Origin of the sequence: Thalassospira sp. MCCC 1A03138, from assembly GCF_002115785.1 — a bacterium.
Taxonomy (GTDB): Bacteria; Pseudomonadota; Alphaproteobacteria; order Rhodospirillales; family Thalassospiraceae; genus Thalassospira.
In genome coordinates this window covers 57,672-115,342 of sequence record NZ_JFJY01000005.1, presented here as the reverse complement: position 1 = coordinate 115,342, position 57,671 = coordinate 57,672, and the positions used below count along the sequence as shown (strand labels likewise).

Annotated in this window: 56 protein-coding genes and 1 tRNA gene (2 of these 57 cut by a window edge); 38 read left to right on the top strand and 19 right to left on the bottom strand. The window is 55.2% G+C overall.

What is annotated here, in order from left to right:
* The 6 genes from prfB to TH468_RS11950 all read left to right on the top strand — a co-directional run.
* Positions 1–839, top strand: a protein-coding gene (prfB, locus tag TH468_RS11975; protein ID WP_139834704.1) for a peptide chain release factor 2 (it extends 290 nt beyond the left edge of the window). Within the gene, positions 1–839 belong to an annotated coding region that runs on past the window's edge; the region does not span the whole gene.
* Positions 840–1,082: 243 nt separating this feature from the next.
* A complete protein-coding gene (locus TH468_RS11970) occupies positions 1,083–1,334 on the top strand; it encodes a hypothetical protein (protein WP_085644399.1) in 252 nt (83 codons plus the stop codon).
* A gap of 156 nt (positions 1,335–1,490) precedes the next feature.
* On the top strand, positions 1,491–2,093 hold the full coding sequence (locus TH468_RS11965; protein ID WP_085644397.1) for a nucleoside deaminase: 603 nt from the start codon (positions 1,491–1,493) through the stop codon (positions 2,091–2,093).
* A 58-nt stretch (positions 2,094–2,151) separates the two neighbouring features.
* Positions 2,152–3,702 (top strand): AlkA N-terminal domain-containing protein, encoded by a 1,551-nt coding sequence (locus tag TH468_RS11960; protein WP_246832306.1) that lies wholly within the window; start codon positions 2,152–2,154, stop codon positions 3,700–3,702.
* 2 nt (positions 3,703–3,704) lie between these two features.
* Positions 3,705–4,226 carry a methylated-DNA--[protein]-cysteine S-methyltransferase gene (locus tag TH468_RS11955; RefSeq protein ID WP_246832305.1) on the top strand — a complete coding sequence of 174 codons (522 nt, stop codon included), beginning with the start codon at positions 3,705–3,707 and terminating at the stop codon, positions 4,224–4,226.
* A gap of 85 nt (positions 4,227–4,311) precedes the next feature.
* On the top strand, positions 4,312–4,947 hold the full coding sequence (locus TH468_RS11950; protein ID WP_210402246.1) for a glutathione S-transferase family protein: 636 nt from the start codon (positions 4,312–4,314) through the stop codon (positions 4,945–4,947).
* A 71-nt stretch (positions 4,948–5,018) separates the two neighbouring features.
* Here TH468_RS11950 and adhP read toward each other — a convergent pair whose 3' ends face one another.
* The 5 genes from adhP to TH468_RS11925 all read right to left on the bottom strand — a co-directional run bounded on the left by adhP (position 5,019) and on the right by TH468_RS11925 (position 11,722).
* Positions 5,019–6,041 carry an alcohol dehydrogenase AdhP gene (gene adhP, locus TH468_RS11945; protein ID WP_007090270.1) on the bottom strand — a complete coding sequence of 341 codons (1,023 nt, stop codon included), beginning with the start codon at positions 6,039–6,041 and terminating at the stop codon, positions 5,019–5,021.
* Positions 6,042–6,168: 127 nt separating this feature from the next.
* Positions 6,169–6,987 (bottom strand): ferritin-like domain-containing protein, encoded by an 819-nt coding sequence (locus TH468_RS11940; RefSeq protein ID WP_007090269.1) that lies wholly within the window; start codon positions 6,985–6,987, stop codon positions 6,169–6,171.
* Between the two features lie 159 nt (positions 6,988–7,146).
* The gene (locus tag TH468_RS11935) at positions 7,147–7,917 is read right to left on the bottom strand and encodes a hypothetical protein (RefSeq protein ID WP_085644741.1); all 771 of its coding nucleotides are present in this window, start codon (positions 7,915–7,917) and stop codon (positions 7,147–7,149) included.
* A gap of 240 nt (positions 7,918–8,157) precedes the next feature.
* Complete coding sequence (gene bcp / locus TH468_RS11930; RefSeq protein ID WP_085644392.1) at positions 8,158–8,622, bottom strand: thioredoxin-dependent thiol peroxidase; 465 nt, start codon at positions 8,620–8,622, stop codon at positions 8,158–8,160.
* Between the two features lie 130 nt (positions 8,623–8,752).
* On the bottom strand, positions 8,753–11,722 hold the full coding sequence (locus TH468_RS11925; protein WP_085644390.1) for a bifunctional [glutamine synthetase] adenylyltransferase/[glutamine synthetase]-adenylyl-L-tyrosine phosphorylase: 2,970 nt from the start codon (positions 11,720–11,722) through the stop codon (positions 8,753–8,755).
* Positions 11,723–11,993: 271 nt separating this feature from the next.
* On the opposite strand from TH468_RS11925, the gene TH468_RS11920 reads away from it, so the two are divergent.
* A complete protein-coding gene (locus tag TH468_RS11920) occupies positions 11,994–15,530 on the top strand; it encodes an AsmA-like C-terminal domain-containing protein (RefSeq protein ID WP_085644739.1) in 3,537 nt (1,178 codons plus the stop codon).
* A 69-nt stretch (positions 15,531–15,599) separates the two neighbouring features.
* Here the strand turns inward: TH468_RS11920 and tyrS are convergent, their stop codons facing one another.
* Positions 15,600–16,853, bottom strand: coding sequence for a tyrosine--tRNA ligase (gene tyrS / locus TH468_RS11915; protein WP_085644388.1), 1,254 nt, complete (start codon positions 16,851–16,853; stop codon positions 15,600–15,602).
* 205 nt (positions 16,854–17,058) lie between these two features.
* Here tyrS and TH468_RS11910 point away from each other — a divergent pair, with 205 nt between their 5' ends.
* Positions 17,059–18,174: an anhydro-N-acetylmuramic acid kinase gene (locus TH468_RS11910; protein WP_085644386.1), complete on the top strand. Its 1,116-nt coding sequence runs from the start codon at positions 17,059–17,061 to the stop codon at positions 18,172–18,174.
* 38 nt (positions 18,175–18,212) lie between these two features.
* Here TH468_RS11910 and TH468_RS11905 read toward each other — a convergent pair whose 3' ends face one another.
* Positions 18,213–18,851: an alpha/beta hydrolase gene (locus TH468_RS11905; protein WP_007091931.1), complete on the bottom strand. Its 639-nt coding sequence runs from the start codon at positions 18,849–18,851 to the stop codon at positions 18,213–18,215.
* 244 nt (positions 18,852–19,095) lie between these two features.
* Here TH468_RS11905 and cysE point away from each other — a divergent pair, with 244 nt between their 5' ends.
* From cysE to TH468_RS11825, 16 genes are all read left to right on the top strand, one after another.
* Entirely contained in the window at positions 19,096–19,824 is a 729-nt protein-coding gene (cysE, locus tag TH468_RS11900) for a serine O-acetyltransferase (RefSeq protein ID WP_085644384.1), read from the top strand.
* Positions 19,825–19,960: 136 nt separating this feature from the next.
* Entirely contained in the window at positions 19,961–20,443 is a 483-nt protein-coding gene (locus TH468_RS11895; RefSeq protein WP_037988061.1) for an Rrf2 family transcriptional regulator, read from the top strand.
* A gap of 57 nt (positions 20,444–20,500) precedes the next feature.
* Positions 20,501–21,631, top strand: coding sequence for a cysteine desulfurase family protein (locus TH468_RS11890; protein ID WP_085644382.1), 1,131 nt, complete (start codon positions 20,501–20,503; stop codon positions 21,629–21,631).
* A 27-nt stretch (positions 21,632–21,658) separates the two neighbouring features.
* Positions 21,659–22,882, top strand: a complete 1,224-nt coding sequence (locus tag TH468_RS11885) for an IscS subfamily cysteine desulfurase (RefSeq protein ID WP_085644380.1) — start codon at positions 21,659–21,661, stop codon at positions 22,880–22,882.
* Between the two features lie 59 nt (positions 22,883–22,941).
* Positions 22,942–23,346, top strand: a complete 405-nt coding sequence (iscU, locus tag TH468_RS11880; RefSeq protein WP_007091926.1) for a Fe-S cluster assembly scaffold IscU — start codon at positions 22,942–22,944, stop codon at positions 23,344–23,346.
* 44 nt (positions 23,347–23,390) lie between these two features.
* On the top strand, positions 23,391–23,732 hold the full coding sequence (locus TH468_RS11875) for an iron-sulfur cluster assembly accessory protein (protein ID WP_062952119.1): 342 nt from the start codon (positions 23,391–23,393) through the stop codon (positions 23,730–23,732).
* Between the two features lie 158 nt (positions 23,733–23,890).
* On the top strand, positions 23,891–24,535 hold the full coding sequence (gene hscB, locus TH468_RS11870; protein ID WP_085644378.1) for a Fe-S protein assembly co-chaperone HscB: 645 nt from the start codon (positions 23,891–23,893) through the stop codon (positions 24,533–24,535).
* 26 nt (positions 24,536–24,561) lie between these two features.
* Positions 24,562–26,463: a Fe-S protein assembly chaperone HscA gene (gene hscA / locus TH468_RS11865; RefSeq protein WP_085644375.1), complete on the top strand. Its 1,902-nt coding sequence runs from the start codon at positions 24,562–24,564 to the stop codon at positions 26,461–26,463.
* A 113-nt stretch (positions 26,464–26,576) separates the two neighbouring features.
* Positions 26,577–26,912, top strand: coding sequence for a ferredoxin family 2Fe-2S iron-sulfur cluster binding protein (locus tag TH468_RS11860; protein ID WP_062952122.1), 336 nt, complete (start codon positions 26,577–26,579; stop codon positions 26,910–26,912).
* 37 nt (positions 26,913–26,949) lie between these two features.
* Positions 26,950–27,147, top strand: a complete 198-nt coding sequence (gene iscX / locus TH468_RS11855; protein ID WP_007091921.1) for a Fe-S cluster assembly protein IscX — start codon at positions 26,950–26,952, stop codon at positions 27,145–27,147.
* 152 nt (positions 27,148–27,299) lie between these two features.
* Entirely contained in the window at positions 27,300–27,998 is a 699-nt protein-coding gene (gene tenA, locus TH468_RS11850) for a thiaminase II (RefSeq protein WP_085644373.1), read from the top strand.
* Between the two features lie 117 nt (positions 27,999–28,115).
* Positions 28,116–29,264, top strand: coding sequence for a tRNA 2-thiouridine(34) synthase MnmA (mnmA, locus tag TH468_RS11845; RefSeq protein ID WP_062952124.1), 1,149 nt, complete (start codon positions 28,116–28,118; stop codon positions 29,262–29,264).
* A 177-nt stretch (positions 29,265–29,441) separates the two neighbouring features.
* A tRNA-Met gene (locus TH468_RS11840) sits at positions 29,442–29,518 on the top strand.
* A gap of 634 nt (positions 29,519–30,152) precedes the next feature.
* The gene (locus TH468_RS22030; protein WP_085644371.1) at positions 30,153–30,347 is read left to right on the top strand and encodes a type II toxin-antitoxin system HicA family toxin; all 195 of its coding nucleotides are present in this window, start codon (positions 30,153–30,155) and stop codon (positions 30,345–30,347) included.
* 120 nt (positions 30,348–30,467) lie between these two features.
* Entirely contained in the window at positions 30,468–30,863 is a 396-nt protein-coding gene (locus TH468_RS11830; RefSeq protein WP_085644369.1) for a type II toxin-antitoxin system HicB family antitoxin, read from the top strand.
* A gap of 329 nt (positions 30,864–31,192) precedes the next feature.
* A complete protein-coding gene (locus TH468_RS11825; RefSeq protein ID WP_085644367.1) occupies positions 31,193–31,807 on the top strand; it encodes a hypothetical protein in 615 nt (204 codons plus the stop codon).
* Positions 31,808–32,055: 248 nt separating this feature from the next.
* Here TH468_RS11825 and TH468_RS11820 read toward each other — a convergent pair whose 3' ends face one another.
* Entirely contained in the window at positions 32,056–33,039 is a 984-nt protein-coding gene (locus tag TH468_RS11820) for an AraC family transcriptional regulator (RefSeq protein WP_085644365.1), read from the bottom strand.
* A 125-nt stretch (positions 33,040–33,164) separates the two neighbouring features.
* On the opposite strand from TH468_RS11820, the gene TH468_RS11815 reads away from it, so the two are divergent.
* A complete protein-coding gene (locus TH468_RS11815) occupies positions 33,165–34,061 on the top strand; it encodes an SDR family oxidoreductase (RefSeq protein ID WP_085644363.1) in 897 nt (298 codons plus the stop codon).
* A gap of 306 nt (positions 34,062–34,367) precedes the next feature.
* On the opposite strand, the gene TH468_RS11810 is transcribed toward TH468_RS11815, so the two are convergent.
* From TH468_RS11810 to TH468_RS11790, 5 genes are all read right to left on the bottom strand, one after another.
* Entirely contained in the window at positions 34,368–35,075 is a 708-nt protein-coding gene (locus TH468_RS11810; RefSeq protein WP_085644361.1) for a hypothetical protein, read from the bottom strand.
* A 33-nt stretch (positions 35,076–35,108) separates the two neighbouring features.
* Positions 35,109–35,819, bottom strand: a complete 711-nt coding sequence (locus tag TH468_RS11805; protein ID WP_085644359.1) for a hypothetical protein — start codon at positions 35,817–35,819, stop codon at positions 35,109–35,111.
* Positions 35,820–35,822: 3 nt separating this feature from the next.
* Positions 35,823–36,545: a hypothetical protein gene (locus TH468_RS11800; protein ID WP_139834703.1), complete on the bottom strand. Its 723-nt coding sequence runs from the start codon at positions 36,543–36,545 to the stop codon at positions 35,823–35,825.
* An 846-nt stretch (positions 36,546–37,391) separates the two neighbouring features.
* Positions 37,392–38,453, bottom strand: a complete 1,062-nt coding sequence (locus tag TH468_RS11795; RefSeq protein WP_085644355.1) for a DMT family transporter — start codon at positions 38,451–38,453, stop codon at positions 37,392–37,394.
* Between the two features lie 104 nt (positions 38,454–38,557).
* Complete coding sequence (locus tag TH468_RS11790; RefSeq protein WP_085644353.1) at positions 38,558–39,457, bottom strand: LysR family transcriptional regulator; 900 nt, start codon at positions 39,455–39,457, stop codon at positions 38,558–38,560.
* 124 nt (positions 39,458–39,581) lie between these two features.
* On the opposite strand from TH468_RS11790, the gene TH468_RS11785 reads away from it, so the two are divergent.
* Together TH468_RS11785 and TH468_RS11780 are read left to right on the top strand one after the other, a co-directional pair.
* Positions 39,582–39,914, top strand: a complete 333-nt coding sequence (locus TH468_RS11785) for a hypothetical protein (protein ID WP_139834702.1) — start codon at positions 39,582–39,584, stop codon at positions 39,912–39,914.
* A 117-nt stretch (positions 39,915–40,031) separates the two neighbouring features.
* Complete coding sequence (locus tag TH468_RS11780) at positions 40,032–41,027, top strand: D-2-hydroxyacid dehydrogenase family protein (protein WP_085644349.1); 996 nt, start codon at positions 40,032–40,034, stop codon at positions 41,025–41,027.
* Positions 41,028–41,092: 65 nt separating this feature from the next.
* Here the strand turns inward: TH468_RS11780 and TH468_RS11775 are convergent, their stop codons facing one another.
* A complete protein-coding gene (locus TH468_RS11775) occupies positions 41,093–42,013 on the bottom strand; it encodes a DMT family transporter (protein WP_085644347.1) in 921 nt (306 codons plus the stop codon).
* 228 nt (positions 42,014–42,241) lie between these two features.
* On the opposite strand from TH468_RS11775, the gene TH468_RS11770 reads away from it, so the two are divergent.
* Positions 42,242–43,135, top strand: coding sequence for an AraC family transcriptional regulator (locus tag TH468_RS11770; protein WP_246832304.1), 894 nt, complete (start codon positions 42,242–42,244; stop codon positions 43,133–43,135).
* 76 nt (positions 43,136–43,211) lie between these two features.
* Here the strand turns inward: TH468_RS11770 and TH468_RS11765 are convergent, their stop codons facing one another.
* Positions 43,212–44,243, bottom strand: a complete 1,032-nt coding sequence (locus TH468_RS11765) for an EAL domain-containing protein (protein WP_246832303.1) — start codon at positions 44,241–44,243, stop codon at positions 43,212–43,214.
* Between the two features lie 445 nt (positions 44,244–44,688).
* Between TH468_RS11765 and TH468_RS11760 the strand changes: the two genes are divergently transcribed.
* The 7 genes from TH468_RS11760 (at position 44,689) to TH468_RS11730 (ending at position 51,326) form a co-directional block, all read left to right on the top strand.
* Positions 44,689–45,669 (top strand): C4-dicarboxylate TRAP transporter substrate-binding protein, encoded by a 981-nt coding sequence (locus tag TH468_RS11760; protein ID WP_007091903.1) that lies wholly within the window; start codon positions 44,689–44,691, stop codon positions 45,667–45,669.
* An 89-nt stretch (positions 45,670–45,758) separates the two neighbouring features.
* Positions 45,759–46,211: a TRAP transporter small permease gene (locus TH468_RS11755; protein WP_085644735.1), complete on the top strand. Its 453-nt coding sequence runs from the start codon at positions 45,759–45,761 to the stop codon at positions 46,209–46,211.
* A complete protein-coding gene (locus TH468_RS11750; RefSeq protein ID WP_085644343.1) occupies positions 46,211–47,491 on the top strand; it encodes a TRAP transporter large permease in 1,281 nt (426 codons plus the stop codon). Before TH468_RS11755 ends, TH468_RS11750 begins: the two co-directional genes overlap by 1 nt.
* A 53-nt stretch (positions 47,492–47,544) precedes the next feature.
* Positions 47,545–48,261, top strand: a complete 717-nt coding sequence (locus tag TH468_RS11745) for a GntR family transcriptional regulator (protein WP_085644341.1) — start codon at positions 47,545–47,547, stop codon at positions 48,259–48,261.
* A gap of 145 nt (positions 48,262–48,406) precedes the next feature.
* Positions 48,407–49,273 (top strand): AraC family transcriptional regulator, encoded by an 867-nt coding sequence (locus tag TH468_RS11740; RefSeq protein ID WP_085644339.1) that lies wholly within the window; start codon positions 48,407–48,409, stop codon positions 49,271–49,273.
* A gap of 110 nt (positions 49,274–49,383) precedes the next feature.
* Positions 49,384–50,277 (top strand): DMT family transporter, encoded by an 894-nt coding sequence (locus TH468_RS11735; RefSeq protein WP_085644733.1) that lies wholly within the window; start codon positions 49,384–49,386, stop codon positions 50,275–50,277.
* 65 nt (positions 50,278–50,342) lie between these two features.
* On the top strand, positions 50,343–51,326 hold the full coding sequence (locus tag TH468_RS11730) for an adenosine deaminase (protein ID WP_085644337.1): 984 nt from the start codon (positions 50,343–50,345) through the stop codon (positions 51,324–51,326).
* Positions 51,327–51,365: 39 nt separating this feature from the next.
* On the opposite strand, the gene TH468_RS11725 is transcribed toward TH468_RS11730, so the two are convergent.
* Entirely contained in the window at positions 51,366–52,349 is a 984-nt protein-coding gene (locus TH468_RS11725) for a phytanoyl-CoA dioxygenase family protein (protein ID WP_085644731.1), read from the bottom strand.
* Between the two features lie 140 nt (positions 52,350–52,489).
* Between TH468_RS11725 and TH468_RS11720 the strand changes: the two genes are divergently transcribed.
* A complete protein-coding gene (locus TH468_RS11720) occupies positions 52,490–53,428 on the top strand; it encodes an AraC family transcriptional regulator (protein WP_085644335.1) in 939 nt (312 codons plus the stop codon).
* 35 nt (positions 53,429–53,463) lie between these two features.
* On the opposite strand, the gene TH468_RS11715 is transcribed toward TH468_RS11720, so the two are convergent.
* From TH468_RS11715 to TH468_RS11705, 3 genes are all read right to left on the bottom strand, one after another.
* Positions 53,464–54,387 carry an alpha/beta fold hydrolase gene (locus TH468_RS11715; RefSeq protein WP_085644333.1) on the bottom strand — a complete coding sequence of 308 codons (924 nt, stop codon included), beginning with the start codon at positions 54,385–54,387 and terminating at the stop codon, positions 53,464–53,466.
* Positions 54,388–54,441: 54 nt separating this feature from the next.
* On the bottom strand, positions 54,442–55,746 hold the full coding sequence (locus tag TH468_RS11710) for a carboxylesterase (RefSeq protein WP_085644331.1): 1,305 nt from the start codon (positions 55,744–55,746) through the stop codon (positions 54,442–54,444).
* A gap of 141 nt (positions 55,747–55,887) precedes the next feature.
* Positions 55,888–56,292 carry an OsmC family protein gene (locus TH468_RS11705; protein WP_007091892.1) on the bottom strand — a complete coding sequence of 135 codons (405 nt, stop codon included), beginning with the start codon at positions 56,290–56,292 and terminating at the stop codon, positions 55,888–55,890.
* A gap of 197 nt (positions 56,293–56,489) precedes the next feature.
* On the opposite strand from TH468_RS11705, the gene TH468_RS11700 reads away from it, so the two are divergent.
* Both TH468_RS11700 and TH468_RS11695 read left to right on the top strand, forming a co-directional pair.
* Positions 56,490–56,831 (top strand): hypothetical protein, encoded by a 342-nt coding sequence (locus TH468_RS11700; RefSeq protein ID WP_085644329.1) that lies wholly within the window; start codon positions 56,490–56,492, stop codon positions 56,829–56,831.
* 156 nt (positions 56,832–56,987) lie between these two features.
* Positions 56,988–57,671, top strand: the start of a protein-coding gene (locus TH468_RS11695) for a sensor domain-containing diguanylate cyclase (protein ID WP_085644327.1). It continues 993 nt past the right edge of the window; only the first 684 of its 1,677 coding nucleotides appear in the window; it begins with the start codon at positions 56,988–56,990; its stop codon lies off the right edge, out of view.

Below are 57,671 nucleotides of genomic sequence, written 5' to 3'. Positions count from 1 at the left end.
CCGAGCGGGGCCTGCGCAATATTCGCGAAATCGCGGCCAAGCGTGAACTTGAAAGCCTGCTTTCGGGCGAAGCTGATGCCAATGACGCCTATCTCGAAATCCATGCCGGTGCCGGCGGGACCGAGGCACAGGATTGGGCCAGCATGCTGGCCCGCATGTATGTGCGCTGGGCTGAGTCCAAGGGCTACAAGCTTGAAATGCTCGAAGAAAGCGATGGCGAGGAAGCCGGCATCAAATCGGTGACCTATAAAGTCACCGGTCACAATGCCTATGGTTGGCTTAAAAACGAGGTCGGCGTGCATCGTCTGGTGCGTATTTCGCCCTATGACAGTGCCGCGCGCCGCCATACCAGCTTCTCGTCCTGCTGGGTCTATCCGGTGATTGATGACGACATCAATATCGAAGTGCTGGACAAAGACCTTCGTATTGATACCTACCGCGCATCAGGTGCCGGTGGTCAGCACGTCAACAGAACAGACTCGGCCGTGCGTATCACGCATATTCCGACCGGTATCGTCGCGCAGTGCCAGAACGACCGTTCACAGCACAAAAACCGCGATACCGCGATGAAGATGCTCAAAGCCCGCCTGTACGAAGCCGAACTTCAGAAACGCGAAGCCGAAGCCCAGGCGCTTGAGGATACCAAATCCGATATTGGCTGGGGCCATCAGATCCGTTCCTACGTGTTGCAGCCCTATCAGATGATCAAGGATCTGCGAACCGGTGTTGAAACATCCGACACCCAGGGCGTTCTGAACGGCGATCTTGATGACTTCATGGCCGCGGCCCTTGCTGCCAAGGTCACCGGTTCTGCCGGTGAGGTCGAGGACATCGATTGATCCGAACCGGATTACCAGACAAAACACCCCGCACAGGAAAACTGGCGGGGTGTTTTTATTCAAAAAGGCCGCCGATTGCCCGTAAAAATCCCGCTTCTGTCATAGTCTCGCCTGATATGTCTGGCAGTGTGTTGCCGATAAGCAAAATCCGTTGAAAAACGAAAGGGCCAAGTCTTTGAAAAATAGGGCCTCGGCGGGTTTTGCATCTTGAGCAAACGTCTATCAGTCAGGTGAAGTCCAAAAATGCCGCGTCAGTCCCATGGCCAGGTCGCTGTTGGCGACCAGTTCAAACTTGCCACCCCGAATGGTCCCGTTTTCGAGGTCATCAAAATCCGCGAAATGAGACCGGTTGATCATGCCCTGATCACCAAGGTTCGGGATCGAAAATCGCCGACGCTTATCGCGGTTACGACCTTGCTGGACCCGGATTTCTACCGCCCTGTTCCCGCCGATCAGCGTTACGAAGACATCAATGATGGCATCCTGCGTGGTTAGGAAACCATCCGGTTCCTGCCGCTATCAATATGCCGCACATGGTGTTTCTCCCGTCCGGTCACAAAACCTGCAATAAATTCTGTTGGCAGGGCGGTTCATTGACGATGAAATGGACGCCATCAAAACGCATCAAACATTTCATCGGGAACCGCCCTTATGCCACGCGACGACAGAAATGCCCTTCTTGCCACCCTGTTTGCCACACTTGAAAACGACATCCTGCCCAAAACCCGCAAGGGTGTCGCTGCCGGAAACAAGATTTTCGGGGCGGCCCTGTTGCGCAAATCCGATCATTCGCTGGTGCTGGCCGAAACCAATAACGAAACCGAAAACCCGCTTTGGCATGGCGAAGTCCATTGCCTGAAACGGCTTTACGAAATGCCTGCCGATGCGCGCCCTGCAACGTCGGATCTTATTTTCCTGTCAACGCACGAACCCTGTTCGATGTGCCTGTCGGCGATCACCTGGGCCGGGTTTGATAATTTCTATTATTTCTTCAGCCACGAAGACTCCCGCGACGCGTTTGAAATCCCCCATGACCTTAAAATTCTCAAGGAAGTCTTCACCCTTGATGCCGGGGAATACAACAAATCCAACGCATTCTGGCAAAGTCATTCCATGATGGGCATGATTGCAGACCTGCCGGAAACCGACCGCGCGCCATGGCTGGAAAAGGCAAAATCGATTGCCGCGCAATATGACGCGCTTTCTGATCAGTATCAGGACGGCAAGGGCGCAAACGATATTCCGCTCAACTGAGATTGCCGGTGCGTTCCGGCAGTTTTACGTTTGAGTCCGAATCTGGCGAGTTTTATGCGTGCGATCTGCTAAACTGCCGGGCATGGAACAGCTCAATGACGATATCTGCTATCACGCATTAAAGGCCCGGGATCGCCGGTTTGACGGCCGGTTTTATACCGCCGTTCTGACCACCGGGATTTTCTGCCGTCCGATATGCCCCGCCGTCACGCCAAAGCGCGTGAATGTGCAATTCTATCCCAGTGCCGAGGCGGCAATTGCCCACGGGTTCCGCCCGTGCCTGCGCTGTCGCCCCGAAGCCGCTCCCGGCTCCCCCGCCAGTGCCGGGGTTCACGCCACCGTTGCCCGTGCGGTAAGGCTGATCGAGGAAGGCGCCCTTGAAACCGGGTCGGTCGAACAGCTCGCCGACCGGCTTGGCGTCGGAGATCGTCATCTGCGCCGTATCTTCAAGGAACATACCGGCGTCACCCCGCAGGATCATGCCAAGGCACGCCGGTTGCTGCGCGCACGCCAGCTGATTGTCGACAGCAACCTGTCGATGACGGAAATCGCTGATATTGCCGGGTTCGGCAGTTTGCGCCGCTTTAACGATGCGATGAAAACGGCCTATGGCCATGCACCAACCGCGTTCCGGCGCGGCATAAAGGCCGAACCTGTGTCAGATAAAAACGAAAATGATCCCTTCGCCCCCAAAAGCGACGATCTGATCCTGCGCCTGCGCGCCCGCCAACCCTTTGATGCCGACTACCTTCTGACATTCTTCCGGGCACGCGCCATTCCGGGGCTGGAGGCGGTGGGCGACCGCACCTATGCCCGCGGTTTTCGCATCCATGATGCCGTCGGTCTTATGATATGCCGGTTCGCAGCCGATCAGGGCGGGGTGGAAGTCATCCTGCGCGGTCCGGCGCGTGACGCCGTGCTTGAAATTGGCGGTCGGGTGCGGCGGTTGTTTGATCTGGATGCCGATGTACCCTCAATCACGGCCCTGTTTGCCGATGATGAATTGCTGCATCCCTTGGTCGATAAACGCCCGGGCTTGCGTGTGCCAGGATGCTGGGACCGGTTCGAACTGGCGATCCGGGCGGTATTGGGCCAGCAGGTATCGGTTGCTGCTGCCCGTACCTTGGCAGGGCGGCTGGTGGCCCGCTTTGGCGAGGTTTTGCCTGAAAACCTGATCGCCGGAACCGGCATCACCCATCTGTTCCCGAAACCCGACGCCCTGCAACAACAGGATCTGATCTCAATCGGGCTTACGACCCGCCGGGCACACACACTTGCCGATATCATCGATCTGTTTGCCGATCCGCAATGTGACCGCAAATCGGGTGATGACATATTGGCCGAAATGGCCGGGACCAAGGGGATTGGCCCGTGGACGTTGAATTATTTCGGCCTACGCGGCCTTGGCGACCCGGATGCCTTCCCGGCAGCGGACCTTGGCATCCTGAAGGCATCGGAAATGGGTGGCGGCCCGGCAAAGCCCAAGCCATTGGAACAACATGCAGAACGCTGGCGTCCGTGGCGTGCCTATGCCGCGCAATATCTGTGGTCGGCACTTGAACAGGAAAATGCGCCAAAGCCCCAGCCGAAACCAAAGAAAGGGAAATGACCATGACAACGTGTATTGACGTTGCCCGTTACAACAGCCCGATTGGCAAACTCAGCCTTGCGATGGTGGATGGCAAACTGGTGCATCTGGATTTTGAAAATAACGATGACCGCCTGCACACCATCCAGACGCGACGTTTCAAAAATCTCGATTGGCACGAAGGTGGCGTTGCCCCGAAATCGGTTACCGATTGGCTGGACAGTTATTTTGCCGGTCGCCTCATGCCCTTGCCGATGGATGATGTTCGGATGATCGGCACCGATTTTCAGAAATCGGTGTGGGATGCCCTGATTGCCATACCCAGCGGTGAAAGCCGGTCCTATGCCGGGCAGGCCGATATCCTTGGCAACCCCAAAGCGGTGCGGGCGGTCGCACGTGCCAATGCGCTTAACCCGGTTTCGATCATTGTGCCCTGCCACCGGGTCATCGGATCGGACGGCACTCTGATCGGTTATGCCGGTGGGCTTGATCGCAAACGCTGGCTGCTTGATCACGAGGCGACAATGGCCCGAAAAGCCGCCTGATCCCCGATAATCCTGAATTTTCCTGAGTAACGACCGGCGGATCATGTGCCGGAACGCTATTTCTTTGCCTGAAAGGTCTTATCTGATGAAGCTTTATGATTATGCCGGATCACAAAACGCGTGGAAGATACGCCAGCTTTGCGCCCATCTTGGTCTTGAATACCAGACACAATGGGTTTCGATTTTTGCCGGTGAAAGCCATACCGATGGGTTCTATAAAATGAACCCGGCGGGGGCGGTGCCGGTGCTTGAACTTGATGATGGGCGCTTTATTGCTGAATCCAATGCCATCCTGCTTTATCTGGCGGATGGAACGGATTATTTGCCCTCGGACGCCTTTGAGCGCGCCAAGGTCTGCCAGTGGCTGTTTTTCGAAGCTGACTATGTCCAGGCAACTATCGCAAGCTTGCGATACTGGAATTTGACGGGAAAAAATGACGCCAATCATGCACAGCTACCAAACCGACGTGCTAGCGCCAAAAATGTGCTTGCGATGCTTGACCGTCACTTAAGTAATCAGGATTTTCTTGCAAATTCGCGCTATTCCGTCGCGGATATCGCCGTTTATGCCTACATGCATCTGGCGCATGAAGCCGATCTGGATATGGTGCCTTACGATGGGCTTGCCGCTTGGATTAGGCGGGTGGGCAACATCGTTGGCGATGCGGTGCCGGTGCGTTATTACAGCGAAGATCCGCTAAGCGGGCAGGATTTGAAATAAACGTGGTGAAATGCCAAAGGGCCGTCTTTGTAGGGCGGCCCTTTGGCTATTTCAGCGATAAATCGGGTTGATCAGATCGACATCACGATACGGCCATCAATGGTTCCGGCCCGCATGCGATCAAAGATCGAATTGATGTTTTCCATCGGTTCGGTGGTAAAGTGCGAATGCACCTTGCCATCGCCCGCAAATTCCAATGCTTCCTGAAGGTCGGCGCGCGTGCCGACGATGGAGCCGCGAATGGTTTTGCGCGACAGGACGGTGTCAAAGATATCAAGCTCGAACTTGCCGGGCGGCAGGCCGCACAATGCCATGGTGCCATGACGGCCCAGCATGCCAACACCTTGCGCAAAGGCGGATTTGGAAACGGCCGTTACCAGAACCCCGTTTGCCCCTCCCATCTGTTTTTGCACTTCGGCAACCACATCGGTTTCCTTGGCATTCAGAACCCAATCAGCGCCAAGGTCCTTGGCAAGTTTCAGTTTTTCCGGGCTGATATCAACCGCGATCACCTTCATTCCCATGGCCTTGGCATATTGCACGGCCATGTGACCAAGCCCGCCGACACCGGAAATGACAACGGTTTCACCCGGTTTGCATTCGGTTTCCTTAAGCCCCTTGTAAACCGTGACCCCGGCGCAAAGCACTGGTGCGGCATTGCCAAATTCAAGCGGATCGGGCAGGTGGCCGACATAGTTCGGATCGGCAAGAACATATTCGGCAAACCCGCCATTGACCGAATAACCGGTATTAAGCTGTTCGCCGCAAAGTGTTTCCCAGCCGGTAATGCAATGATGGCAATGCCCGCAGGCCGAATGCAGCCACGGCACACCAACCCGGTCGCCTTCCTTGACCGAGGTCACGCCTTCGCCAACTTCGGCAACGATGCCCACACCTTCATGGCCGGGGATAAAGGGCGGGTTCGGCTTGACCGGCCAGTCGCCTTCGGCAGCGTGAAGATCGGTATGGCAAACGCCGGATGCCGTGATCTTTACAAGAATTTTGCCGGGCGTGACTTTGGGGACGGTGACTTCCTCAATCGACAATGGCTTGCCGAATTCCCGCACAACGGCGGCCTTCATGGTAGCAGGCATGCTCATATCCTCCTTGCGGAATGATTTTATGCCCACCGGTAGCGGGCATGCATTAAGCGCGCAGGAAGGGTATAGGCTGTCGGGGTTCTAAACTTTGCGCTGCATCAAGGAACGGGATAAAAGCTGCCTATTCATCCTCGCCCGGCAGTTCCAGAACATAGTCCTGATAATAATCGGGCGGCATTCCGGCTTCATATCGGGCTTCGTCGTTAAACGGTGGTTTAAGCGGCCCGCGGAAATGTTTGCGCAGCATGTCATGCCATGTCGTGTAATAGGGCAGGCCACGCTGATCGCAGACATATTCATAATATTTACGCCCCGCCGCGACATGGGCGATTTCATCATGGGCGATGATTTTAAGGATGCGCGCACTTTCGGTATCACCATGCGACAGCAACCGTTCAATAGTCGGCGGTGTGGCATCAAGGCCGCGTGCCTCAAATACCATCGGCACCACGGCAAGACGCGGCAGAATGTCATAGGCCGTATCCATCGATGTCTGCCACAGGCCATCATGGGCCGGCAAATCACCATAGGCCGCATCCATTTCGCCCAGACGTTTGTTGATCATCTTGAAATGGCGCGCCTCGTCATCGGCGACCTGAACCCAGGCATCATGAAAATGCTTGGGCATGTCGGCTTCGGGAAAGCGCACGCAAAGATCCCACGCCAGATCAATGGCATTAAGTTCGATATGGGCCAGCGCATGCAGAAGCCCGATACGCCCCTGAACACTGCCCTTTTTGCGTTTGGGCATTTTGTTGGGCGGCAGCAGTTCGGGCTTTGCCGGGCGGCCCGGGCGGTCCGGAAGATCGGTTGATCCAACCTCGGTAATCTCGCCATTGCGCCACATCGCCGCCATTTCGGCTGTGACATCGGCTTTTTCCGTGGCGTCTGCCGTCAGAAGGGCGCGTTTGGCTGCTTCGGCAAGGGTCAGGCGGGACATAGGCTGTTTCCGGAACATGAAGGAATATCGGCATTCTGTGCCATGGGGATCATGGCGGGTCAATCCCGGTATCTCGGTTCTGGTATGATGGCGGTCATGAAAAAGGGCGACCGGAAAAATCACGGCCGCCCTGTCAAACCCGGATATATCGATGATGTCTCAGGTAATGTTGAAGCGCGCCAGTGCTTCGGCCAGATCTTCGCCAAAGGCCGGGCCTTTGCGAATGATTGCCGTGCGGCACGGCAGGTCTTGCAACGATGGGTGGTTCGGCGCATCCGATGTCAGAACCGCGGTCGGGATGCTGCGGGTCTTCGGCATCGCCTGCAACGCATTGGCAACGTCAACACCGCTAAGTTCATCAATGGTTTTGGCAACGATGATGAAATCCGGGCGGGTACGTACAGCAAGCTCGATTGCTTCAAACGAGCTTTGGGTGACTGAACTGCGATAACCGCATGCCGCCAGTTCGCGTTCAAGAATGGCCGACATCGAACGTTGCGGAATGACCAGAAGGGCTTCGACATTCGTCTTTTTAAGCCAGTTCGGGTCAATATCTGGTGCGCGTTTGGATGGCAGTTCACGAACGAATTCGGCGGAATCCGCGCCGCCGCCGGACAGATCGCCAGCCAGCAACCCTTCGATCTTGTCGATAAAGGCCTGAATATCGGCAATTGCGTCTTCGGTCAGTTCACGGCATGTCGTGACATAATCCGCAAGACGGTGGCTGGTCAGATTGACCAATGGCGCATTAACCGACTTGCCCTTGTATCGCAGATTGAAGATTTCACGCTGGATTGATGTCAGGATCGCCGGATCAGCTTTGCTGCGCGCGTTCTGAAGATGGACGCCGATGCTGTCAACGATATCGTTCGCCTCATCGCGAAAATCGGCGAGCATCTGATCGTCAAGATCAATAACATTGTTGTTCATTGGTTTACCCTGCCTTGCCGGTTCCCCGGTCATGCGCCATTCACCAGAAAGTGTAAAATCGATACACTTTATACTCCCATATCCGGATTCTTAGCCCGACAAACAAGGTAAGGCAACAAATTGAATAAGGTTAGGGTTTATTAGGTGATTGAAAACTATCTGTTTTTAATTGTTATAAAAACGAAAAACCGGCCGGATTTTCATCCGACCGGTTCCTATTCGTAAGATTGGGGCGGTAAATTAAAGCGCTTTGACCGCGGCAAGAACCTCGGCGACGTGGTTCTTGACCTTTACCTTGCGCCAGACATTCCGGATCACGCCATCACCATCAATGACGAATGTGCTGCGCTCGATTCCCATGAATTTTTTGCCATACATGCTTTTTTCGGTCCAGGTACCGTAATCCTCGCAGGTCGTGCTGTTTTCATCCGATGCGAGGATAAAGTTCAGGTCATGTTTGGCCTTGAACTTGTCGTGACGGTCGGCACTGTCCTTGGAAATGCCGATGATCTGGGCGTTGACCGCGCTGAAATCGGGTTCGGCATCGCGGAATTCGCACGATTCCGTCGTGCAGCCCGGCGTCATATCCTTGGGATAGAAATAGATCACCACCGGTTTGCCCTTAAGGTCCGATAATTTGACCGAACCGCCGCCGTCGGTCGGCAGGTCGAAATCAGGGGCTTTGTCACCAACATCAAGTGCCATTGTTCTATCCTTGTTCAAAGTTTCACGTCCCTGACCTGCTTCGGAAAGCCATGTCAGGAAGTTTCTCCAGACCGTGCTTGCGAAAATACAAAACCTTATAAGCATTGCAAATTGTTCCGGATCACTCTGCTCATTCCGAACGGGGCGGAAGTTTTTCGGCCGGTTCGGTAATCAGACGATCATAGATCGCCTTGATCCGGCCCGCTGTTTCGTCAAGCTTGGCCTGAAGGGCATCGAAATCATCGCATTGCCCGGCGCGTGCGAGCATACGGCGCAAGTCGGTGCTGGCATTTGCGGGATCAAACGGCCCTTCGGTCGTCAGGCGCAGCATCGCCTGCAACGCCAGCCAGAATGACCCGGCATTTGCAAGGAAGGTTGCTTCTTCGGCCTCCAGTATCCCGGCGGATGACAGGTTTTTGAAAACCTCGCGCGTGGTGGGTGACAGGATTTCGGGATGGGTATGGGCATGTGCCAGTTGCAGATATTGCGCAATGAATTCCAGATCAACCAACCCGCCGCGCCGCATCTTGATCGCCCAGGGATGATTATCCCCCTTGCCAGCATCCATACGGTTGCGCATGTCATAAACATCGCGCAGCAGGTCATCGGGGTTGCGCGTTTTCTGCAACACCGCATGGGTGGTTGCCATGACCTTGTCACACAGGGCCTGCGGACCATAAACCGGGCGAAGGCGGGTTAGGGCCATATGCTCCCACGTCCATGCTTCGTTAAGCTGATAGGCCTCGAAACTTTTGAAATGGGTGGCAAGCGGCCCCTTGTTGCCACTGGGGCGCAGGCGAAGGTCTGTTTCAAACAGGACCCCTTCGGCGGTTGGTGCCGAAAGCGCATTGATGTAACGCTGGCTTAGCCGGATGTAATAATGGCCGGGGCTAAGCGGCTTTTCGCCATCTGATTCCTCTGCATCTTCCGGCACTTCATAGACAAAGATCATATCAAGATCGGAACCGGGCGAAAGTTCCTGCCCGCCATGTTTGCCAAGCGCAAAGACCGCAAGCCCGCCATCGTCAAACTTGCCATGCTTTTGTGCAAAATCATCGGCGATGCGCGGGAAAAGCGCGCGAATGGCCACATCGGCGACATCGGCCAATGCCCGGCCTGCCTGATGCGGGGTATGGCGGTTCTGGATGGTTTGCACATCGATGCGGAACTTCTGATCATTGGCCCATCGCCGTGCGGTATCAAGCCAGTCTTCAACCATATCCTCGCGCGAAAGAAGGCTGTTGAGTTCCTCAAGCATCGTATCGGCATCGGGCAGTTCGTCGTGGAAGCCCGACATCAGAACGTAATCAAGCACCCCGGCATTGCGCCCCAGATATTTGGCCATGCGCGGTGCCGTACCGGCAATCTGTGCCAGAAGCTCAAGCAGTTCCGGATTTGCCGTCAGCAACGAGAAAAGCTGAACGCCAGCAGGCAGACCTTTGAGGAATTCATCAAAGGCGCGAAACGCCATGTCCGGGTTGGTGGTTTGCGACAATGCCTTTAACAGGGTCGGCATCAGCTCGGTCAGGATTTCACGTGCCCGCCTTGACCGGGTGGCACGATAACGCCCGTGATGCCATCCGCGCACCGTGACCGAAACATTGGTCGGGTTCTCGAACCCCATCTGGCGCAGATTTTCAAGTGTATCCGGATCGTCTTCCGTTCCGGTAAAGACAAGATTGCCGTCGGATGCGACCAGGGGAATGTCATCTTCGAAAAGTTCGGCATAATTGCTTTCGACCTTGCGCAGATGATGCAACAGATCGGTTTTGAAACCATCAAGCGTGGCATAGCCAAGGAAGGTCGCAAGCCCGTGCAGTCCTTCGTCACTGTCGGGCAATGTCTGCGTCTGCTGGTCGTTTGTCATTTGCAAACGATGTTCGACGGTGCGCAAAAACTCATAGGCAACAAGCATTTCGTCGCGAACCTGTTCGGTAATCTGGCCAAATTCGGTCAATTCGCGCAGCGCATCACAGGTCGCCTTGCAGCGCAGCGCAACTTCGCGCCCGCCCCAGATCAATTGCTGGGTCTGGGCGAAAAATTCGATCTCGCGAATGCCGCCGCGGCCAAGCTTGATATTGTGGCCCGGAATCACCACCTTGCTGCCGCCCTTATGGGCGTTGATCTGGCGTTTGATCGAATGAATGTCCTGAATGGCAAGGAAATCAAGATGCTTGCGCCAGACATAAGGGCGCAATATTTCAAGGAATATATCCCCTGATTTTTTGTCGCCTGCAACGATGCGTGCCTTGATCATGGCCGCACGTTCCCAGTTCTGGCCGACCGTCTCGTAATAGGTTTCAGCCGCCAGCATCGACAGGATCGGCGGCGTTGATGCCGGATCGGGGCGCAGGCGCAGATCGGTGCGGAAAACATAGCCGTCGCCCGTGCGTTCTTCCATGATGCGCGTGACATCGCGCACCATCCGCACCAGATCCTGCTGCAAACGGTCAGGGTCGATATAGGTGACGACCTCGTGATCATAAAGGAAGATCAGGTCGATATCGGATGAATAGTTAAGCTCTTTGGCGCCAAGCTTTCCCATGCCAATCGCAAAGATCCCGCAATCGCGCAACGGATCGTCAGGATGGGGCAGGTCGAATTTGCGCTGTCTGGCCGTTGCCGAAAGGCAATGCGCCAAGGCGAATTCAAGGGTGACTTCGGCTGTAGTGCTGATCGCGCTCGTGATTTTATCAAGCGTCCACGCCTTGCAGATATCGGCCATCGCAATAACCAAAGCCGCCCGGCGTTTCGCCTTGCGCACTTCGGCCATGGTGTTTGTCTGATCCAGGGCGCTGGCATTGGCACTTTTGCGCACCGGATCAAGGGCGGCGTCAAAGGCGGCATCAAGTCCCTGATCAAAGGTCAGACAGACGATATCTGGATCGCGCAGGCACAGGTTTGTCAGGTACGGGCTATTGCCATACATTGCCGCCAGAACATCTTTTTTCGGGCTGTTGGCCGCAATGTCGCCAATCTCTTGTGCCAGATGTTCAAAGACGGGACGATCGGCAAGTGCTGACCATCTTTCGAAACCGTTATTGCAGCGATCCGCATCGAAGGGTTTCGGCAGATCAGGTGTAATCCAGGAAAGAGACACTTTTTGCTTTCCTTGTGTTGCTCTTGGACGTCAAACCGGGCTATCCCTTGGCCTGTCGTGCTTTGCAGGGATTTCCAGCATCCGGTCACGGGTAGGACATGACACAGATTGTTTTCTTTGTTCCCGACGATACCAAAAAGGCGACAGGGAAACAGTATCAGTTTACATTTATTAGGTTTTTCGCCATCCGCGAAACTTCATTGGCTTGACGGCGTTATTGCATTGATTGGAAATTCATTCATGGCATCGCAAATTCGGGATCTTTAGGCAGGTGCGTCGCATCAAAATCTTTACCGGCTGGTGTGGGCTGCTTCTTGCAGCCGTGATCCTGTTTGTCGGCGTTTTCCTTGGTGTGCTGGTCTGGCGTATTTCGCAAGGCCCGGTTTCCCTGCATCGTCTCGTGCCTTATGTCGTTGCCGAACTGAATGAAAGCAGCGGCGACACCCGTTTCGATGTCGGCGATATGGTCCTGTTCTGGCGCGGATGGCAGGAACGGTTCGATATCCGATTGCGCGATGTTTCGGTCCGCGACGGTGCGGACAATGAAATGCTGCATGTTCCAGAGGCCGACGTGGTGTTTTCCAGCCGCGCATTGTTTGACGGCGTTCTGGCGCTGCGCGAACTCAACCTAATCGGCCCCAAATTACGCCTTGTGCGCCGTGCCGATGGCAAGATCGATATCGGTTATACCGCGAACGAACAGGCAAGCCGCGAAACCACTGATGTGGTGAAATCTGATACCGCACCTGTGCCTGCGGCAGAAACCGATAGCGCAGATGGCATTGCAGGTACGGCGCCAGCCCAGAACAATCCCGATCAACCCGTCGTAACCATGCCGATGCCAACCGCCTCGGAAAACGCATCGCCCGAACCCGATCAACCGTTAAGCGATGCACAGCGCGGCATCCGCGACGGCAGCAGTGCCATGCGCGAAATCGTTGCGATCCTGTCGGGCGAGGCTGCCGATTTTCCGGCAGCAGCCTATTTTGAATCGTTCGGGGTGTTTGGCGCGGATCTTCAAGTACGTGATGAGGCACTTGATATCGTCTGGTCTGCGCCGTCTGCCGATATTCGACTGTCGCGCAAACCCATGGGCATCCACGCCGATGTGACGATGAAGGTCAATGCCGGGACGGTATCGACCGATGTGAATGTCACCGCCGAATATGACAGCCGGATCGAAGAAATCGATATGGTGGTCGATCTGGGCGAGGTCGTTCCATCACAACTGACCAGCATTTCTGATATGTTTGCCGATCTGGCCGGGATCAAGGTGCCGGTAACCGGGCGTGTCACCGCAAAACTTGGCGCGGATGGCAGCGTGATCGAACTTGGCACCGATCTTGATCTTGGTGTCGGGCGGGTTGATTTTCCCGCCCCGATGACTGCGACCTATCATGTCACCGGTGGCAAGGCCGGCATGAGCTTCGTACCCGGTCGGCTCAGCTTTGATGACGTCCGGATCGAAGCCGGGGAAACCGCCGTAGTGCTTAAGGGTGTTGCGTTAAACCCGCTTGGCCAGTGGGCCATCGATATTACCGCGACGGCAACCGATGTGCGGACCAATGACCTGCCGCAATTGTGGCCTGAAACCATTGGTGATAACGCGCGCACCTGGGTGGTCGAAAACCTGACAGAGGGCATCGTCCATCAGGCCGAACTGCGCACCAAACTGCATCAGGACGAAACCGGTAATATCGTCGTCGATCATCTGGACGGCGAAATGAACATGACCGGTGTCACCGTGCATTACCTTGGCGATATGCCATCGGTTCTCGGCGCGGGCGGACGGGCGGAGTTTGACCAATCGAGTTTCAGCATTTTCGTTAATGAAGGCGAAGCCGACGGGATCGTGGTTGACGAGGCAACGCTTGTCTTCTCGCAGCTTGATACCGACAGCGAAATGGCCGATTTCGAAATCGTCGCCCATGGCGGGGCACGCAATGCGCTTGAAATGATCGACGAAGAACCGCTTGGTTTCGCAACCAAGCTTGGCATCAACCCCGCACAGGTCGAAGGCGAACAGGCAACCCGCGTCAAGCTGCATTTCCCGTTGCTCAAGGACCTGACATTCGATGATGTCGAAGTCGCTGCCGCCTCGCGTATCGAAAAGGCGGCGATTACCGATGCGTTCCGTGAACTTGATCTTTCCGATGGCACCTTTGAATTGCAGGTCAATACCAAGGGCCTCGAACTGTCGGGCGAGGCCGCGATTGGCAATGGACGAACCGACATCAAATGGGTCGAAAGCTTTGCCGACGATACCCCGGTCATCAGCCACTATGATCTTGAAGGCGATCTTGATCTTGCCGCACTGGCACAGGTCGGCTTTGCCGCCGATCCCTATGCAAGCGGTGTCGCCACCGGCAAGGTCGCCATCGAACATCTGCGCAGCCGCGATGTCGTGATCAAGGCACAAACCAGCCTGTCTGCCGCCGACATTAAGCTTGATATGGTCGATTATCACAAAACACCGGGGCAGGATGCCAGCCTTGCGTTTGACCTGACCGTCAAGGCCAATGGGGCGGGCGAAATCCGGTCGTTTGATCTGATGGCGCCTGAACTGGTCGCCAAGGCCAAGGGGCGCTGGCGCGGCGACAGCCCGATTGCAGATAAGTTCACCATCAATCTTAATGATACCCGGTTCCGCGAAAACCTTGCCGTATCCGGGGCCATCACGGTTGATCAGGGGGGCAAGCTTCTGGTCGATCTCAAGGGCAAGCAGTTTGATCTGCGTTCCTTTGTCGAGGATACCCCAAAGGACGGCGCGCAAAAATCGGCCAGCCCGGCGGCGGATTTCGATGCGATGGATATCCGGCTCGAAGCCTCGGAATTTCTGATCAAGGGGGACCGTCCTGTTCTACGCGATGGATCGATCCTGCTGAACCAGACCGGCGAAAACCGCGAGGTTGAAATCGCCGCCCGTCAGGCCGATGCGCAGCCATGGATCGCCGATGACGATGCGCCGCGTGAACCCGGCCCCGTCGAAAGCCCCAATAGTGGCGGCATCGGACAGAATGCCTCGCGCGTTGGCGGGAAGACCGATATCTTCCTGTCGATCGATCAGGTGATCATGGCCAATTCCGAATTGCTTGGCGATCTTGAAGGGTCCATTCACGTCGTTGGCGATGAATGGGACGGACTGGTTCTGAACGGCACCTTGGGGGATCGGTCAAATGTCTTTGTTCAGGTCGAACGCAAGGATGCGAAAACGCGAAATGTCCGCCTGACCAGCGAAGATGCCGGCAAGTTCCTGCGGGCGGTGGATTTGTACCAGAATCTTCTGGGGGGCGCGCTTTCCATCGAGGGCACGGTTGATGATAGCACCTGGTCGCAACCTTTCACCGGCAAGGTCAATATCACAGCTTTCCGGGCGGTGAATGCACCGCTTGCCGCCCGTGTTCTGGGCGCGGCATCGCTTACCGGTCTTGCCGATGTGCTGGGCGGAAACGGCATTGCCTTTGACGAGCTTAATGGCGATTTCACCTATGCCAATGATGTGCTCGCGCTCAGCAAATTTGCCGCCAACGGCTCGGCGGTTGGCGTGACCAGCAATGGCTCGATTGACATGGCAAAGGCCGAAATCCGGCTGGCGGGGTCAATCGTTCCGATCTATGCGCTTAATTCCGCCCTTGGTGCGATCCCGCTTCTGGGGGATTTGCTGGTGGGCGAGGAAGGCGGCGGTATTTTCGCCCCGACCTACACCATCGAAGGCGCGCTTGATGACCCCGAAGTAACGGTCAATCCGTTATCGACCTTTGTGCCGGGCGTGTTCCGCAATCTGATAACCGGCGCTGAACCGGGATGAAATAAAGAAAGGCCCCGGACGCATACCCGGGGCCTTTGATGTTCAATCCGATAAAACCGGGTGGCTGGATCAAACCGGCTTGATCAGAACGTGGCGTTTTTTACCCGCCGAAAGCTTGATCACGCCGTCAGAATTGACCGAATCACCGCCAATGACGATGTTTTCGTCATCGATTTTCTCGTCATTGATCTTGGCACCACCCCCCTTGATCAGGCGGCGCGCTTCGCCCCCCGATTTGGCAAGGTCGGCACGGCGGAACAGATCGAACGCCGCGATACCCGCATCAATTTCCGATTTCGGAACTTCGACAGTCGGCAGATCGTCGGCCAGAATACCTTCCTCGAATGTCTTGCGCGCGGTTTCTGCTGCCGCAAGGGCGGCTTCCTCACCACGGCACAGCTTGACCGCTTCGAATGCCAGGATTTTCTTGGCTTCGTTGATCTCGGCCCCTTCGAACTTCTCATATTCGGCAATCTGTTCAAGCGACAGCTCGGTGAACAGACGCATGAATTTGATGACGTCCGCGTCTTCGCTGTTGCGCCAGAACTGGTAATAGTCATAGGCCGAAAGGCGTTCCTCGTTCAGCCACACCGCACCCGATGCCGTCTTGCCCATCTTCGCACCTGATGCGGTGGTCATAAGCGGCGTGGTCAGGCCAAACAGCGCACTGTCATCAACGCGACGGCCAAGCTCGACACCATTGACGATATTGCCCCACTGGTCCGAACCGCCCATCTGAAGGACGCAGCCATATTTGCGCTGCAGTTCGACAAAGTCATAGGCCTGCAGGATCATGTAGTTGAATTCAAGGAAGCTCAGCGACTGTTCACGTTCCAGACGCAGCTTGACGGAATCAAAGCTCAGCATCCGGTTGACCGAGAAATGACGCCCGAAATCACGCAGGAATTCGATGTAATTGATTTTATCGAGCCAGTCGGCGTTATTGACCATGACCGCATCGGTCGGGCCATCGCCAAAGGTCAGGAACTGCTGAAACACCTTCTTGATCCCGGCCATATTGGCGGCAATGATTTCATCGCTCAGAACCGGGCGGGCATCATCACGGCCGGTCGGATCGCCAACGCGGGTCGTGCCGCCGCCCATCAGGACAATCGGCTTATGGCCGGTTTTCTGCAACCAGCGCAGCATCATGATCGAAACAAGCGACCCGACATGCAGGCTGTCTGCGGTGCAATCATAGCCCACATAGCACACCACCTTTTTTTCTGACGCGTAGGCATCAAGCCCTTCAAGATCAGTACATTGGTGGATGTAACCGCGGTCATTCATGACGCGGAGAAAATCAGACTTCAGTTCAGTCATGGTTTTTGCGCTATGTTGGTTGTGAGTGTAAAAATACGAGCGCCCCAAAGGGCGGAGGCGATGATCTAGCACAGAAAATATCCCCTCGGCAACGCATCGACGCCCTGTTTGCAATACAGGGTAACGATTTCGCGATAAATCGGGCTTAATCTGCGCTCTTGCGGCACTGACAAACGCAAAAACGCATACGGGAATGGAGTACAAAATGACAACCGGCTGGATCAAGGCCATCGGCATGATGAGCGGCACATCCCTTGACGGGGTGGATGCGGCATTGATTGAAACCGACGGTGTCGAAGTCCGGCGCACCGGTCATGCCGTTTTCGTGCCGTATAGCCCCGACTTACGCGAACGCATGCGCGGCTGTTTTGGCAATCGCAGTGCCACCAATACCGAACATGTCGTGGCCGATGATCTGACGCTGGTGCATGTGGGTGCCGTTAACATGTTGCTGGATCGTGCGGCGATTTCCGCATCCGAAATCGGTGTGATTGGGTTTCACGGTCAGACCGTGTTCCATGAACCGGCATCGGGGATCACGCGCCAGATCGGAACCCCCGATATGCTGGCCGAAAAAACTGGCATTCCGGTTGTTGCCGATTTCCGGCTGGCCGATGTTGCCGCCGGGGGCGAAGGCGCGCCTTTGGCCCCGGTTTATCATGCCGCCCTGATGAAAAGTGCCGGTGTTGATATGCCGGTCGCGGTTCTGAATATCGGCGGCGTTTCCAATGTCACATGGATCGGTGCCGATGAAGAACTGCTGGCCTTTGATTGCGGGCCGGGCAATGCACGGATTGATGACTGGATGTTGCGCCATACCGGCAATCCGGTTGACCTGAATGGTGCAACTGCCGCATCCGGCCTGCCAGACCCGATGATCGAGGTCAAATTCCTCGAAGACCCGTATTTCGACCGCATCCCGCCCAAATCGCTTGATCGCGAAGATATGGCATCGCGTATTGATGGGCTGGTGGCAGAGGCAAAGCTGGGCGTTGCCGACGGGGCGGCAACACTGGCGCAATGCACCGTGGCGGCGGTTGTTGCCGGGGTAAATCACCTGCCGGCCGCCCCCCTGCAATGGTTTGTCTGCGGCGGCGGGCGTCACAATGATTATCTGATGGCACATTTGAATGATCGGCTGGGTGTACCAGTACGATCCGTTGACGATCTGGACTGGGACGGCGATGCGGTTGAAGCCGAATGCTTCGGCTATCTTGCGGTCCGTCATCTTTGCGATCTGCCGCTCAGTTTTCCCGGCACAACCGGCGTTCCCGAACCATGCCGGGGCGGAAAGCTCTATCACAGCAAAAAGGCCGCCTGATCAGGCGGCCTTTGGTCTTTTTGTCAGGCTGGCAGTGCCTACGCGCTGCGCTTGTCCAGATAAGCAGCCGTATGCTTGATCACGTCGTCCTGCTGCTTGGCAAAGTAATGATCGGCACCTTCGATGACGCACATATCAACTTCGATGCCTTTCTGGGCATTCAGCTTGTCGGCAAGCTTGTTGACAGACGCCAGCGGGATGTTGGTGTCGTGCGACCCGTGGATCATGATGCCCGATGACGGGCAGGGGGCCAGGAAGGTGAAATCATAGTCGCTGGCCGGGGCGGCAACCGAAATGAAACCGTCGATTTCCGGGCGGCGCATCAAAAGCTGCATGCCGATCCACGAACCGAACGAATAGCCCGCAACCCAGGTTGCGCGCGCATTGGCGTTATAGGTCTGCATCCAGTCAAGGGCGGATGCCGCATCCGACAATTCACCAATTCCCTGATCATAGACGCCCTGCGAGCGTCCGACACCGCGGAAATTGAAACGCATGACCGAATAGCCGCGATCCTTGAACATGTTGAACATGTTAAAGCACAGCTTGTTGTTCATCGTGCCGCCCTGCTGGGGGTGCGGATGAAGAATAAGGGCAATGGGCGAATCGTCTGCGCCATTGTGGTGATAGCGACCTTCAAGGCGGCCTTCAGGGCCGTTAAAAATGACCTCAGGCATGGATCAGACTGCTCCTGTCCACGAATGGAATGGGGTGAGTAAAGAATATATCCGAGTATTTTTGTAGGTTTTTTCGTTCTTGTGCATAAATTGCTTTGGGCAAATACTTGACCAGGTTACTCGGTTATCCTATATTCCGGCTAACCCGATGGCATCATTGCTGTCCGTTTTGCGCGGTTCGCGCTGCGGGCAACGATGTCGGCTGCCGGGAATCGAAGCTACTAATTACACAGTGGACAGCCCGATGTTCAAGCTAATTCGTCAGGAAATAGACGCGATGATCGCCCGCGATCCTGCGGCGCGTTCCCGCTGGGAAGTCGTGATCAGCTATCCTGCGTTCCATGCAATCATGGGATATCGCGGCACAAACTGGCTGTGGAAGCGCGGTTTCAGGATCACCGCACGTTTTCTGTCACAGATTTTGCGCTGGCTGACCGGGATTGAAATTCACCCCGGCGCGACCATCGGCAAACGCTTCTTTATTGATCATGGCATGGGTGTGGTGATCGGCGAAACCGCCGAAATCGGTGATGACGTCACCCTGTATCAGGGCGTTACCCTTGGCGGGACATCACCCAGTGTGAACAGCGATGGCCAGCGCGGCCTGAAACGTCACCCGACGCTTGAAGATGGGGTGATTGTCGGTTCTGGCGCGCAAATCCTTGGCCCGTTCATTGTCCGCAAGAATGCACGCGTTGGCGGCAACGCCGTCGTGCTGTCCGAAGTCCCCGAAGGTGCGACCGTGGTCGGTATTCCCGCCCGCATCGTACGCCGGGAAACAGACGATCGTTTCTGTGCCTATGGCACGCCGCTGGGCGATCTGCCCGATCCGGTTGCGCGCGCGCTTGAAGAACTGGGCCGCGAAGTCCAGACGTTGCGCAATCAGGTTGCCGCCCTCGAAGCCGACAGGGCAGGTACAGCCGCCGGTGCGGATGCACCGGCAAAGCCGCGGATTGTCGCGGCGTCAGAGTAATCTTTGTAACCGCCCCAATCGGGCGGATACAGGTTCGGGCATCAAATCGACATGTTGATCGCCCATAAAGGAAATACAGAGCTTGTGATCATTTCCCGACAGTTCGGGTCTTGATCGACAGGTAGGAGGACGAACCGTGAAGCTGAGTACAAAAGGCCGCTATGCCGTCATGGCGATGGTCGATCTCGCTGATAGCAGCAGGGACCGGCCGGTCGCGCTTGCCGATATTGCGGACCGTCAGGAAATATCCCTGTCCTATCTGGAACAGCTTTTTGGCAAATTGCGCAAAGGCGGACTTGTCCGATCTGTCCGGGGGCCGGGTGGTGGTTATCTTCTGGCCCGCACGGCCGAGGAAACCCGCGTTGCCGATGTGATCCTCGCTGTTGACGAACCGATCCGCGCAACCCGCTGCAAATCGGGCTCGCCAAAGGGCTGCAAATCCAATCAGGGCCGCTGTCTGACCCACGAATTGTGGGAAGAACTGGGCAACCAGATTTATCTTTATCTGGCCTCTGTCAGTCTGGCAGATGTGGTGGATCGCCGTGTTCCGGGCGGGGCACGCATGTTCGAGCCCAGAACCACGAAAATCAAAGAACCAAGTCAGGTTGCAGCCCAGTAACTTGTCCTCTATATCGAGGGCAGATCAGAAAATGCGAATAAGGATGATTATAAACAGATGACCAACCCGGTTTACCTTGATTACAACGCCAGCGCGCCACTGTGCCACGAAGCACGGCAGGCGATGCTTATGGCGATGGAAATCGCGGGCAACCCGTCATCTGTCCATGCATCCGGTCGTGCGGCGCGCAAGATTGTCGATCATGCCCGTCGTAAAATTGCCGATCTGATCGGTGGCGATGCCGAACGCGTGATTTTCACAAGCGGCGGTACCGAGGCCAACAATCTGGCCCTGAACGGGCTGGAAGATGTCACCGTATTTACCAGTGCGACCGAACATCCCTCGGTGATCGAAGCACGGTCTGATGCGAAACGCATTCCGGTTGATGCCAATGGCGTCATTGATTTGGCCGCCCTTGAAACCATGCTGCGTGCGGCATCCGATGCCGGGCAGAAGGTTCTGGTTTCGGTGATGCTGGCCAACAATGAAACCGGCGTCATTCAGCCGGTGGCCAAAGTCGGCCTGCTGGCGCGCGAATATGGTGCAAAGGTCCATTGCGATGCCGTTCAGGCATTGGGCCGCATGCCGGTCGATATGGGCCAGCTTCTGGTCGATATGGTGTCGATTTCGGCCCACAAGATCGGTGGCCCCAAAGGCATTGGTGCCCTGGCGATTGCGCCCGGAGTGATGCTGGTACCGCAAATCCGCGGTGGCGGTCAGGAAAAATACCGCCGTGGCGGCACGGAAAACGTGATCGGTATCGCAGGCTTTGGTGCCGCAGCCGAACGCGCCGACGCCAGCCGGGCGAAAATGGACGATGTCCGTGCGTTGCGCGACCGTCTGGAAACGGTTTTGGCATCAGAAGCCCCCGAACTTCTGATTGCCGGAAAAGGAACGGATCGACTGGTCAATACCAGCTGCCTGATCCTGCCGGGCATGCCGGGGGAAACCCAGGTGATGGCCATGGATCTTGCCGGGGTTGCGATCAGTTCGGGATCTGCCTGTTCATCAGGCAAGGTACGTGAAAGCCACGTATTGAAAGAAATGGGAATTTCCGATGCCGGATCGGCCATACGGGTCAGTCTGGGACTGGAAACCACCGACGACGAGATTGATACATTTATCCGCGTTTGGAGCCGGATGCGGGGCAATGCAGTGCGTAAGAAAAGTGCGCGCCACGCTGCCTGAAAAAGAGTGAGTGAGGAAGCCTTAATTATGAACGAGCTTAAAGCAAAGCCGATCTATCTGGATTACCAGGCAACGACGCCGACCGATCCGCGCGTGGTGGATGCCATGCTGCCCTACTTCACCGAGAAGTTCGGTAACCCGCATTCGCGCAACCACAGCTTTGGCTGGGAAGCGGAAGATGCGGTCGAGGTCGCACGTGACCAGGTCGCCAAGATCATTGGCGCCTCGTCCAAAGAAATCATTTTCACCTCGGGTGCGACTGAGTCGAACAACCTTGCGCTCAAAGGCGTGATGAAGTTCTACGGCAAGAAAAAGCCGCACCTGATCACGGTCGTGACCGAGCATAAATGCGTGCTCGACAGTGCCCGTCACCTTGAACAGGAAGGTTTCAAAGTAACCTATCTTGGCGTCAAGGATAACGGCCTGATCGACCTTGAACAGCTGAAAGCCGCGATCACCGACGAAACCGCGATTGTTTCCGTCATGGCGGTCAACAACGAAATCGGCGTGATCCAGCCGCTGAAAGAAATCGGCGAAATCTGCCGCGAACGTGGTGTGTTCTTCCATACCGATTGCGCGCAGGCGGTTGGCAAGATTCCGCTCGACGTTGACGAAATGAAAATCGACCTGATGTCGATTTCCGGCCACAAGATTTATGGCCCGAAAGGCATTGGTGCGCTTTATGTCCGTCGTCGTCCGCGCGTTCGCGTCATCGCACAGATCACCGGTGGTGGTCAGGAACGCGGCATGCGTTCCGGTACGCTGCCGACCCCGCTGATCGTTGGTCTGGGCAAGGCATGCGATATCGCCATGAATGAAATGGCCGAAGAAAACGCCCGCATCATGGAACTGCGTGACTACACCATGAAGCGTTTCCGGGACCGCCTTGCTGATATCTATGTCAACGGTGATGAAACACAGCGCGTTGCCGGCAACCTCAATGTTTCCTTTGCCTATGTCGAAGGCGAAAGCCTTCTGATGGACATCAAGAACATTGCGGTGTCGTCCGGTTCGGCTTGTACCTCGGCATCGCTTGAACCGTCTTATGTTCTGCGTGCGCTCGGTGTTGACGAAGAACTCGCCCATACCTCGCTTCGCATCGGTATTGGCCGTTATACGACCCGTGAAGAGCTCGATCAGGCGATTGATTCGATCTGTGTCGCTGTCGAACGCCTTCGCGAAATGAGCCCGCTTTGGGAAATGGCCCAGGAAGGCATCGACATCAAGTCGATCGAGTGGGCCGAACACTAAGCGTAACGAACTATTCCTTCTCGTGAGAGAGAAACAGGACTTTTAGGAGGACTTTTACCATGGCTTATAGTGAAAAGCTGATCGACCATTACGAAAACCCGCGCAATGTCGGTTCGATGGACAAGAACGAAACGTCTGTCGGTACCGGTCTGGTCGGTGCACCGGCCTGTGGCGACGTCATGAAATTGCAGATCAAGGTGACCGCAGACGGGATCATTGAAGATGCAAAGTTCAAGACGTTCGGTTGCGGTTCGGCCATTGCGTCAAGCTCGCTGATCACCGAATGGGTCAAGGGCAAGTCGCTTGACGAAGCCGGTTCGATCAAGAACTCGCAGATCGCCGAAGAACTGGCTCTGCCGCCGGTGAAGATTCACTGCTCGATCCTGGCCGAAGATGCCATCAAGGCAGCGATTGCCGACTACAAGACCAAAAACGGTCAGGGCGAAGTCGAAGCTGCTGAATAAGCAGCTTCACGACCCCGTCGTTTTCGGGAATTCAGGAGAAGACTATGGCATTACCGTCCCCGATCAGTGTCACCCCGGAGGCGCTTGTTCATATCAAGGCGTTGCTTGATAGCCGCGGCAAACCGTCCGAAGGCATCCGCCTTGGCGTGCGCAGCAAAGGGTGCTCGGGTCTGTCCTACACGCTTGAATATGCAGATGATGCATCGGGCTTCGAAGAAGTCGTCGAGCTTGAGGACGGCGTTAAGCTTCTGATTGACCCAAAAGCCATCATGTTCGTGCTCGGCACCGAGATGGATTACGAGGTCAACAAGATGGAAGAAGGTTTCGTGTTCCGTAACCCCAATGAAAAGGGGCGTTGCGGCTGTGGGGAATCTTTCCACGTCTGACGGTCTGCCGGGTTTTCCCTGCTTCTTGATCGGTCATGGCCCCGGTGATGGATATTCTGATGGATATTCCGATCACCGGGGCCATCGACTGAAAGAAGCCCCGGTTGTCGTTGTTTTGTTGTTTTGTCATTTGTTTTTAAATCTCGAAAGTGCATAGCGTGAGCAATACCGGTACCTCAGAAACGCGCACCGCAGAACAGCCGCAGCATAAAGTCTGCTGGTCCTGCAAGGGCCCGGTCGAGGCATCAGCCCTGTTTTGCGATACCTGCAATGCCATCCAGCCCCCCGGCCAGCTTGACCATTTCACGCGCTTTGGCCTGGAACGTACCTTCCTGATCGATGTCGATGCGATAGAGGCGACGTACCTTAAGCAGCAACAACTGCTCCATCCCGACCGCTTCGCATCAAAATCCGCCCGCGAGCAGGCCCTGTCGTCACAGCAGGCGGCAACCCTTAATGGTGCGTTCGAAACCCTCAAAAACCCGGTGGCACGTGCGGAATATCTTATGCGTCTGGCGGGTCATGAACCCGAAGGCGGCGAGGGGCACACGGTCAACGATCCGGCCCTTCTGATGGAAGCGATGGAAATGCGCGAGGCCCTGCATGATGCCGATGATCGCAATGCGGTCGACGCCATGATCAAGGATACCCGCAAGGCCGCCCGTGCGTGTGAAAAGGACGTCGCCGAGGCGCTTGAACAGAACGCATATGACCGGGCCAAAAAACTGACAACCCGGCTTAGATACCTGATGAAAATGACCGAGGAAGCGCGCGCGAAGAAATCGCGTCTTGCCGCCGCCTGATCATTTAAAAAGAACGGATAGAATTCATGGCTTTGCTAAAGATCCACGAACCGGGCCAGACGCCGCTGCCCCACGAAGATGAACGCCAGCTTGCCGTTGGCATCGATCTGGGCACGACGAACTCCGTCGTCGCGATCTCGAACGATGAAAAACCCGAAGTGCTCCGCGATACATCCGGTGGCAATGCCATCGTGCCCTCCGTCGTCTATTATGGCGCGGATGACGATCCGGTGGTGGGCGAGGCGGCCCGTGATCAGATCAATGATAATGCGGATCGCGTCGTATCGTCGGTCAAACGCCTGATGGGGCGTGGCATTGCCGATGTCAAATCCATCGCCGGCACGCTGCCCTATCATGTCGAAGTCCCGACTGAGGACGCCGAAAAATCGGGCGAACCGATGATGGTGCGGCTGAATGTCGGTGACCGCGTCCTGACCCCGGTGGAAGTTTCCGCCGATATCCTGCGTGCGCTTCGTGCGCGGGCCGAGGAAAGCCTTGGCAAGCCGGTCGAAAAGGCGGTGATCACCGTTCCGGCCTATTTCGATGATGGTGCGCGCACCGCAACCAAGGACGCCGCTCGTCTGGCCGGGATCGAAGTCCTGCGTCTGGTGAACGAGCCAACCGCGGCCGCCCTTGCCTATGGCCTCGATAACGGCGCCGAAGGCCTTTATGCCGTCTATGACCTTGGCGGCGGCACCTTTGATATTTCCCTGCTTAAAATGCAAAAGGGCGTCTTCCAGGTGAAGGCAACCGGCGGTGATGCCGCCCTTGGCGGTGATGATTTCGATCACGCCATTGCCGAACATCTTCTGGCCGAACGTAAAAGTGGCGGTACCACCGATGATCTTGATGCGTCGGATGCCAAACGCCTGCTTAAAACCGCGCGCAAGGTCAAGGAAGCCCTGACCGATGCCGATAGCACCGAAATCACCGTCTCACTTGGCGGTTCGGAAACCACCCACACGGTTACCCGTGCCGAATTCGATGCCATGATTGCCAAACTGGTCTCGCGCACGATTGCGATCACCGAACAGGTCCTTGATGACGCCGATATTCTGGCCGATGACGTCAAGGGCGTGGTGCTGGTCGGTGGCTCGACCCGTGTGCCCGCCGTGCGCCGTGCCGTGGCCGATCTGTTTGAGCAGGACCCGCTTTCCGATATCGACCCGGACGAGGTCGTCGCCCTTGGCGCTGCCCTGCAGGCAGAGGCTTTGACGGGCGGCTCCGACAACCTTCTTCTTGATGTGACGCCCTTGTCGCTCGGCCTTGAAACCATGGGCGGGATTGTCGAAAAGGTCATTGACCGCAACACCCCGATCCCGGTCGCCAAGGCACAGGAATTCACCACCTATCAGGATGGCCAGTCGGCCATGATGATCCATGTGGTGCAGGGCGAACGCGAAATGGTCGATCAGTGCCGGTCGCTTGCGCGTTTCGCCCTGACCGGTATTCCGTCAATGGCGGCTGGTGCCGCACGCATCAAGGTGACGTTCAATGTCGATGCTGACGGTCTTCTGACCGTATCCGCGCGCGAGGAAACCACCGGCACCGAACAGGAAGTCGCGGTCAAGCCGACCTATGGGATTAACGAGCTTGATATGGCCAACATGCTGCGCGAAAGCATGGTCCATGCCCGCGAGGATATGGAAATGCGCCTCCTGACCGAAGCCCGGGTCGAGGCACGCCGCAATGTGCTTGCCGTGCAGGCCGCGATGAATGCCGACCGTGCCCTTCTGACATCCGAGGACGAAGACAATATCGCAGGCGCGATTGCCAAACTCGAAGCCGCCATGTCGGGCGAGGATCGCGACCTTATCAACGAACAGGCCGAGGCCCTGGAAGACGCATCGCGTCCCTTTGCCGAGGCCCGTATGGACGCCCGTATCCGTCAGGCCCTTGCCGGTCGCAATGTCGATCAGGTGAATTAGGGACCAGACATAATTGACAAACCGGCCAACTGCGGCGATTGTCCCGTGCAACCGCCAAGGTCAGGTCGGACCAGAGATCGAACGAAAAAGTATTACCGAGGAGAAAGGCACAGATGCCTAAGATCGTTTTTGTTGAACCCGATGGCACCGAAAAGGAATTTGACGTTGCCGACGGTCTGTCCGTTCTGGAAGCTGCCCACAAGAATGGCATCGACCTTGAAGGTGCCTGCGAAGGATCACTCGCTTGCTCGACCTGCCATGTCGTTGTTGACGATAGCTGGTTTGACAAACTTGACGAGCCAAGCGAAGACGAGGAAGACATGCTCGACCTCGCATTCGGCCTGACCGAGACCTCGCGCCTTGGCTGCCAGATCATCATGAGCGACGAGCTCGACGGCCTGCGCGTCATGCTGCCGTCTGCCACGCGCAACATGATGGTCGACAAGTAACACCGAAATTTCCGCCCAAGCCCAAAGGGGGACACCCATGCGCTGGACAGATATTCAGGATATCGCGATCGAGCTTGAAGAAGCCCATCCCGACAAGGATAACGTCAATCTGCGTTACACCGATCTGCATAAGTGGATCTGTGAACTTGACGGCTTCGACGACGATCCCGCGAAATCAAACGAGAAGATCCTCGAAGCCATCCAGATGGCATGGATCGATGAACGCGACGATTAATATCGGGGGCGCGCCGTTACGCCACCAAACGCGGCAAGGCGCGCCCCGATAGACCTATCATCGATACAAGCCAGCCCGGATCCTTCCGCAGGCTGGCTTTGTTCTATCCATACCTTATCTGCACACCATCACGGGCAGGGGCTTTGACAACCATGACCGACACCTTCACCGACATCATCCCGGCCCAAAGCCTGTTTGGCCGACTGCGTGCCAACGCCCCCGATGCATGGCAAAGCTATGTCTGCCACGACTTCGTCAGGCAGCTTGGCAACGGAACCCTGCCAGAGGCCGCTTTCAAACACTACCTCATTCAGGATTACCTGTTCCTGATCCAGTTCGCGCGTGCCTATGCACTCGCAACCTATAAGGCCGATGATCTCCGTGCCATGCGCCAGTTTTCCGGCACCGTGCATGCCATTCTTGATATGGAAATGAGCCTGCATCTCGACTTCTGCAAAGGCTGGGGCCTGTTTGAGGACGATATCGTGGCAGAGCCAGAATCCCGCGCCTGCATCACCTATACCCGCTATGTGCTTGATTGCGGTGCGCGTGGCGATGTGGTTGATCTTCAGGTCGCCCTGATGCCCTGTATGGTTGGCTATGCCGAAATCGCAAACCGCCTGATGGCAAGTTCTGATACAAGGCTGGATGGAAATCCGTACCGCCCCTGGATAGAGATGTATGCCTCTTCCGAATTCCAGGACGTGGCAAAGGCCGAAATCGATCTTCTGGAACATACCGCGCAAACCCGCGGCGGTGATGCACGGATCAAGGGGCTCGCGGAAATCTTCGCCAGGGCAAGCCGCCTTGAAGCCGATTTCTGGCAGATGGGGCTTGATCTGGCAAAATAGGCGCAGATGCCTTATATGTGCCCCAACATGAATTCACGGGTGGTTTGAACGCCACCCATCGCTATTTTACATCAACTTCTTGTCGCCGCGGCCTTGACCCGCGGATGGGTGGGAAAAATGAACTCTCTTGGCTTTGACAAAGCCCCAAAAGATACCCGCGTGGTTGTTGCCATGTCGGGCGGGGTCGATAGCTCCGCCGTTGCGGCCCTTCTGAAGTCAGAAGGCTATGACGTGGTCGGCATTACCCTTCAGCTTTACGATATGGGGGCGAATGCGCCGTCACGCGCCAAATCCTGCTGTGCCGGGCGCGATATCTATGATGCGCGCAAGGTGGCCGAGGATATCGACATTCCCTATTACGTGCTCGATTACGAATCACGCTTCCGCGAAGAAGTGATCGACGATTTTGCCGACAGCTATATGCGCGGCGAAACCCCGATCCCGTGCGTGAAATGCAATCAGACGGTCAAATTCCGTGATCTCTTGGAAACTGCACATGACCTTGGCGCCGATTGCATGGCGACCGGCCATTACGTGCAGCGCAAACTCGGTGCCAACGGCCATGCCGAACTGCACCGTGCGGCCGATCCCAATCGCGATCAAAGCTATTTCCTGTTCACCACGACCCAGGAACAGCTCGATTTCCTGCGCTTCCCGCTCGGCCATTTGATGAGCAAGGCCGAAACCCGTGCGCTTGCCGCCAAATTCGGCCTTGAAGTCGCCGATAAGCCCGACAGTCAGGACATCTGCTTTGTCCCGGATGGCAAATATGCCCGTCTGGTCGAAAAGCTCCGCCCCGAAGCCGGTGAACCGGGCCAGATCGTTGATCTGGATGGCAATGTGCTGGGCGATCATCGCGGTCTGATCCATTACACCATCGGCCAGCGGCGCGGTCTGAACATCGGTGGTACGGCCGAGCCGCTTTATGTCGTCAAACTCCTGCCCGAAACCCGGCAGGTGGTGGTCGGCCCGAAATCGGCGCTTGCGATCCAGATGGTCTATGTCAAGGAACTGAACTGGCTTGATGGCGACGCGATTGACCCGAACGGGGTCGAGGTCGAAGTCAAACTGCGTTCCGCCATGGCACCGGCCCCGGCCACCATCTACCCCGAAGGGCCGGGTGCTGCCCGCATCGAACTGCACGACCCGCAGTTTGGCATCGCACCGGGTCAGGCGGGCGTTTTCTATGCCGGCGACCGGGTAATGGGCGGCGGCTGGATCACCCGTCAGGAACTTCTGGCGGCACACGCACCGACGGCAGCCTGATCATCCATAAAGCGGGCAGGCGGGGCATTTGCTCACCTGCCGGTTTTGCGGATATCTTTTTTCCGCAAAACGTCAAAAAGGCGCTTGACGGGGGCGGTTCCCTGACGTAAAAACCGCCCCGTTCACGAGGTTCCGATTTCGGAACCTACAGAATACATACCCTATAATATACTCTGTGGCCGAGTAGCTCAGCTGGTTAGAGCAGCGGAATCATAATCCGCGTGTCGGGGGTTCAAGTCCCTCCTCGGCTACCAATTAAAAACCCCCTCATGGCTCCGCCTGAGGGGGGTTTTAATTGGTTTCCTTGGATCGGGCTTGCCCCCGTGGGTTCGCGAGAAAGCGAGGCACGCAGCTTTCGAGAGACGTTGCGCGAAACGCGCAACGGTCCGCCGGGCTTCGCCCAAGGATAAAAAGCAGCCCAAAGGCTGGTTTTTACAATTCCCTTCGGTTTGTTTACCTGAGCGGTGATTTGGTTTCTGCAAATTAAATAAATCCGGCCCCATTTTTTTTAAGAGGCAGATGGGTTTATTCCCTTTCGGGTCTTGTATTCACCGCCCTCCCACCATAAGCGAGATACACCCGGATTCCGGGCACAAAAATAGCCGCAACTAACGTGACGGCTAACCGTCTTGAACAGGGAGATACGACGCCCCTACGGCGGATTTTCCTCGCCGATAGGTTGGACCATACGCTTGCTGCGGGCGGAGGTTAATACTAATTGGTGTGCATATTGCACATTTTGATTGACTGATTGAGGGTTGATGTGTAATCTGCACATGAACCGACCGAAACAAAGGCTAATGCACGTGAATTAATTTCACGGCGAGGACATTCAGGGGAAAGCGATGGGATTGCGAAAAATGACGTATTTGATGGGTAAGAGAACCGATGAGTGTCGCGAGCAAAGTGATAGTCTCCGCCCTTTACAAACATGGGTGGGAGCGTGTCAGGACTGAAGGTAGTCACTGGCATTTTAAGAAAGAGGGTAATCCTAACTTGGTAACGGTGGTGCATCCCCGAAAGGATAATCCGATCCGTTATGTCAAAAAGTTGGAGAAGCTCTCTGGGGTACCACTTTTGTGACTGGTGCCTCGAAAATGTGGGAAGAGGGGCGCTTAGGCGCTTCTCTTTCTGACTCTCAAAATAACTCAACAGAAAGGTGCAAACTCCCAGAATGCACTTTTCATCAAAGGGAAATACGACATGGAACGCAACTACGCCGCGTTCATCCTCAAAGACAGCGATGGTTACACAGTTGTCTTTCCGGATTTGCCTGGTTGCATGTCCGCTGCTTCGACTTTCGATGAAGCATATAATAATGCTCGCGAAGTGCTGCCGGCCTATCTGGATACGATGCGCGCCGAAAACATGAATATTCCTGAACCCACACCGTTCGAGAATGCCGTAGCTGACCCCGAAGATACCGACGCTGTTGTCGGCAAGCTTCTGGTCCCGGCCAAGATGCCAGGCCATATGGTCAGAACCAACATTACGATTGATTCCTATCTTCTGGAAGCAATCGACCGTATCACCACCAACCGCTCTGCATTTTTCAATGAACTGGCAGAGCAGGAAGTCAGGCGACGTATGACGGCCTGACAAAGCATCCGACAAACTGTTCACCGAGCCCGCGCCAGAGATGGCGCGGGCTTTTGTTTTGATTGGCGAATTGCGGGCGGTTGTGTTGTCGTCTACAGCGTATATTAGTTTACGCGAGTGATTGTGGGAGGGTAAAAGGGCTTCTCCCAAGGATAAAAAACAGTCTGAAGGCTGGTTTTTATATTCTCTTCCCCGTTGTGATTTGTATTAATCAAACATGCAGATTTTAGTATGTGTTGCGTAATAATAACCGTAAGGTGTATGCCATATAATGGCCTGCGATATTTTTATTGTCAAACGTGCTTTGTTATTTGGGAAAGGTATAAGTAATGAATGATCCAAAAAAATTATTTGAGTTTTTCTCAAATAATTTTAAGCAGTTTATCGTCGTTTTGGTGGTGGTTATATTTTCTGGTGGTGGAGCGATTTCATTTCTTAGAAGTGAATACATGCAGATCGATCAAATAAAATCGGAACTAAACAAAAAGGAATTGGCACTGCAAAACGAAAAGATAGCGTTTCTAAACATGAACAATTTAAGGGATAGGGAATACGATAAGAAGGTGAATGAGTTACATTTGCGGGAACTTAGGATTGAAGATTCGGAGAAAATAATACTATCAAAAACTCAGGAACTGGATTCAAAAATTAGTGAATATAAATCTGCATATACAGAAGTAATTAAAGCTCAGGAAGCTTGGGGAGTTGAGGCAAGAATTGCGCAAGCTGAGGAAAAATTACTGAAGCTTATGAGTGAGTTCACAGATTTAGGCGTGAATATATCGAACTCGCCACCCTGTGGTGATGAAAAGATGAAGACCTTATGGGGTAAGGCAAATTCGAAATTTAACCAAATTAGGGCGCTGGCTGAAGCAAATGGTTTATACCAGAGGTACAGAGCGTTCTTCAGTCAATATTCTATGCGTACGATAACGGTATGCTAACATCAGTGGATGCGCAGTTTCGATGAAAAGTTAAAGATGATACAGACTTTCTATTTCTCTGCGTAAACAAAAGAGGCTGTTAATCTGTCTTGAATTAGGCTTCTTCAAGGAAGTTTTCTCCCCCACTTGCCGTGTTTCGCCTCGTTCGGGTTTCGTTACTTGGTGATGGACAGAGCGATTTTGGTCGCCATAAGTGTGCTGTACCTCACAGCCGAGCGTCCATACAGAAAATGGTAGCCTAGAAGGAACTAGAACCCCCTAGTCATATTGCTGGTAACCTCCCCAAACCTCCTAGGCGCACACCCCATCACCCGTTTAAACGCCGTGCTGAACGCACTTTCAGACTCATACCCCACCGACAGGGCAATTTCCGAAATCGGCAGTCCCGAATGGGTCAGGCGATCCCCCGCAAGCAGCATCCGCCAGCGGGTCAGATAGGCCATCGGCGGGACGGCAACGACATCGCGGAACCGGGCGGCAAAGGCCGAGCGTGACATGCCCGCATGGCGGGCCAGTTCCTTGAGCGTCCAGGGATGGGCGGGGTCCCGATGGATGCAGGCAATCGCGGTTGCGATCTGTTTATCCGATAGTGCCGCGAACCAGTCGGGGATGTCGGGGGCGTGGGTGGCGGCTTGGTCTGTTTCGGCGGCCCGGTCACTTTGACCGCTGGTGTGCGCATTGCTCAGATGCAGCCGAAGCGCCTGCACCAGCACCGTATGCGCCAGATGTTGCAGCACCAGAAAACCGCCCGGCTGGGGGTTGCTTAATTCCTGCATCATCCGTTCGACCGACCAGCGCAGGCTGGACTCATTCTGATCATTTTCAATCCGCACAATCGGCGGCAGGGAAGCCAGCAGCATATCGGCATGCGGCCCCGAAAGGGCAAAGCGGCTGCTGACGATAAAGCATTCGCCGCCACCATTATGCTGAACGATCCCGCCGCTTTGGGCCTTGGCAAAGACCAGCGGCGCCTCAACCGGCGGGCAATCGGGATCGCTTGCCAGAAAGAAGGTCCGCCCACGCGGCAGGATAAAGGAACTTCCCGACGTCAACAGCACCGGACCCGCAAGGTCTTCGACGCTGACATAACATTGCCCGGAAACGACGGTGCCGCATTTGATGGTATTGGCCTGATCGGCAAAGCGGATCGCCCAGGGGCCGGCGGCATCAAAACCGGCCGACATGTAATTGCGCGGCTTAAGCAGCGACAGGATATCGGAAAGCGGATCCATGGGGTGGGGGCGCCTTCTTCTGGACGATTGCGAAAGTAATATGGATTATAGCGCATGGATCGTCCAATCGCCATCGCCTATCGTTCCGGTCATTGATCATGTGCAATGTGAAGTGGAGAACGGAATTGCGTATTTTTGTAACCGGGGCGAGTGGCTTTGTCGGATCGGCGGTCGTGCGCGAACTGATCGCGGCCGGGCATGAGGTTTTGGGGCTGGCGCGGTCCGATGCGTCGGCGGGTGCGCTTCTGGCGGCCGGGGCGGCGGTGCATCGGGGTGATCTTGATGATCGCCAAAGCCTGCGCGCCGGGGCGCGTGCGACCGACGGGATCATTCACACGGCGTTTAATCACGACTTTTCGCGCTACGCCCACAGCTGTGCCGAGGATGCGGAGGTCATTACCGCCCTTGGCGATGCGATTGCGGGCACGCAAAAGCCGCTTGTCGTGACATCGGCCATCGGGATTCTGGCCCATGGTGCAGGTGTGACGGAGCAGGACGTGCCCGATTTCGGGCCAAACGCCATGCCCCGTGTCGCGACCGAACGCGCCGTTGCCGACCTTGTCGGGCAGGGGCTTAATGTTTCGCTCATGCGCCTGCCGCCATCGGTGCATGGAAAGGGCGATCATGGCTTTGTGCCGATCCTGATTGGCATCGCCCGCCAGACCGGCGTTTCGGCCTATATCGGCGATGGCAACAATGCCTGGCCCGCCGTGCATCGCTTTGACGCCGCACGCGCCTATGTCCGTGCGGTCGAGGTCGCAATGCCAGGTGCCGTCTATCACCCGGTCGCCGAAACCGGCATCGCCTTTCACGAGATCGCCGGGGTGATCGGCAAACGGCTGGGTATTCCCGTCGTGTCCAAAAAACCTGATGAGGCCGCCGATCATTTTGGCTGGTTCACCCATTTCGCCAAACTCGATTGCCCGGCGGCAAGTGACATCACGCGTCGGCAATTGGGGTGGTCCCCGACAGAGGCCGGATTGCTCGCCGATATCGATCAGGAATGTTATTTCGACCAATAGGCCGGAGGGCGTAAAGCGGGTAGGCCGGGTGGGCAAGAGGTTGCAGCGCATCAAGAGCCGTCCGGCGACCCGCGCAGCGCCGCGTCAAGGGCAGTTGATTCGGGTTCAAGCTGTATGCTGGCACGGGCCGTGTGGTAATGTTCGTCAAAGCGCGGATGATCTGGGCTATTGCGTGCTGTGCTGCCACGTCTGTGCGCAGGACGAGGCGGAATTCAGGCCCGATGAAACGGCCTGTTCGATGGCGACCCTTAGGGCTTATGGCGAGAAACTCAATGAAGCCCATCACCGGGCGGTGAGGGTGTAGTGTCAGTTCTGCTCAAGAGCGTCCAGCTTTTCCGTGTGGGCCTGTTCGATGATTCCAGCGCCGAAAAGCGTACTGTTCTCTATCTTTTCGAGGTGGCGTATGGTGTCATGTAGGAAGCTTCCGTAACGAATTTCATCCGTCTCGCCGGTGAACTTGTTGGATGCAGGGAACCTTACAGCAGCCAATACATTGTCGATATGGGGCAGGGCCTCATGCGGGATGTTTTCCGTGTGTTTTGCGCGAACCGCTTCGAGGGTATCTTTTTCGCCAGCAATGACAAATTTATTTGCTGCTTCGCACGCCAGCCGGACTTTTTCCGTGTCGCCTTCGGTCAATTCATATCGGGGTTTTGTGTTTTTGGCAGGGGCCTTTCGGGTTGTTGCCATACTGCCGAGATTTTCCCGATACACTTTGGCTTTTGCGTTGATTTCTCTCATCGCGTGCGCCGCGATCAGGGCGTGATGCATCTGTCCTGTGATCCGGTTTTGGCTGTCATGGCGGATTTGCATCATGATGCCGTAAATCGCTATTCCAGCGCCGGTGAAACCGGCATATCCCGCCAGAACCGTTTCCCATTGGAAGCCAAGCCATGTCGCGCAAAAGCCCGTGCTGATCGGACTGCAAATCGCGTCTATCCACATGAGCAGGGCGGGAATTGCGATCATGGCCGTGCCGATTGCGGCGAGGTAGCGTTTTTTGAACAGTTTCACGGTTCTGCCCTGTCTTTGTCAGTGTGCTTGATGTCAGTCGGTTATGCCGCAGCGTTCCCGGATGTGCGCGATCTGCCGGTCGATTTCCTTGATCGCGGCCGCGGCCGCCGGTCTGGATTCGGCTATTTTTTGCCAGTGGCAGAGTGTGTCATATGGGATTTTTCGGTCTTCTGGGACGCTGTCAGGTTTGGTGACAATACTCACGCTTTTTGCAAGCTTTACCAGTTGGGCAGTAACCTTGTAGTCAAGGCTGTGCATTTGGTGAGTGGTAACGATTTTTTTGATGTGATCGCAGCGTTCCGTCAATTCCGCGGATGCCGCGAACACGGTTCCGTTCAGTCTTTCGGGGCGCAGTTGCCCTCTACGGACTTGCTCCCTGAGCCCTTCGAAAAAATCAACCTTGTCGTCTGCCCATGTGTGTATATCGGCGGCGGCATCGCGGGCGAGGTAAAGGGCCGCGCTGATTTCGTCGGCACGGTGCAGCTTTGCCTGACTGAGCGTTTTCTCCGTTTCTTCCTGCATCGCGCGGATCTGTTCGCGGCTGGATGTGATTACGAAAATACCGCCCGTCAGACCAAGTGCGCCAGCAAGGACGGTTTCCCATTGGAATCCTATCCACAGGCGGCAGGCTTCACTGGCCAATGGGCTGCATGTGCTGTCGATAAACAGCAACACGGAACATACCGCCGCCACAAGAACGATCGATACTAGGGCGATGCCAGCCCATTGTTTGATGTTTTTCACGACTTATTCGGTCCCCATAAATTTACTGACGGCCTTTGGCAATTGGTCGGGCGCGGGTATGGCCAGCAGTTCTTCGCGGCATTCGCGAAGTGCATCGTTATAGCCGTTGGCGATTGTTTCCATGTGGTTGGCGATCATTTCGGTGGTTGCGCTGATGATGCTGGCGGCAATGGTTTCAATCGGCTTTCCGGTTAGGCCGTGCGGGACGCGCAGGGTGTTGACGGTCATGATCAGGTTGTGCCTGCCCGCCGAAAATTCAAAGCCGAATGATACGACGGTTTTGCGGTCAATCGTTGTGGGTTCGTTTGTGTCATCCGCCATAAGGTCTGCCATCCAGCCGGGGATATCTATTTCGCGGACGGTCCTGCGGATTGATCCGGCGTCTTGGTATTGCGGGTCGGCCCCGGTCTGTGGCGGCGTTTCGTCATGCTGTTCGTTGGGCAGGGTGTTGATGGTGCTGAAAAGCACGTCTTTGACGGTGTGCCCCTGCTTTTGGTTCAGCCGCCATATGCCATCGACGAGAATTTCATGTACGGAACATGCGGTAATAGCGTTCGCCAGAAGCGGCGACGCACACCCGCGAAAGAACATTTCCTTGAATCCGGCTATGGTGACAGCGCCAAATACAATCGGGGCGACCGTGCAGGAAATGCCTGCGACTTCTTCACTGCGAAAGCCGCTTGTTTGCGCCATACGGGTGTCGCGCCGTGTTGTGATAAAAAGCACGTTAAATCCCCCCGGTTGTCCCTTGGCGTGGATCATGCGCCGAAGGTTGCAGGCAGGTCAATATTGGCTATCGACGGGCAGGGCACGCCAGCCAAAACCGGCTCCAAAAACCGGATGTCCCGCATCTACCGTGGCCCCGACAAACCACGAGCCTTCACCAACCCCGCCAACCGACCACCATCTGGCTCTCGGCCCACGCCGCTCACCTTCTCCGGCCGGGGCAACAACCTGCCGCTCTGGCGTTCAGACAAACCTCGGGCTTGCGCCAAACTCACCAACAAACGGTTTTCGGGCACACGGTCCTCACACTCGTCGGCCCCGTCGATCTTCGACGGGCCATGGCTTGCTGTTGCTGCCCCCGGCGACATTTCCGGCAACCGGTGAAGCCCGGACACATTTCGGGCGTCCGTCAGTCTGGTCCGCAGACGGACTTCGGGCGTACGGCCCCGACTGGTCCACCGTCGGCGGGCCGCAACTCACTGCTGCTCGCCGCTGCCCATGCTGCCATTGCCGCCGCTCCCGGCGAATTTAACGCTCCCTTGCCAAAAAGACGCACCTCTCCATGACAAATGACCGGGTTAGCCCCCTTAATCCTAGGGCAGAACGCCGCCGTAACGGCTCCGCCATCCGCCAATCAACATCCTGTGGATCGCCCCGCCGCCCGCTCTGCGTCTTTGCCGCTGCATCCCGATCCCCTCTTTCATCCAGCCCCAAACGCAAAAACCCGCGAGGCACAAGGCCTCGCGGGTTTCGGTCCGGGTGCATTTCTCCCGTTGACTTTTCTCTTATGCCATAAATAAAAGAACAAATCAAGAACTTTTTCGGGAAACTTTATAGGCGGCTTGGCTAAGCCGGACTCTTTCGCGGGCTCCCTTTGCGCCCGATCAACCGCCCATCAATCACGGCAAGCCCCAATCCGATGACGGCCATCCCGGCAATCTGGCGCAGTGCCAGCGTTTCGCCAAGAAACAGTACACCCAGCAGGATCGCACTGACCGGGATCAGGAAGGTGACGAGCAGAAGGTTGCTGGCCCCCGCACGGTTCAGAAGCTGGAAATACAGGATATAGGCCAGCGCCGTGCTAAACGCCGCGATGCCGAGCACGGCAAGGATGGTTTCGGTTTTTGGGAACGGCAGGTTCCAGGGGGTATCGATAAGGATACAAAGCGGGATCAGCATCAGGCTCGATGCGCTGGTTTGGCCTGCGGCCGTGAGGATCGGCGGGCTGTTTTTGAAGCGTCGCCCAAACACGCCCGCACACCCATAAGAGACTGCGGCCAGAAGCACCGCAAATGGCGCGAGTGCGGCGATGTTTGTCACATTGCTTATGCTGGCTTCCATGGCATCGGGAAGGCCGATGACGATGATAACGCCGATAAAACCGGTCAGGACGCCTATCACTTTGCGCCGCGACAGCTTTTCATTTTTGGTCGCCAGATGCGCAATGATCAGGGTGAAAAGCGGTGTCGTCGCATTCAGGATCGCCGCCAGACCGCTTACAATATGGGTTTGGCTCCAGACGATAAGGCTGAATGGAATCAGGTTGTTAAGGGCCCCCATGACAAGGAAGCTTAACCATATCTTCGGGTCATGCGGGATCACGATATGGCGCAACAGCACCACCCACCACAGGATCATCGCGGCAATCGCCACCCGCCCCAGCACAAGGGTAAAGGGCGGCAAATCGACAAGCGCGATTTCGGTAAAGAAAAACGACCCGCCCCACAGCACCGAAAGCACAATCAGCATCAACCAGCTCCGCCCATCCATGCGCGGGGATGGGTCATTGCTCTGGCTGATTTTTTCCGGTTCTGGCCGGGGTGCTTTCGGGCCTGCCGGAATACGCCTTGCTAGTGTGCGGTTGCGCTCCTGTTCCGGGTAAAGGGCAATCCAGGTATCTGTGCTCATATCCATGATCCGTCTGAAATGTGGTGGTGACGGAATGGATGTTAAAGCGTGCTGGCGTTGCTGGCTGGCCAGATTCGGACATCAACGCCGGCTATCAAAAATGCTCAGGCAAAAAGACGCATACCGCGCTCTGCCGCCATCTTGAAGCTGCTCACGACATGCTCCGCCAGGGCATCCTCTGCCGGGCCGGTGCCGGGGCGCTTGGCCAGGGTTATGCGGTATTCGCCAAGCTCGGGCAGTCCATGGCGGGCATCAAGATGGATCAGGCGATCGGAAATCACGCTGATCGGGACCGGACAGATCGCGAGGTCAGCCTCGGTTGCGGCAATCTGGGCCTGACAAAATTCGCTGGTATAGGCAACGCGGTAATTGATCCCCGCTTCGTCAAGCGCCCGCAATGCCATCGCCCGCCAATAACATCCCGGTTCGGCCAGTGCGACCGGAAGCGGGCGTTTTTCAATTGCCATTCCGTTGCGAGCACCAAGCCAGACAAGCGGTTCACTATGGATTGGCGGTTGCGGATCAAATTCGGGGTCATGGCTGAATACGGCGATATCGGTGGTGCCGTCGGCAATGCGCTGGCGCAGCCTTGCGGTCGGACCAAGAAAGACATCGACCTCGACATGCGGGTGGCTGATGGCAAAACGGCGCATGATTTCGGGAATGGCGATGATCCCATTGTCATTGGGCACGCCAAGCTGCACTTTCCCTGCAAAATCCGGGATGCGGAAGCGTGACATGACTTCATCATTGAGCTGCAGAAGACGTCGTGCAAAACCCAATAAAACCTCGCCATCTGGGGTCAGTCGCACCCGGCGGGTTTCGCGTTCAAACAGGCTGCATCCGATAATTTCCTCAAGCTTCTTGACCTGAAGACTGATGGCAGAGGCACTGCGATTGACCCGTTCTGCCGCACGCGAAAAGTTGCCGGTTTCACAAATCGCGACAAAGGTCCGCGCCAGATCAAGGTCAAGATTTGGCAGGTTTCCGGGCAAAGAGGACATGTGTGATTGCCAATTTGTGAGTTTTTCCAATGGGAGATGTTAAATCTTCTCGTTTGTCTCATCAATAAGAAATCCTCATCATCTCGTTATCAGCGATTGGAAAAACTTGAAAAGGATGATGGCCATGGCAGCGCAAATTTCATGCGAGCCGACGGTAGCCGCCAAAACCGACGTGACCAGCAGGTCCGATGGAGTGTGGGCCAGAATGACGGGTTTTGGGGCCAAATGGCGAGTGCGTCGCGAAGCGTATCGGCGAAACCTGCGCGAGGTTGAGGCCATGCTGGCGATGGAAGACTGGATGCTGCAAGACATCTATGGGGTCGAGCATGGTGATATCATCGCAGCCAAGCGCAGCCTTATGGCCAATCGGCACAATCCCGGTTGGCGGCTTTCACTGTTTTTACAGGATCGCATAGAGGCAAACCGGAAGGAAAAGCAAAGGTGGAAAGGGCGATAGAGCTGGATATGGACGATCTGTATTGCACCACCATTCTCTCGGTGCGAGTATCGCCCAAAGTGTCGTGATCACGGCGAATAAATGCCGTTGCGTACGGTAAACATAGCGGGATTTGGAATGAAGATCGCAATTCTTGACGACTATCTCGACAGCATTTTTCATTTGCCCTGTTATGAAAAACTGGCCGGGCATGACGTAACGATCCTTCGGCAGAAATATGATGATCCGGCCGATCTGGCGGGCGCGATTGGCGATGCGGAGGTGGTCGTTCTTTTTCGCGAACGCACCAGGATCACTGATGAATTGCTGGCACATTTGCCAAATGTAAAACTGATCAGCCAGCGCAGTGCCTATCCGCATATCGATGTCGATGCCTGCACGAAACGCGGTGTGCTGCTGTGTTCGAAACAGGGGGCGGGCAAGGCGCCGTCTTATGCAGCGGCGGAAATGACATGGGCGCTGATCATGGCATCCGCCCGCCAGATCGTCGAACAGAACGCGTCGCTTAAAGCCGGGCAGTGGCAGATGGGGATTGGCAAGACATTGCGTGGGCGAACAATCGGTATCCTCGGATATGGCAAGATTTCGCGCGTGGTGGCGGGCTATGCCAAGGCGTTCGGGATGAATGTGCTGGTCTGGGCGTCCGAGGCCTCGCGCAAGGCTGCTACTGATGATGGCCTTGATGTTGCCGCGTCACGCGAGGCATTCTTTGCAGCACCCGATATCATCACGGTCCATATGCGCCTGACCCCGGAAACCCGTGGCACGATTACCGCCGATGATCTCGCACGGATGCGACCCGGAAGCCTGTTTGTCAACACATCGCGGGCCGGGTTGCTGGTGCCGGGTGCGCTTCTGGCGGCCCTTGATGCCGGGCGGCCGGGCAAGGCCGCGGTGGATGTGCTTGATACCGAACCCCTGACCGACCCGGATGACCGGTTTGCGAACCATCCCAGTGTACTGGCGACCCCGCATGTTGGCTTCGTGACCGAGGACGAGCTGGACATGCAGTTTGGCGATATTTTCGATCAGGTGGTCGCCTATGCCAATGGCGATCCGATCCATATGATCAACCCCGAAGTCTGGCAGGGACGCAAAGCCAAACCGGCATAGGGGCGGCAACAGCAAGCCCCCAATGGGCAAACGGCCGCCGGAAGGTTCCCGGCGGCCGTTTTCATTTATGCCTTGGCTGATTTGGCTGCTGCCGATTTGGCCGCTCTGGCTTTTGCGCCGGGCAGGCGGGCAAATATCGTGATGTTGCCAAGGAAGATCATCACAAGGCCGGTGGCACCAATCGGGGTCCAGACATAGCCTTCAAGGAAGGTCGAAACCGTAAGGGCCACAACCGGGAAGAGCACGGTGACATAGGCCGCACGTCCAGCACCCACACGATGGACCAGCGCCAGATAGGCAATGAAGGCAACGACCGAGCCCGGAATGGCCAGATACAGAAGACCGCCGATATAGACCGGATCGGTCGGCATGACCGGGGTCTGACCGCGCAGCAGGGCAAAGATGAACAGCAATACCGCACCATAGGCCATGCCGCGCGCAACCGCATCGCGGTTGGGAATACCCATGGTGTTCAGTTTGACCGAAACCATGTTGCCCATGCTAAACACCGCCGTCCCGCCAAGGGCGAACAAAAGGCCGGTGATGGCATGCGGATTATGCGACAGCGCGTAAATCTGATTGGCAAACAGACAGGCAATACCGCCAAGGCCAAATGCTGCCCCGAAGACAAAGCGAAGACCCGGCCGCTGTCCATAAAAGGCCCAGTTGCCAAGCGCATTGAAAATGGTCGAGGTGGTAAAGATCACCGCAACAATCCCCGATGCGATATAGCCGGTGGCCGAATACATCAGGATAAAGTTGATGCCAAACAGCCCGCAGCCGAGAAGCACGATCCAAGGATGAGCCCGCCACGGAACCGGTCGCCATTTGCGCGACAGGATCAGAAAACCGCATAGCACGACGGCGGCTAGCAGGAAGCGGTAGAAGATCGACATTTCAATCGGGATTGGCCCGATCTGGAGCTTGATCGCATACCAGGTAAATCCCCAGCAGGCCGTGACGATCAGAAAAAGCAGGGCGGTCATGATAACGGGGCAACTCCGGTGACGAGAGGGGCAGGGCGAAAAACAGGACAAGGTCGATATGTGGGGCATATCCCAAGCCCGCTTATAGACTGTTTGAGGGATGTACGGCTTTCACGAACTTGCGGTGTTTTTCACAATCTTGCGCAAATCAATGCAGCCATTCGCACGACGGGCTTTGCAATATGGTGCCGCAATGCGATGATCAGGCCTCAGAAACAGGACGTGCAGATGTTTGTGCCCAATGGTCGATACCAGAATTTTGAAGTCTACAATCAGCTGATCGGTGATGCCGAACTGCTGAATGCGGGCGATTTTGGCGACAGCATTTCGGCCGCACACTGGCGGCGCAATGCGGATGTCATGACCCGCTATACCGATCCCGACCATCACACCATCAGCCTCTATGTCAACGGTGGCACCGGCATTAAACGCCAGATCGGACCCGATCCGCTAACTGGTGGCGGGCCGGGGCGCTGTTGTCTGATGCCTGCCCATCTGACATCGGATTGGGTGGTGAATGGCGAGGTCGAGTTGTTCCACCTTTATATCCCGCATTCCGCGTGGGAACGCGCGGTGGTCGAAGCGTTCGACATCGAACCCAACGCCGTCGAAGTCCCTGAAAAGACCTTTTTCCTTGATCCCCTGATCGAGCAGACAATCCGACACGCCATGTTGCCGCTGGACTGGGATGCTCCGGCTGATCGTATGGCAATGTCGAGTGCCGGTCAGATGCTGATGGGGCATATGCTGCGCAGCTATTCCTCGAAACGGGATCTGGAATTTCGGGTACGGGGCGGCTTGTCACCGCAAATCAGGCGCCGGGTCTTTGATTTTATCGAAGCCAATCTGGATCAGCCGCTTTCACTCGAACAGATTTCGGCCGAGGCGGGGCTTTCGCCCTATCATTTCGCGCGTATGTTCCGCCAGTCCGTGGGCGAGGCACCGCATAAATATGTTCTGCGTCGCCGGATCGAGGCCGCAAAGCAGATGTTGCGTGATCCGGCACGGTCGGTTGCCGATATCGCGCTCGCCACCGGTTTTTCAAGCCAGGCCCATCTGACCACGCGGTTCAGTGGTTTTACCGGCCTGACCCCGGCAAAGTTCCGAAGCGTCGCCCGGTAGCGGCGGGGGCGGCGATGTGCTTCCGCCCGCAGACAAGCGATGGTGTTGCGAAATTGCGGAATAATGGGATTGGGCTTTATGCGTTGTCGGCAAAGGGCAAGGCATTTGGTCTGCCAAGCAGATACCCTTGCACATAATCCACGCCATAATCGGTCAGGAAATCAAGTTCGCCCTGGCGTTCAATTCCTTCTGCGACGACATCGATGTCGAGCTGTTTGGCCAAGTCGATCAGCTTGCTGACGATGGCCTGTTTATATTTATCCTGATCAACATGGTCGATCAGATCCCGGTCGATTTTAATGATGTCGGGTTGCAATTGCGGCAGCATGTTCAGGGTCGAATAGCCCGATCCGACATCGTCCAGTGCAACCCGAAATCCTGAATCGCGATAGGATTTCAAAATCGCGCCAAGATGCTCGATACTCCGCACTTTTTCGGTTTCGATCACTTCAAAGACAACCTTATTGCGATCCAACCCGCATTCCGAAACGACATCAATCGTTGTACGCAGGCAGGAATCCGGATCGTAGATCGAACTTGGCGTGAAGTTGATAAACAGATTTCCCGAAATCCCCGCTTTGTGCGCGTTACGGACATTTGCAGCCCGGGCTGCCCGGTCAAGCTGGAACAGCAAATCGGCTGATTGGGCCGCGCCAAACAACTTATCCGGGGTGATGACATTGCCGGTTTTATCGGTCCCGCGGATCAGGCATTCGTGCGCATAGGGCTTGGTGATGTTTTCAGCCGCAAAAATCGGTTGAAAAACGGATTTCAGGCGATTGTCCCGCAGCATGTCGCCCAGCCATTCGGCACCGATCTGCGCGCGAATGGCACCAAGCGAGGTGACGCGTCCAATGTCGTCAAGTTGCGGTTCCCCCTTGCCAGCCATAATCAACGCCTTGGTGTCGGCGATTTCCTCGGGCAGCAGGTTTTCGGAAATTGCATCAATCAGCGGGCGCAGACCCGGACGAACATAATCAAGATAAAGCGTTGCAACGGATGTGCTTTTTTCTGCGGAGTGCCCGGACTTCTTGATATTGGCAAGAATTTTCCCCGTTGTATGTGCAACAGGAGGCCAAAGGTAAAGGCGGCCTTCACTTGGGGCCATTTCCGGTATTTGGTCGCACTTCTCGCAGAAGGTCAAAATCGTCTCCGCTTTTTTGGTTTTCCAGATCACCCGAAGGTCCATCATCTTGTAAGATAATGGCTTCCTTCGTTAAAGCATATGGGATTTGGGTGTGGCAAAAAAGCCTGAACGTCGGGCGAGATCGGACCTGCCTGCCAAATGTGATCGGCAAATATGATCGGATTTTCCGCACATTCGACGGTAGCCAATTTCCGATTCCGCGTCCCCGATAGGTCAAAGATCATTTCCCGGTTGATTACAAGTTTCAGCGTCTGGAATTGAAAATTTTCAATTAAGCATTTGATTTTTAATAATTTTTACAAGTTGAAAAATCGATTGACAAGATTGATCGGAGGTATCTAAAATTTCAAACAAACTAAAATATCAATTAATGGCAAAATGCCAATCCAACGGGAGGACTTCCATAATGAAATTTACTGCGAAAACACTCGGAATCTGTGCCGTACTTGCCGGGGCGCTTGCTGCGGGCATGCCTGCGACGGCTGCAACGACGCTTCGTATCGGAACGGTTCTGGCGCCAAATGACCCGATGGGGCAGGGGCTTGAGAAGTTCAAGCTTGATGTCGAAAAAGCCACCAATGGCGACGTTATTATCGAGGTTTTCCATAATTCCCAGCTGGGTGACACCACCGAAATGATCGATCAGGCGCGTGCGGGTGCCGGTATCGGTACGGTCACGGATGTTGCCCGCCTGTCAAGTTTCGTTCCGTCGCTGGCGATCATGTCGGCACCATTCCTGTTTGATACCTATGAACAGGCCGACAAATTTGCCCTTTCGGATGAATATATCGCCTGGGGTGATGAACTTCGCGAGAAATCCGGCCTCGTGATGATTGCATCGAACTGGTATCAGGGGGCGCGCCACGCCCTGACACAGAAACCGGTGAAAAGTCCGGCCGATCTTGCCGGTGTTCGCATGCGGACAATTGGTGCGCCTGTGTGGATTGAAACCATCCGCGCAATGGGTGCCGAACCGACCCCGATTGCATGGGGCGAAGTATACACCGCCCTTCAGCTTGGTACGATTGACGGTGCCGAAGCCCAGCCGACCGCAATCTGGAATGCCAAACTTTACGAAGTGATCAAGAATGTGACCAAAACCGGCCATATCCAGCTCGTGACCGCACTGGTTGTTGGTGCCGAGGCATGGGATGAAATCTCTCCTGAAAATCAGAAGATTGTACGTGATCTTGCGGTCGAGGACGGTCGTTATGCGTCGCAGCTAACCATTGAGCTTGGCGAAAAGGCCCTTGAAGATGTTGCCGCAAGCGGTGTTGAGGTCAGCGAAGTTGACCTTGCACCGTTCAAGGAAGCTGTAAAGCCGGTTTACAAGCAGCTTGATCTCGAAGCCGAGGCCGCCATCGTCAATAAAGTTCTCGGTCGCTGATTTTCCGGTAACGGTAAACGTGCCTTGCGAATGTGCGTTGTTCCGCATGCGGGGCAACGCACATCAATCTTCAAGATGGAATGGAATACATGCTCAAGCAAATTGAGTTTGCCTGTGCCGGGATTCTGCTTGTTGCAATTGTCGTTCTGGTGGGCGTTGCGTCAATTGCCAGGGCGGTGGGATCCCCGATTATCTGGTCAATTGAAATGGCCCAGCTTATTTTCGTTTGGCTTTGTATGCTGGCAGCTGACATTGGCATGCAGGAAAACCGGCATTTCGGTCTTCAGATTCTGCAGGACAACATATCCCCCAGAGCACGCGATCTCGTCGAACTGTTCAATATCGTCGTGATCATCGGGTTCCTTGCGTTTCTGCTGTATTACGCGTGGGGCAACATGATTTTGATGCATCCCCGTCTTGTCGGCGCAACGCAAATCCATGCCTCTTACATCCATGCTTCGATGGTTGTCGGTCTGATCCTTTTGATGCGGACCATGGTGTTTAAGCTTATCGAACGAATTCGAAGCCGGGGGCAGTTCTGATGCTCATACTGATTGCGGTACTGTTTACAGTTTTTCTGGTCATCGGAATGCCTGTCGCCTTTGCCCTGGCGCTTGCTTCGGTGCCGGTCTTCATTCTGACCGGGGCCATGCCGCCAACCGTGGTGATCCAGAAAATGGTAACGGCAACACAAAGCTTTCCGCTTTTGGCTGTGCCGTTCTTCATCCTTGCCGGAAACCTGATGAATGTGACGGGGATTACGTACCGTCTGGTCAAGTTTGCCCGTTTGCTGACCGGCTGGATGGCCGGGGGGCTGGCACAGGTATCCATCGTTCTAAGCTTCATGATGGGCGGGATTTCGGGGTCGGCCGTTGCCGATGCCTCGATGGAGGCGCGCCTTCTGGGGCCCAGCATGATCAAGCAAGGCTATTCCAAGGCATCAACGGCTGCGGTTCTGGCTTTCGGGTCGGTTATCACCGCAACCATTCCGCCAAGCATCGGACTGATCCTGTTCGGGTTTGTGAATGAAGTTTCGATCGGTCGCCTGTTTTTGGCCGGTATTCTGCCCGGTATTTTCCTGACGATTGTTCTGATGATCACGTCTTGGTTTGTGGCGCATAAAAATGGCTACAAGCCTGATCTTCCAACGGTGCCGAGTGCAAAAGAACTTTGGTCGAGCTTTTCGGAAAGCATCTGGGCGCTGGCATTTCCGGTCATTCTGATTGTCGGCTTCCGCTTTGGTCTGTTTACCGCGACCGAGGCGGGCGCGTTCCTTGTTTTCTACGCGCTTTGTGTCGGATTTTTTGTTTATCGGGAACTGGACCGCAAAAAGCTTTACGAAGCGGTGACCGGCTCTGTTTCCGACCTTGGAATGGTGATGTTGCTGATCATTATGGCGGCGGTTCTGGGCTATGCCATGACCATTGAACGTGCACCCCAGCAGATTACCGAGTTTGTTACAACACTTACCGAAAACCCAGTTCTGATCCTGATGCTTGTTGTCGCGGTTCTTGTGATCAGCGGCATGTTCCTCGAAGGAGCGGCAAACATTCTTCTGGTCACGCCGATTGTCATGCCAGTTCTCGTCAATGCCGGATATGACCCGGTCCATATGGGGATTTTGATCGTGACCCTGATCAATTTTGGCGGTTTAACGCCACCGGTCGGGGTCATCATGTTTACGGTTTGTGGCATTCTGGATGTCAAAACCGGGGCTTATACCCGGGCATCGATCCCGTTCTTCATTGCGATGGTGGTATTTTTCGTTTTGATGGCGGCAGTGCCAAGCTTGACGTTGTTATTGCCCAACGCATTGATGTAATGAAGGGAACAAGGGATGCAGGCACATGCGCAATTGCCGGGAGTTGAGTGAAAATGAATACATTCATGGGCGGACTCATGCCTGTTTATGATAGCGCGATGAAAGCCAATGCGCATGTTCCTGCTTCGGCACTTGTTTATGAGGAACTGAGGAGCCGGATCATTTCGCTTGTCCTTCCGCCTGAAACAACACTGGTTCGGGCAGAACTGGCGGACAGTTTCAAAGTCAGCCAGTCACCGGTGCGTGAAGCCATCATGCGCCTGGAACAGGATGGGTTGGTTGCATCCTATCCCCAGTCGCGAACCGTAGTGACCAAGATTGATGTTGCCCGTATCCGCGAGGAGCATTTTCTGCGTGTTGCGGCGGAATGCGAGGTGGTTCGGCAATTGGCGGAAATGGGGGAAACTGCTGCCGTTGTCAAAGCCAGGGGCATCATCAAAATGCAGGAAGCCCTTGCGGGGGATATCGAACAGATTGATCTGTTCAAGCAGTTGGACGAGACATTCCATGCGGCTCTTTTCAATGGGGTCAATCAATCAAACCTGCATGTGCAGGTGACGGCGCGCAGCGGTCATCTGGCGCGCGTTCGGATGCTTGATCTGCCGCGTGCGGGTAAAATGCTTTCTGTGCTTGAAGGTCACAAGGCCGTAATTGACGCGATCCAGTCCGGTGATGGCAATTTGGCCAGTTCGGAAATGCGGCAGCATCTTTCGGGAACCATGGAACGTTTGCCACAGATCGTTGAAGAAAACAGGGAACTGTTTTCATAAGGTTTTAGCTTCCTCCCGGGCGGCCAATCAGCAAGGCGTTTTTAATAAACGTCTTGCTGATCTTGTTTGTGCCGGTGTCGGCTGTCGAGGGGCTTTGCGGAACTGCGGCAATCGCATATCCTGTGGCTCTTGAACAGGAACAGAAATGCAAACAAGTTTTCGCCAGTACCGGTCCGAAGCCGCCAGTCACAGCCATGATGATTTTCACCAGATCATTATTGCTGATCTTGGCATGCTCGAGCTTGAGGTCGAGGGGCGCGGTGGCTGTGTTTCGGGCCGCAGGCTGGCGTTTGTTCCGGCGGGCGATACCCATGCCTATCGGGCGTTGGGGATGAACCGTTTTCTTGTGCTTGATGTTGATATCGATCTTGCTGCGCAAACCGGGCTTGAACGGCTTTGGTATCAGGCGGGCGCGTCACCCTATCTTGAAGTCGTGGCGGGATATGCGGGACATTTGACAGTTCTTTTGCAAGGACTTGAGCACAAGCGTGTGATATCGCGCATACGGCGATTTTCGCCGGATGGGCAGGGGAGCCTGCAATCTGAAAATCTGTTATTGCGTCATGTGGCGGGAATTGCTGTGTGCGAAAACACCTTTGCCGATGACGCGTTTGTTTGCAAAACTTTAGGCGAAGTTCTGGGGCATTCAGCGGCCACGCAAGCTGACAAAGCCGACGCAGGCAGCATGATTCCGATGCGATTGCAGCGCTTGCTTGCCTGGATTGAGCTGCGTCTTTCTGAACCGGTCGGGGTTCCTGAAATGGCGAAGATTACCGCGCAATCGCAAAGCGCGTTATTTGCGGCGTTTCAAAAGCATCTGGGTACAACGCCGATGCGCTGGTTGGGCGAACAACGATTACAGCGTGCCTACGCAGTGCTGAATGATCCGAAAAATACAATGCCGCTTGGCGATATTGCGCGCGAGGTCGGTTTTACCGATCAAAGTGCGTTTTCCCGCGCCTTTTCCCGGCGGTTCGGACATGCACCGATTGCGCTTCGGCGCCGAACTTAAAGGCCTCCGGGTTTATCTCATTCGAATGAAATCCGGAGTTTCGGCAAAGACGTTTTCATCCCGACCTGCTTTGATCACTGATGCGATTAGTTGAACTTCGGGATGGTTTCATGACTTTGCTTGATCACCGTACAAAGGCCACCATGATTGGTGGTATTGCCATTGTGCTTTGGGCCTTGCTGGCGTTATTTACGACAGAAGTCAGTGCCATCCCGCCTTTTCAACTGGTCAGTCTTTGTTTCTCCGTTGCGGCCATTTTCAGCTTTATCTGGATCGCGCGCGGCGGGTTGGCGGCGTTTCAGGCATTGAGGCAACCGGTAGGTGCCTGGGGGCTTGGGGTTGGCGGGTTGTTTGGGTATCACTTTTTCTATTTCGTAGCCTTGGCCAATGCGCCCGCAGTTGATGCCAGTCTGATTGCCTATCTGTGGCCACTTTTTATTGTCCTGTTTTCAGCACTTCTGCCCGGTGAACGATTGCGCTGGTATCACTTTGCCGGTGCGGTTCTGGGACTTTGCGGGGCTGCGGTTCTAGTGACCAAAGGGCATGGGTTTGATTTTGATCCGGCCTATGGCCCTGGTTATGGTGCGGCAATGGTTTGCTCTATCCTGTGGTCGGGATATTCGGTTTTGAACCGGCGCTATCGCAATGTTCCGGTTGAAGCCGTTTGCGGATTTTGTGCCGGTGCGGCGTTATTGGGTTTCATAACACACGGCCTGACTGAAATCTGGGTGATGCCGGATGCCGGGCAATGGCTTGCGATTATCGGGCTTGGTCTTGGCCCGGTCGGGGTTGCTTTCTTTGTCTGGGATTATGGCACCAAGCATGGCGATATTCAGGTTCTGGGTGTCGCGTCCTATGGCGCTCCGTTACTCAGCACGATCCTGCTGATCGGTTTTGGCAAAGCCGAAGCAAGCCCGACCGTGATCGCGGGGTGCCTTTTGATTGTTGGTGGCGCTCTTTTGGCTTCGATAAAAATGCTGCGGCGGAAAACGGTTGTTGCGTGACCTAGGGCCTTGTTGGCGCTAGAACTGGATCAGGAAAGAAAATAAGAAAATCCGGAGCGCCAGAAATGACACAGCATATTCCCAAAGCCGAATTGCATCTGCATATGGAAGGTGCGTTGACCCCTGCATTGGTGCGGAAATTCGCCGCCCGCAACGGTATTAGCCTTCCAGACGGGATTTATGATGATCAGGATCGGTATATCTGGTCAAACTTCCCCGAATTTCTGGGCAGTTTTGACAGGGCGAGCGCGGCAATCCGTACTGGTAACGATTATGCCGATCTGACGCATTGGTATCTGTGCGAGCAGGCCAAAGCGGGGGCGCTTTATGTCGAGATTTTCTGTTCGCCGTCACATGCACTGGAATGTGGCATTTCCTTTGATGATCATCTGAATGGTGTCGCCGAGGGGATTGACCGTGCCGGGAAGGAAACCGGAATTATCGGACGAATCATCATGACCTGCGTTCGCCATATCGGCCCGGAAACGGCGATTGGTGTGGCGGCTGATACGGTTGCGTGTGGTCATCCCTATATTGTCGGGTTTGGCATGGGGGGGAACGAAAGCATGTTCTCGCAGGAAGCGTTTTACCCGGCCTATAAAATTGCCGCCGATGCCGGGCTTGGATGTACAACGCATGCCGGGGAAGTTGAGGGTCCACAAAGTGTCTGGGATGCAATCGACAAATTGCCGGTGACCCGAATAGGGCATGGTGTGAGATCCATCGAAGACTCGAAACTGGTCGAAGAACTGGTGAAACGCGGCATTGTTCTGGAAGTGTGCCCCGGATCGAATATTGCCCTGTCTGTATATCCGGATTACGCATCCCACCCGTTGCGCAGGCTTTATGATGCTGGGGTCAAGGTGACGTTGGGATCAGATGATCCGCCGTTCTTCCACACAACATTGGCCGAGGAGTATCAGCGCACCAAAGATGTGTTTGGTTTTAGCGAGAATGAGCTTCGTGGTATAACGCGTACCGCCCTTGAGGCGGCCTTTGTGGATGCTGACACGAAAGCCATACTGATCGCAAAGCTTGATGCGAACTAATACAAAACGCCCCAGAAATCCGGGGCATTTTTTGTTCTGTTACCAGGCAACTTTACCCAGAAGCTTTTCACCAAGCGGTGTCAGCTTTGCGCGTTCATAGCGCGTCTGTTCCCAATTGCGCGGGTCACCCGGGAAGGCATGGCCGCGTGCCGGCAGGCGTTCCGACCAGCTTTTGGTCCGCCAATCAACAAGTTCCTGTTCCTCGGGCGTTGCCGGGGCCATGGATATATATTGCGCAACGCGGGTCTGGTTGGACCGGTTGGCGCGAATGCCATGTGCAAGCAGGCTATTGAAAATCAGAAGATCGCCCGCCTGCATCGGGATGCGTTTGGGTTCATACGGTATATTGGCGATGTCCGGCCGGAACGGGTCTCGGTCCTTTGGTGCGGTGGAAAGCCATTCTGCGAAATTGGCAAACAGGTCCGGTACACACTGGAACCCACCCATATCATCATTGGTATCGACCAGCGATAAAACCCCCTGCACATTGATTGGCAACGGGGCCTGGCTGGTATCGGCGTCCCAGTGGATAAAACCGTCAAATGCACGTGCGCCAACATTGGGGGTATTAAGGTTGGCGCGATCGATCGATACCCAAAGATCAGTGCGATCCCAGATATCGACAAACGCGTCATAAACCCGTGGTGTCTGGCGGTTATTCCACATTGATTGATGATGATAGGCTTCGACCATGCCGGAATTGTTCAATTCGGTCATGGCATGGTCGCGCATTTGCGGCCGGGCCCAGCTTGCCGGATCATTCGGGTCCATTTCCTGAAATTCCCAGAGGAAGTCGATGGTGGCCTTGATCTGTTCCTGCAGGGCGGCATTTTTCACGACAACATAGCCATAGGTTTGCCAGTGTTTGAAGTCCGCATCTGATAGCACGCGCAACGGCAGCGATTTTTCAAGATCACGCAATTGCGTGCCAGTGACTTCCTTGACCGAGGAATTGCCCGGCCGGTTCGCATTCGGGCCGGTCGGGGCTATTGTTGCCCTAGTTGCGTTTGCCAGCATGCTCATGATTTTTCCTCCCGCATGGTTCATGACGTTGGAACCATTCTAGAGGGCCACGATGGTCGCGCCCACTGACAGGGCGGACATAATATGATACTATTCGGCCAAATTAATCGATTTTGATAGCCGTATAAGCGAGTATTTGAATGAAACTGCTGTTCGAACATGTGAAAATTGCACCGGATCGGTCGTGGCGTGGCCTGCACCGGAATCTGCGTGCGATCCCGTTCGAGTGGCATTTCCATCCGGAATATGAACTGACCCTGACGCTTGGAAGCGAAGGGCAACGCTATGTCGGGGATCATATCGGATCTTATGGCAACGATGATTTGGTGTTGTTGGGGCCGAACCTGCCCCACACATGGCATTCGGACAATGCCGCCCCGCCAGCAGCGGGGAAAATTGATACGGGGGCATATGATCTTGATTTGCAGGCAAAGCCGGGTGAACGGCCACATCAGGCCTTTGTCTTCTGGTTTACGGCAGAGTGGATCGATAATGTTTGTGTAACCATGCCGGAATTTGCACGATTGCGACCTGTCCTGACAGATGCACGGCGGGGGGTGAAATTCGATGCGCTGACCGCACGAAAGGTTGCGGCCTATACGCCTCGGTTTGATGCTGGTGATCCGGCCGACCGGTTATTGTTGCTGGTAGAGGTATTGCGGGTTTTGCTGGATGCGCGGGAACGGATACCGCTGGCATCCGAGCGATTTGATGCAACGGTACCCGATTATCATGAGGCAACCCGGCTTGGCCGGGTTCTGGATATTTTGCATTCGCGTTATGTCGAACAAATCGGAAGTGCTGAAATTGCCAATCAGACTGGCATAAGTGAACGGACCCTGCGCCGTTTTTTCAAACGTCATACAGGGTCAAGCATTCAGGATTATCTAATGGGATTGCGGTTGGGGCGGGCGATGTCGTTGCTGCTGTCGTCCGATTTGCCGATTTATCGGGTGGCGGAGGAATCAGGGTTTCAGAACTTGTCGCATTTCAATCGACAATTTGCCCGTCATCGCGGCATGTCACCCAGCCGGTTCCGGCGTGAACGGTTTGAAAGGGGAATGTCGCAAGCTGTCTGACACGGAAAACGTGCTGGTTCGAAATGAGACAGGGGTCAGTCCGTATGATGGTTTGCCAGGTGCCGATCAAATGCCTGCCAGAAAAGGCTTCGCAAAGGATCGCTTTCCTGAAGTATTTCATGACGGGCTTCGGGGATTTCGATCATTGCAACTGATGGGTGATCGCCAAACAGTTCCTGTGTTGCACGATTGCTGACGACCTGATCGTTGCCTGACAACGCCATCGTTATCGGGGGTAGCGTGGCGGTCGCAAAATCATTGACAGGTACCACACGCCGGGATAAATCGGCCTGTGCCCTGAAACAGGCGTCAAGCCATCCCGCCGAAACGCCGCCAACCACCAGATCCGGATTTTCCTGCAGGCAGGTGACATTGCGTTCATAGCGCGCCCGATCCGACGTCAGCAGATTGTTATCGGCAAAGGGTTGCAATGGGGACAGCAGCTTTTGGCCGGGCAGAAATTGCTTGTCGAAACCATACCGGCAAAGTCCGGCTGATAAAAACTGTGCGGCAAGTGCAATCCAGTCCGGCCCGCCAAGCCCGAAAAACGGGGCGATCATGATGGCGCTTTTAAACAGTGCCGGGTTTTCAAGCAGCATGTTCATGCCCACCAAGCCACCGGTCGAGTGGGTCAGAAGCAGATCGCAACGGATGTTGTGATGATTGGCAAGGTGCGAAAGCACATCATGCGTGTCTTCGATGTAGTGGGTGATATCACGGACATACCCCATATGGCTTTCGGTGACTTCGCGGGTTGATCCACCCTGTCCACGGAAATCGAAAGTGACGCAGCCAAGGCCGCGTTCGGCGAGTTCATGAGCCGTTTCGCCGTACCGCTCGATAAACTCGCCGCGTCCCTGAAGGATCAGGACATGGCCAATGGCATTTTCGGGCGAATGCAGGGCATAACGCAATGTCAGGCCGCTTCGTCCGGTCAATTGATCAATGGCAAAGGTCATGACTGTGAAAGCTTCTTATTAGGGCGGGGGATGATCAGTTACTCACTCTGTTCATCAATTTGCGGTCTTTCCCGGGACTTCCAGTGACACTTCGATGAAATGGGTCATTTTATCGAGCATGCTGACAAAATCCGGGTTGAAAGTACCGCGGCGCAAACTCCCAGGAGATGCGGAATCTGCCAGATTCAATTCGCCATAAACCGCGTCGCCGCTGGTCTGGCATTTGCTGTTTGCGCTTTGTTCGTCGTAATGATCACAACGACGGATAATGCCATCCATACCGTAATGCGGATTATCCGGGCGGATGGTAATGGCGGTATGGGCATGATTAAGCGTCCGCCAGTCCGGGGCCGCAGATTTGACAATGTCGACACCGTCGCACAGTGGATGTTCGTCAATTAGGTGTTCTTCGCCCTGGTACCAGATCAGGCGTTTGTTGTCGTTTGTGACCTTGCTGCAGAAGAAATCAGCGGCCAACATGGGGTCAACAGTTCTGTCATCGGAACTGACCACCATGAAGATGGGAATATCGAACGCATCCATGGTGCCGTCGCGATAGGGCTCTGTCAGCAGATGGAACTCGGCCGCGGCATTCATTGCCATCGAACCATATTTGGCAGCATCGCTGTTTTCGCCTTTGCCAACCCAGCTTTGAGCATAACGCGCATAGGGTGTCAGCCAAGCCTGATCGCTTTTGGCCGAAAAGCCGGGGGATAGCAAAACCATTGCTGTCATCCGTGTGTCTCGGCGACGGGCATCAAATTCCCGCCCGATCAGGGCTGCCCCCATTGAATAGCCGATTGTGATGATATGCTCCGTGCCACTTGCAAACCCGTCCATGCCGTAACGTACGGTTTTGATCCAGTCTTCGTAACTGACATCACGCAAATCACCCGGTACCGTGCCGTGCCCCGGAAGCAACAATCCATGGAACGTCGCGCAGGGGAATTTCGATAGCAGCGTATCGCGGACATCGGTCATCAGGAACGGACTGTCTGTCAGGCCATGCACCATCAGAAAGCCGACATCCTTGCCGTGCGCGGTGTTATTGCCCGCCGCGTCACAAACTGCTTTGTTCGGACCGGATGCGAAGGGAGCCCGCATTGCGACCACCTGATCAAGATCGTATTGGCCAAATGGCGCGACTTCCTTGTCAAAGCGCTTTGCTTTAAGTGCCGTGCGAAGCTGTTCGCGGGTTTTCTGGACATAATCGTCAAATGATTGGTTCTCGGCGGGGGCACCAATGGCAAGGCCGGACGGATCATGTTGCGGGTCTTCGAAAAAGCATCCCGACAGTGCAATCGTCGCCGGAATGGTCATAGCGACAAGTGTCGAACGCAAAAGGCCGTTTGCGGACATGGAAAGCTTCCCCGTTTCGTTTCGATGTGGTGGCTTGTCCGATAAACTCTAACTCAGGCTGCATTATGACGCGACCAACAAAAAAAGCGGCCCGAAACGGACCGCTTTGAAATCGGTGGCAGAACACGCCCGAAAGCTGGCTTATTCCATGATTTCCCAGCTATGCGTGATTTCGGCCGCCTTCGACAGCATGATCGAGGCCGAGCAATATTTCTCGGCGGACAGTTCAACCGCGCGGGCCAGTTTGGCTTCGTTCAGGTTTTCACCCTTGGCCTTGAAATGCAGATGGATTTTCGTGAAAACCTTGGGGTCGGTTTCTGCACGCTCGGCTTTGACATCGGCTTGGACATCAATGATTTTCTCGCGGCCTTTCTGAAGAATATGCACGACGTCAATCGACGAACACCCTGCCAGACCAAGAAGCAGCATTTCCATCGGGCTTGGCCCAAAGCCGGTGTCCCTGTTGCCGTCCATGACCACTCCGTGGCCAGATCCGCTGGTGCCAGTGAAGGTCAGATTTTCAAGCCACTTTACGCGTGCTTCCATGATCGGGTTCCTTGTCTCGAGAATTGCATGCTTCATCGTCTAGCCTGCCTGACCAGTTCGTGCAAGCCGTGATCACATAAGGCAGTTACAGGTTGAAAAACATCAGGTGCAGGGGTGTAAAACTGTTATAGGAGTTTTTACCTTAACAAGAGATAATGTATGTCATTCCAGACCGTTATCACCAAGGAGGGTAAATCATGACGCAGGATGCCGGACGCAGCAAAAGCCGTTTCATGATGGCTATGGAACATGTTTTGCGTGAAGTGAACCATGAAGTCATCAGCCCTGCGATCCCTGATATGAGCGTTGACAGCGCTTTGCCGCTGATTATCAACGTTGCCAAGTTGCGTGCCGACTATCTGAGATATGCCTTCAAGCTCAGTGCAGATCGCAAGGACAATCATCCGACGGCAGAGGAACTGGCGAAGCTTAAACTTCTTCGCGAGAGCTATCAGGAAATGCTTGCGGCTGCGCGTGAACTCGAACATTGCATTGATCGGGGATATATTGACTTGCCGGTCGGCGATAAAAAATCGTGACGCATTGGCGCTGGTCGCAAGACTAAGCTTGTCATATACTTACGTATGGAATAAGAGCTTTCAGAAAGGGCCTGCCAAGTGGCCTTTGTTATAAAATCCGATGGTTTTGGGGCATTATAGATAACACGGGAAAGGGAGTGCGTCGCAAAGCGGCGCGTGCGTGTATTGTCAATTGCTCCAGACATTGTCGCCACAGCAGCACTATCGCGTGACGGCATTATATTCATCGGTTCCTCCGATCTGAAAATCGCCCATGCCAACTCGGTTGCGGTTAATCTTTTTAACGCATCGAAATCGGCCCTCCGAGACGGAACCGAAATCAAGCAGTTCCTTGCTTTTCTTGCCAAAAATGCAGAATTTTCGTCTGGCGACAGTGTTGGCGCGGCACGTGAAGCGCTTAGCCTCATTTCTGGCAAGGACGCCAAGGCCGATTTGCCAGCCTTTCAAATGAATGGCAGAAAAGTTACGTGGCGTAAGGCCGAAGGTCCCGAAGGTGTGACCGCACTGGTCTTTCGCGAGGCTGGCAAGGCAGAAGAACTTGCCAAGGCATTGGCCGATCACAAGATTTTCATTCAGCATCTGATCGATGTGTTGCCCATTCCGGTTTACCTCAAGAATCTGGATGGTGTGATCAACCGTTGTAATGATGCTTTTGCCAAGTTGCTGGGGCAGGATCCCAAAAATGTGATTGGCGGCAAATTTGCCGATGTGGCCCCGGCACCGCTTGCTAGCCGCATTTTCGATTACGAGGCGCCGTTGCTGAAATCGGAAGGCAATGTGCGTCATGAAATTGATTTCGAAATGGACGGTGTCGAAAAATCCGCATTGTTTGCCGCAGCC

Coding starts and splice junctions, on each gene's coding strand:
- TH468_RS11830 (WP_085644369.1), top strand. CDS start 30,468: ATGGAACGCAACTACGCCGCGTTCATCCTCAAAGACAGCGATGGTTAC.
- TH468_RS11885 (WP_085644380.1), top strand. CDS start 21,659: ATGAACGAGCTTAAAGCAAAGCCGATCTATCTGGATTACCAGGCAACG.
- TH468_RS22030 (WP_085644371.1), top strand. CDS start 30,153: ATGAGTGTCGCGAGCAAAGTGATAGTCTCCGCCCTTTACAAACATGGG.
- TH468_RS11755 (WP_085644735.1), top strand. CDS start 45,759: ATGCTCAAGCAAATTGAGTTTGCCTGTGCCGGGATTCTGCTTGTTGCA.
- TH468_RS11770 (WP_246832304.1), top strand. CDS start 42,242: ATGTTTGTGCCCAATGGTCGATACCAGAATTTTGAAGTCTACAATCAG.
- TH468_RS11950 (WP_210402246.1), top strand. CDS start 4,312: ATGAAGCTTTATGATTATGCCGGATCACAAAACGCGTGGAAGATACGC.
- TH468_RS11965 (WP_085644397.1), top strand. CDS start 1,491: ATGCCACGCGACGACAGAAATGCCCTTCTTGCCACCCTGTTTGCCACA.
- cysE (WP_085644384.1), top strand. CDS start 19,096: ATGTTCAAGCTAATTCGTCAGGAAATAGACGCGATGATCGCCCGCGAT.
- tenA (WP_085644373.1), top strand. CDS start 27,300: ATGACCGACACCTTCACCGACATCATCCCGGCCCAAAGCCTGTTTGGC.
- bcp (WP_085644392.1), bottom strand. CDS start 8,622: ATGGCACTTGATGTTGGTGACAAAGCCCCTGATTTCGACCTGCCGACC.
- TH468_RS11785 (WP_139834702.1), top strand. CDS start 39,582: ATGGCAGCGCAAATTTCATGCGAGCCGACGGTAGCCGCCAAAACCGAC.
- TH468_RS11725 (WP_085644731.1), bottom strand. CDS start 52,349: ATGAGCATGCTGGCAAACGCAACTAGGGCAACAATAGCCCCGACCGGC.
- TH468_RS11750 (WP_085644343.1), top strand. CDS start 46,211: ATGCTCATACTGATTGCGGTACTGTTTACAGTTTTTCTGGTCATCGGA.
- TH468_RS11790 (WP_085644353.1), bottom strand. CDS start 39,457: ATGTCCTCTTTGCCCGGAAACCTGCCAAATCTTGACCTTGATCTGGCG.
- iscX (WP_007091921.1), top strand. CDS start 26,950: ATGCGCTGGACAGATATTCAGGATATCGCGATCGAGCTTGAAGAAGCC.
- TH468_RS11905 (WP_007091931.1), bottom strand. CDS start 18,851: ATGCCTGAGGTCATTTTTAACGGCCCTGAAGGCCGCCTTGAAGGTCGC.
- TH468_RS11890 (WP_085644382.1), top strand. CDS start 20,501: ATGACCAACCCGGTTTACCTTGATTACAACGCCAGCGCGCCACTGTGC.
- TH468_RS11935 (WP_085644741.1), bottom strand. CDS start 7,917: ATGAACAACAATGTTATTGATCTTGACGATCAGATGCTCGCCGATTTT.
- TH468_RS11955 (WP_246832305.1), top strand. CDS start 3,705: ATGACAACGTGTATTGACGTTGCCCGTTACAACAGCCCGATTGGCAAA.
- tyrS (WP_085644388.1), bottom strand. CDS start 16,853: ATGACTGAACTGAAGTCTGATTTTCTCCGCGTCATGAATGACCGCGGT.
- TH468_RS11780 (WP_085644349.1), top strand. CDS start 40,032: ATGAAGATCGCAATTCTTGACGACTATCTCGACAGCATTTTTCATTTG.
- TH468_RS11710 (WP_085644331.1), bottom strand. CDS start 55,746: ATGTCCGCAAACGGCCTTTTGCGTTCGACACTTGTCGCTATGACCATT.
- TH468_RS11705 (WP_007091892.1), bottom strand. CDS start 56,292: ATGGAAGCACGCGTAAAGTGGCTTGAAAATCTGACCTTCACTGGCACC.
- TH468_RS11765 (WP_246832303.1), bottom strand. CDS start 44,243: ATGGCCCCAAGTGAAGGCCGCCTTTACCTTTGGCCTCCTGTTGCACAT.
- adhP (WP_007090270.1), bottom strand. CDS start 6,041: ATGCCTGCTACCATGAAGGCCGCCGTTGTGCGGGAATTCGGCAAGCCA.
- TH468_RS11720 (WP_085644335.1), top strand. CDS start 52,490: ATGAAACTGCTGTTCGAACATGTGAAAATTGCACCGGATCGGTCGTGG.
- TH468_RS11970 (WP_085644399.1), top strand. CDS start 1,083: ATGCCGCGTCAGTCCCATGGCCAGGTCGCTGTTGGCGACCAGTTCAAA.
- TH468_RS11820 (WP_085644365.1), bottom strand. CDS start 33,039: ATGGATCCGCTTTCCGATATCCTGTCGCTGCTTAAGCCGCGCAATTAC.
- TH468_RS11875 (WP_062952119.1), top strand. CDS start 23,391: ATGGCATTACCGTCCCCGATCAGTGTCACCCCGGAGGCGCTTGTTCAT.
- TH468_RS11860 (WP_062952122.1), top strand. CDS start 26,577: ATGCCTAAGATCGTTTTTGTTGAACCCGATGGCACCGAAAAGGAATTT.
- TH468_RS11745 (WP_085644341.1), top strand. CDS start 47,545: ATGAATACATTCATGGGCGGACTCATGCCTGTTTATGATAGCGCGATG.
- TH468_RS11735 (WP_085644733.1), top strand. CDS start 49,384: ATGACTTTGCTTGATCACCGTACAAAGGCCACCATGATTGGTGGTATT.
- hscA (WP_085644375.1), top strand. CDS start 24,562: ATGGCTTTGCTAAAGATCCACGAACCGGGCCAGACGCCGCTGCCCCAC.
- TH468_RS11775 (WP_085644347.1), bottom strand. CDS start 42,013: ATGACCGCCCTGCTTTTTCTGATCGTCACGGCCTGCTGGGGATTTACC.
- TH468_RS11825 (WP_085644367.1), top strand. CDS start 31,193: ATGAATGATCCAAAAAAATTATTTGAGTTTTTCTCAAATAATTTTAAG.
- TH468_RS11730 (WP_085644337.1), top strand. CDS start 50,343: ATGACACAGCATATTCCCAAAGCCGAATTGCATCTGCATATGGAAGGT.
- TH468_RS11940 (WP_007090269.1), bottom strand. CDS start 6,987: ATGTCCCGCCTGACCCTTGCCGAAGCAGCCAAACGCGCCCTTCTGACG.
- TH468_RS11760 (WP_007091903.1), top strand. CDS start 44,689: ATGAAATTTACTGCGAAAACACTCGGAATCTGTGCCGTACTTGCCGGG.
- TH468_RS11715 (WP_085644333.1), bottom strand. CDS start 54,387: ATGACCTTTGCCATTGATCAATTGACCGGACGAAGCGGCCTGACATTG.
- iscU (WP_007091926.1), top strand. CDS start 22,942: ATGGCTTATAGTGAAAAGCTGATCGACCATTACGAAAACCCGCGCAAT.
- TH468_RS11910 (WP_085644386.1), top strand. CDS start 17,059: ATGACAACCGGCTGGATCAAGGCCATCGGCATGATGAGCGGCACATCC.
- mnmA (WP_062952124.1), top strand. CDS start 28,116: ATGAACTCTCTTGGCTTTGACAAAGCCCCAAAAGATACCCGCGTGGTT.
- TH468_RS11740 (WP_085644339.1), top strand. CDS start 48,407: ATGCAAACAAGTTTTCGCCAGTACCGGTCCGAAGCCGCCAGTCACAGC.
- TH468_RS11700 (WP_085644329.1), top strand. CDS start 56,490: ATGACGCAGGATGCCGGACGCAGCAAAAGCCGTTTCATGATGGCTATG.
- TH468_RS11795 (WP_085644355.1), bottom strand. CDS start 38,453: ATGAGCACAGATACCTGGATTGCCCTTTACCCGGAACAGGAGCGCAAC.